The organism is Carboxylicivirga fragile (assembly GCF_050589805.1).
GTDB classification, from domain to species: Bacteria; Bacteroidota; Bacteroidia; order Bacteroidales; family Marinilabiliaceae; genus Carboxylicivirga; species Carboxylicivirga fragile.
In genome coordinates this window covers 1-57,671 of record NZ_JBNGOY010000017.1, presented here as the reverse complement: position 1 = coordinate 57,671, position 57,671 = coordinate 1, and the positions used below count along the sequence as shown (strand labels likewise).

The following is a 57,671-nucleotide window of genomic DNA, read 5'->3' as shown; positions in this document are numbered from 1 at the left end:
GGCTTTCTTATGAGAAAGAACCAACTGTCCTTTTTTGTCTTCCTGGCTTTCAACGTATACTTCAACAGTATCGCCAACAGCTAATTCAGGATTGTAACGAAATTCGTTACGACTTACAATACCATCAGATTTGAAACCGATGTTGATAACAACTTCGCGTTTAGTTAAAGTGATAACCTGACCTTCGATTACTTCTTTTTCAGAAATAGTAGAAAGAGTTTCGTCATACATTTTAGCTAAATCATCTTTAGCCATACCACCACCAACAACATCGCCAGCTTCGTATGCATCCCAATCGAAATCTTCTGCAGGAGCTGCAGCTACAGGCTCGTTGGCAACCGGAGTTTCCTTTACTTCGGGAGTAGCTTCATTCTGCTCCTGAACATTTTCTTTTTCTTCTGTCATCTTAATAAATTGTTACTTAACTAGTAGTTAGACATTATATATGTAAAAAATCGCTGCAAAAGTAGACATTTTTTACCATCTTAAAAAACTATCTTAGTAATTAATCAACACAGGAAACCCACAATTCGGCACCCTTTGCCTCTTTTAACTTTATTTAACTATCAAAAATCTCAATCCAGACCTATTATATTTAAAACAATTATTAATTGATCTTAATCAGGAATAATTAGATCTAATTAATAATTTAAAATTTGCGATTAATTTTTACTTTTGAATGATTAAGATTAAGTAACTTGATTAATGAACTAAAACGAACAGCTAATATATATTATATGAAGATTTCTATTGTCGGAACAGGTTATGTTGGATTGGTAACAGGTACATGTTTTGCAGACACTGGCGTCAATGTCACTTGTGTTGATATTGATGAAGATAAAATAGCTAAACTAAAACAAGGTATTATACCTATTTATGAGCCTGGCTTAGACCGAATGGTTGTTTCAAACGTTGAAAAAGAACGATTACACTTTACAACTGACCTAAAAGATAGCCTTGATCAAACCGAAGCAATTTTCATCGCTGTGGGCACACCTCCTGGAGAAGATGGCAGTGCTGATCTGAGTCACGTCCTTGAAGTTGCGCGTCAAATTGGTCGACACATGAACCACCACATGGTGATTATAACTAAGAGCACCGTACCTATTGGAACAGCTCAAAAAGTAAAAGCTGCCGTACAAGACGAAATTGAAAAAAGAGGTGCTAGCATCGATTTTGATGTGGCATCAAATCCTGAATTTCTAAAGGAAGGAAATGCCATTGAAGATTTCTTAAAGCCGGACAGAATAGTGGTTGGCGTGGAGTCTGAAAAAGCAGAAAAGATTATGCGTCGTCTATATAAGCCATTTGTATTAAACGGGCATCCAATTTTATTTATGGACGTACCATCGGCTGAAATGACAAAATACGCGGCCAACGCCATGTTAGCAACCAAAATTAGTTTCATGAATGATATCGCAAACTTATGCGAAATTGTTGGAGCTGATGCAGCTAACGTAAGACGAGGCATAGGATCAGACTCGCGTATTGGAAATAAGTTCATATACCCTGGTGCTGGTTATGGTGGTTCATGTTTTCCGAAAGATGTAAAAGCTATAATCAAAACAGCTCAGCAGAATAATTATAATCTACGTATACTTGAATCGGTAGAAGAGGTAAATGAGGATCAGAAAAAAGTGTTGGTAAAGAAGGTGAAAAAACATTTCCCTGACATAAAAGGATTAACCTTTGGTGTTTGGGGTTTGTCTTTTAAGCCACAAACTGATGACATGCGCGAAGCGCCATCTCTGGTAATAATTGAAGCCTTGTTGGAAGCTGGTGCTAAGGTAAAGGCCTATGATCCTGTTGCTACTGAGGAAGCAAAGAAATCACTTGGCGACAGAATCGAGTATGGAAAAGATCAATACGACGCATTAATTGATGCCGATGCCTTAATCCTGATTACGGAGTGGCCGGAATTCCGCCTACCAAACTTTAAGGTGATGAAAAAATTAATGAATAATAATGTCATTTTTGATGGGCGTAACATTTATGATGCTAACGAAATGAAGGAAAACGACTTTACGTATTATAGTATTGGTCGTCAAACAGAATTATTATAAGCTACAATTACAAATAAGAAAGCCTGAATACTTATAGCATTCAGGCTTTCTTATTTAAAAGTACTTCACCGTTTTCATCATTATATGGAAGTAGTTTATCAAAAAGACTAAGTGAAGTAGATTAGTTTTGTATTTTTGGGATTTAAAAATAATGTATATTGCCATTTTGTGGTCGACACAAATTCGCAATAAAGCTTTATCGTAGCTTATTAAAAGAAAAAAAATGAATAAAAGAATATTGATTACTGGAGGTGCCGGCTTTATTGGTTCACACTTATGTGAACGTTTAATTAAGGAAGGTAACGAGGTTATTTGCTTAGATAATTATTTCACCGGTTCCAAAAGCAACATTGTACACCTTCTGGATAATCCATACTTCGAATTAATTCGTCACGATGTAACACACCCATATTTTATTGAGGTTGATGAAATATACAATCTGGCTTGTCCGGCTTCACCCGTTCATTACCAATACAACTCCATTAAAACGATAAAAACATCGGTAATGGGAGCCATTAACATGCTTGGTCTTGCAAAGCGTACTAAAGCGAAAATCCTGCAAGCCTCAACAAGTGAGGTGTATGGCGATCCCCTAATTCACCCCCAACCAGAATCATACTGGGGAAATGTAAACCCAATTGGTATTCGCTCATGTTATGATGAAGGAAAACGTTGTGCTGAGAGTTTATTCATTAACTATCACGAACAAAATGATGTTGCCATTAAAATCATTCGCATCTTCAATACGTATGGACCAAGGATGAACCCGGAAGATGGTAGAGTAGTATCAAATTTTATAATGCAGGCATTATTAAACGAAGACATAACCATTTTTGGAGATGGTAAACAAACTAGGTCTTTTCAGTATGTAGATGATCTGGTAGAAGGAATGATACGTATGATGGGTTCAAGAGACGATTTTTATGGTCCTGTTAATATCGGCAACCCAAATGAATTTTCGATGCTTGAATTAGCCGAAGCCGTAATCCGACTAACTAATTCTAAATCAAAAATCACATACATGCCTCTTCCAGCAGATGACCCAACACAGAGGCAACCTGATATTTCTTTAGCGAAAAAAGAACTCAACAACTGGGAGCCTAAAATTCAGTTAGAACAAGGTCTACAAAATACAATCAACTATTTCGACAATTTGCTAAAACAAGGTTGGACAAGAAAATAATACCAAAACTAAATACCTAAAAAAAACAAATCATGACAAAAAGAAAAGGCATTATATTAGCAGGAGGCTCAGGCACCCGTTTATACCCAGTTACTAAAAGTATTTCGAAACAGATCATTCCTGTTTATGACAAGCCAATGATATATTATCCTCTATCAGTATTAATGTTAGCTGGTATCAGAGATATATTAATAATAAGCACACCACATGATTTACCCCTCTATAAACATTTATTTGGAGACGGAAGTGATTTAGGTTTACAAATTACCTATGCTGAACAACCATCACCTGATGGATTGGCACAAGCCTTCATTATTGGAGAAGAGTTTATAGGTGATGACAATGTAGCTCTAGTACTAGGTGACAATATTTATTATGGTTTTGAATTTAGTAAAACACTTGAAACCGCAACTAAAATAGAGGATAACGCTGTTGTATTCGGATATTACGTAAATGACCCGGAACGATATGGGGTAGCTGAATTTGATAAAAATGGACACGTTATTTCATTGGAAGAAAAACCAACTGAACCTAAATCAAACTATGCAGTTACCGGATTGTATTTCTACCCAAACGATGTGATTAGCAAGGCTAAATCGTTAAAACCATCTAAACGTGGTGAGCTGGAAATAACAGATCTAAATCGTTTGTACCTGGAGGAAGATAAATTAACATTAACCAGACTAGGTCGTGGCACTGCCTGGCTTGACACAGGAACCCATGACAGTTTACTTCAAGCCAGCAATTTTATCTCAACCATTGAAAATAGACAAGGTTTAAAAGTAGCTTGTCTCGAAGAAATTGCTTACAACAAAGGATACATATCCAGAGAGCAACTACTTAAATTAGCCGAACCTTTAAGCAAAAATGAATATGGTCAGTATTTAGTAAAGATAGCTGACCATCAATAAGCTAAAAGAAAAAAAAGCTTATTTCATCTGTTTATATTTTTGTTTTTTAAGGTCAGATGGAACTCCCAAAAGATAACCATCCTCGTGTATGAGAACTTTTTCTCATGGGTCGTTTCATGTAATTGGAATAAGCTTTTGTTTCTTATAATATTCAAGCGTAATACTTATATTTGCGCTAGATTAATAAACCTGATTTTTGAAATACTATAAATCACAACTATAGTTGACTTTACCCAATAATAACATCAACCAATATACATGAAAGTAATTGAGACCAAAATACAAGATTTGCTAATCATTGAACCGCAACTTTTTAAGGATGACAGAGGTTACTTCTATGAAAGTTACAACCACAGTCGATTCAATGAGCATAAGATCAAAGATTCTTTCGTTCAAGATAATATTTCAAAATCATGCTATGGAACGGTGAGAGGTCTGCACTACCAGCTTGCCCCTTATTCTCAATCAAAATTAGTTCAAGTACTTGAAGGAACAGTTTTAGACGTAGCGGTTGATTTGCGTAAAAAATCACCAACTTTTGGTCAACATGTATCAATCGAACTGTCTGCAGAAAATAAAAAGCAGTTCTATATTCCTGAAGGTTTTGCTCATGGTTTTTCAGTATTAACTGAAACAGCAACCTTCATGTATAAATGTAACAATTATTACAATCGAGAGTCGGAAAGAGGAATTGCCTTCAATGATGCTGAACTTGCAATTGATTGGCAAATTCCAAATGAAAAAATAATCATTTCTCACAAAGACAGTGCTCTTCCTTCGTTCAAAGAGGCTGAATATAATTTCCTTTAATAAATGACAAAGGTATTAGTTATAGGCTCAGAAGGTCAGTTGGGGCAGGATATTAAATCTTCTCACACAGTTATAAACAACTGCAATTTTCACTTTACTAGCATTGAATCCCTCAATGTAACTGACCAACAAGCAATAAAAAACACCATTGAGGCTGATAATTATGATTACATCATCAATTGCACAGCTTATACAGCAGTGGATAAGGCAGAAGAAGAAACTATACTCGCCAATGAAATTAATCATATAGCTCTTAAAATAATTGGGGAAGTTAGTGCAAGCACTAACTCAAAAGTAATTCATGTCTCTACGGATTATGTATTTGATGGAAAACAACATCGTCCTTATATTGAATCAGATGACACTTGCCCAAATTCAGTATATGGCAAAACTAAACTACAAGGGGAACAAGAATTATTAAACAGTAATTCTAATTCAATTATTGTCCGTACGTCATGGCTATATTCAATTTATGGTAATAACTTCGTAAAAACAATGATACGTTTAGGGACAGAGCGTGAACAATTGGGTGTAATTTTTGATCAAGTTGGAACCCCAACTTTTTCAAACGATCTTGCCAATGTGATACTACATATTATCAATTGCGACATTGATCAAAGCATACCTTTTTCAAGTGGTATATATCATTACAGTAACGAAGGCGTTTGCTCGTGGTACGATTTCACATTGGCGATCCACCAATTAAATAATATCAGCTGTAAAGTTCTTCCAATCGAAACGAAAGATTACCCAACAGCTGCCCCTCGCCCGCATTATAGCGTTTTAAACAAAGGAAAGATTAAAGACATATATAAGATACAGATACCATACTGGAAAGACAGTTTAAAGAAATGTATCAAAGAATTAAATAGCTAATATCAACACACCAACAAGTATTCTAAAATGCAAAATCAAGACGTATTAACAGAGGTTATCGAAAAGGCACAATCGTGGCTCGATGGCGCATACGACGAGGCAACGAAAGATGCCATCCGTGATTTAATGAACAACGATGACAAAACAGCACTTATTGATTCATTTTATAAAGACCTGGAATTTGGAACCGGTGGTTTAAGAGGAATCATGGGGCCAGGTTCAAACCGCATGAACCGCTATACGGTAGGAGCAGCTACACAAGGGCTGGCAAATTACATTAATAAAGAATTTGCTAACGTTTCAGAAAAAGGTGCAGTGATAGGTTACGACTGTAGAAACAATAGCCGCTTATTTGCCGAAGTGGTGGCTGATATCTTCAGCGCAAATGGGATTAAAGCCTACTTATTTGAGGATTTACGCCCAACTCCTGAAATATCTTATGCTATCCGACAATTGGGTTGTCAAACAGGTGTAATCATCACAGCTTCACATAACCCCAAAGCCTACAATGGTTACAAAGCTTATTGGAATGATGGGGCTCAATTAACTGCACCACATGACACTAATGTAATTGACGAAGTAAACAACATCACTTCGGTTCAGGATATTAAATTCGACGGAAACAAAAGCCTAATTGAAGAATTGGGTGAGGATATGGACAAGCAATTCCTTGACCAAGTAGAATCGTTGGTTTTAGATGCTAATCTCATTAAACGCAACAAAGATCTTAAAATAGTTTATTCACCAATACATGGTACTGGTGTAAAGATGATTCCTGCTGCTCTTCGTCAATGCGGATTTGAGAACGTAATAAACGTACCAGAACAAGACGTAGTTAGTGGCGAATTTCCAACTGTTGTTTCTCCAAATCCGGAAGAGCCAGCAGCACTTGAGATGGCGCTAAATAAAGCACGCGAAACAGATGCTGATATTGTAATGGCATCTGATCCAGATTCTGATCGCTTAGGTATTGCTGTTAAAAATGAAAAAGGTGAATTTATCCTTGTTAATGGTAATCAAACGGCAACACTATTAACTTGGTACATTATAAAGAAATGGAAAGAAACTGGAAAATTAACCGGGAAGGAATACATTGTTAAAACCATTGTAACTACCGAATTAATTAAAGAAATAGCCGTTAAAAACGATGTTGAATATTTTGATGTTTACACCGGTTTTAAATGGATTGCTAAAGTTATTCGTGAGTTAGAAGGAAAGAAGAAATACATTTGTGGTGGCGAAGAATCATACGGATTCCTTCCTGGCGATTACGTACGCGACAAGGATGCAGTGGCTGCTATAACTATCACTGCAGAAATAGCAGCGTGGGCCAAAGATCAAGGTAAAACGTTATTCGATGTTCTTCAAGACATCTATATGGAGTATGGTTTCTCAAAAGAGAAAATGATCTATATTGTTCGCGAAGGAAAAACTGGTGCAGATGAAATTAAGCAATTGATGCAAAATTTCAGAAGTACACCGCCTGTTACTTTAGCTGGAGACAAAATAAAAGTCATTAAAGATTATTCAGTGCTTAAGGCTAAGGATGTACTCAACAAAACGGAAGAAGCAATTGATTTACCAGAAGAATCAAATGTTCTTCAATTCTTCACCGAAAAAGGATATAAAGTTTCGGTTCGACCATCTGGTACAGAGCCTAAAATTAAATTCTATTTTGAAGTTCAGGTACCAATGAATAGTAAAGAAGAATATTATCCTGCCAATGACGAGGCTGATAAAATTATTGATAGCATTGTTAAGGATTTAGGAATTTAATTCGATTTTTCATTAAAATATAAAGGTACACTCGACATAATGAGTGTACCTTTTTTATTTTTGTCAATTCTTTCATGATTTTTTAATCCTGAAAAAACTCATCTTTAAAGTTCACTAAATAAACACGCTCTGTGGCACGAGTAATTGCGGTGTACAACCACCTTAAATAACTTCTTCCCATTTGGTCTTCGGGCACATAACCCTGATCGATAAAAACAGCCTTCCATTGACCACCTTGCGACTTATGGCATGTCATTGCGTAAGCATATTTAACCTGCAGAGCATTGTAATACGGATTCTCTTTTACTTTTTCATATTGTTTTCTCCGCGATTTTTCATCTTGATAATCCTCCATTACCTTATTAAAAAACGTTTCCTGTTCTTCTTTTGAAAAACCTGCGGTATCTGTATGAAGTGCATCCAATACAATTTTAGTATCTATCTCTAGCAATTTATAGTCAGACAAACGTAAAGTAACATTAGCAAAACGACGATCATACAATTCCTCATAACCATTAATTCTAACAACTTCAGCAATATCACCATTAGCAATAAAATCGGCTTCTTTACTATCCTTTAGCCAATGGTAATTATTCTTCATTATCAACAAATGATCCGTCGAGGTTAATTCCTCCTCTCGAAAAAGAACACTGTTTCGAATACCCTGATTAAATAAATTAGCTCTTTTATTCGACCGACAAACGACCAATGTTTCATCTAAACCATAATTATCCTGACACCAGGTTAACTCATCAATTAACTCCTCACCTGTAATGCGTCGAAAATCAGGATATCCTTCGGCTTCTAGATCAGGAAAAACAGGTTCACTTAACTGCTCATCAAGTAAGAACCTTAGTTTAGTCGCATTATAAAGTATTCCACTATCTTCTTCTTGTCTTACAACCTCACTTAAAAAATAGTCAATCACATTAAGCCCCAAACTTCTCAAATTATCCTTATCCAGAGCAGGACTATCATCGAAACCAACTGGTGGCAACTGAGCCACATCTCCTATAATAACAAGCTTGCATTTGCCTTTGCCGAAAACAAAATTTAATAAATCCTCAAGTAGGCGGCCCGAACCAAACATAGTATAATCCAAGCTACTATTCGAAATCATCGACGCTTCATCCACAATAAAAATGGCATCTTTTGATTTATTGTAATTTAAATGAAAATTTGAAAAATCATTATTTGATGCTTCTCGTCGATAAATCTGTTTATGGATGGTAAAAGCTGATTTTTGAGTATAAGCACTTAAAACTTTAGCTGCCCTACCTGTAGGTGCCATCATCTGAAATGGAATATCCATATCATCCAACACATCCGTAAAAGCTTTCATTAAGGATGTTTTACCTGTACCAGCATATCCTTTAATCAAACAAACAGAATCTGATTCTTCACTCATCACAAAATTTCCTAAGCCATCAATTAAATTTGCTTGAGAAAATGTTGGTTCGAAACTAAATTTGTCCCTAATTAAGCTTGATATATGATTATTTAGCATTTTTAATGTAGATAAAGCATTTTAGAAAATCATAATTTGATTTTTTTTTTAAATTTGTGCATTCAAACTAAAACAAAATTCCAAAGATAATGAAAACAGTTATTCAGATTGTCCTTGTTGTTGCTATAATTGCCTTAGGCTATTTGTGCGTTGAAAGTATTAACAAACCAATTCGTTTTCAGGAGCAGCACGCTCTTAGAAAAGAAGCTAATGTGGAAAAATTGATGTATACCCGTGACGCTCAGGTAGCGTACAAATCGGTACACAACAAATACACAGGTAGCTTTGACACCTTAATCAACTTTATTTTAAGCGATTCTTTACCATTGGTTAAGAAAGAAGGAAGTCTTACTGACAGTATGTTAGAAGCAGGTATTACAGAGATTAAAGCCTTGGCACTTGGTATCATCAAAAGGGATACAATTAGAGTAAGTGTGAAAGATTCTCTTTTCCCGGCAAATTATGCTGTAGATTCTTTAGCTTTCATTCCATTTGTTGATGGTGACGAGAAATTTGTAATGGGATCAGGTGTTGTTGTTACCGGTTCTGGTGTTAAAGTTCAGGTTTTCGAAGCTAAAGTTCACAACAATGTATACTTAAAAGGACTTGAAGCACAAGAAGTAATTAACCTTAATGACAAGACACAAAAATTAGAAAGATATCCAGGACTTAAAGTTGGTTCTTTAGAAGCAGCAAACAATAACGCTGGTAACTGGGAGTAAGACCATGTCAAATACATACGTTGTTGACCAGTCGTTTGACGAAAGTATAACAACATCTTATTTTTTGTCCATCCGAAGCAGTTCGGATGGACTTTCTTTTTCTGTACTGGATCCTGTAGTAAATAATTACATCGCTTTTGTTCACCTTCCATTTAACGATCAGAGTAAAGAGGGAATAAAAACACAAGAGGCCTTGTTAACCGAAAAGCTACTACAATTCTCATACAAAAAAGTGCTATTTATGCTGGATAGTAATAAAGCTACACTTGTTCCTACGGCTTTATACGATCCTGCGAAAAAAGGTGATCTATTTAAATTGAATCATAATATTGAACTGGAAGATGTTGAATTGCAAGTTCAAAAAATAAAAATGGCTGATGCCTGGAATATTTTTAGCGTTCCAAAATTCCTATACCATTTAGCCAAAACACAATTCGAATCTATTTCGTTTTACCAGCACTATTCCCCGTTCGTTGAAACCTGTTTGCTATCGAGTTTAAACAATAAACAGAAAAGCATCATTCACATAGGAATACATGCTGACTTCTTTGATATTGTAGTATTAGAATCTCGCAAACTCAAACTGTGCAATTCATTTAAATACAACAATGTCAACGACTTTATCTATTTTGTTCTCTATACCTTTGAGCAACTCGAACTAGCATCAAACAGTACTACTGTTCTAATGCATGGTATAAACGACCGACAAAATACCTTATATCAAAATTTGAAAAAATATTTACGCCAAACACAAATAGCTCCCCTTTCCTACCATTTCAATTACAGTTCTGGTTTAAAAATTTCAGAAAGTGATAAACAGATTGAACACAACCTATTTAATCTAGCCATATGCGTGTAATAAGCGGAAAACTCAAAGGAAGACGATTTTCACCACCAAAAAGCTTTAAGGCAAGACCAACAACTGACATTGCACGCGAAAGCCTTTTTAATATCCTTAATAATCGTATTAGCTTTGATGAATTAAAGGTGCTTGACCTATTTGGTGGAACCGGAAGCATATCCTATGAATTTGCGTCTCGAGGCTGTGAGAACATCACTACGGTTGAAATGAACTACAAGCATTATAGCTTTATTAAATCTACCTGCAATGAGTTTGAGCTCGATAAACAAATTAAGGTGTTTAAAGCGGACGTATTTAAGTTTATTTCAAAATGCACAGAGCAGTTCGACCTGGTTTTTGCCGATCCGCCATTCGATATGCATAATTTCGAAGCGATTCCTGATATCTTTTTTAAATATGATCTACTTAAGTCTGATGCAATTTTCATTCTCGAACATTCTGATAAAATGAGCTTTGAGAACCACCTGAATTTTATGGAAGTAAAGAAATATGGCAAAGTGCATTTTAGCTTTTTCAGCAAAGAAAAATAGCTTATTAAAGAATATGAATATTTTTTATGGCTTTAAAATATTGAATTCAAACCTCCTACCTGAAACAAGCTTAAAAATACGATACTCAAATTAAAATTGGTATTGCATAATAAAAAAGAAGCACTATCTTTGCATCGCTTTCAGAAAGAGCAAGGACTTGATTTAATTCAAAAGCTTGCCAGCATTGAGTTGTAGAGAGCAAAAATGTAAATTTAAACGTCGAATTTACAAAGCAATTTTTACTGATATGAAATCTAAACTGGTCTGGTAGTTCAGTTGGTTAGAATGCCGGCCTGTCACGCCGGAGGTCGCGGGTTCGAGTCCCGTCCAGACCGCATTGTTTAGTTTCATTATATAGATTCAAAAACTGGTCTGGTAGTTCAGTTGGTTAGAATGCCGGCCTGTCACGCCGGAGGTCGCGGGTTCGAGTCCCGTCCAGACCGCTTTTTTTTGAATCACTACCGGGTCTGGTAGTTCAGTTGGTTAGAATGCCGGCCTGTCACGCCGGAGGTCGCGGGTTCGAGTCCCGTCCAGACCGCATTAAGGGAGCAATAGCTCCCTTTTTTGTTTTTACACATTTCCTAACTTAAACAAGTTGGATACCCCACCACAAAAAAGGATACAAAAAAGCCGGCTTAACAACCGGCTCTTTGACATTATCATGTTTACTTATCAAATCTACTCATTCTCGACCTTCTTAAGTAAATCTTTTACAGTAATAATTTCCAAATAAGTAGTACCTCCACCTATTCCAAAACTACCACCTAAATAGGCCACTAAATCATCTTCACCTAGTATATCCTTCTTTTTAAGCTTTTTTAATGTCTTCTTAAGGATTTCTTTCTTGTTAGATCCTTCTTCCATTAAACGAGGAAAAACACCATATGAAAGAGCTAATTGGCGCCCAACGTTTTGATTGTAAGACAAAGCATAAACCGGACATCCACCCCTAAAGGCAGCTAAGTAACGTGCTGTTTTACCAGTTAAGCTATCAGTTAATACAGCTTTCACATCCAACAAGCGACTTGCTTTTACAGCTGTATCAGCCAAATATGCAGTTACATCTTTTTCGCCCTTTGGCACAGGAATATCATTTCGCGAATCTTTCGATGCCTCTACCTCTTTTGCTATTTTAGCCATCGTCTGCACAGCCTCAACCGGATAGCTACCATAAGCTGTTTCTCCACTTAACATGATAGCATCAGTACGATAATAAATAGCATTTGCCACATCTGTAACTTCTGCACGTGTCGGACGCGGGTTTTTAATCATCGAATGCAACATCTGAGTAGCAACAATAACCGGCTTTTTAGCTTCAACACATCTACGAATCATTTGACGCTGTAAACCTGGAATTTTTTCCTGAGCGATTTCAATACCTAAATCACCACGAGCTACCATTACACCGTGTACATGCTCAAGTATTTCATCCAAATTCTCAACACCTTCCTCGTTTTCAATCTTAGCAATAATTTTCATTGGGCTCTCCATCTCATTTAAGATTTGTTGAACCTCAATTACGTCTTCCTTATTACGAACAAAGGAATGAGCAACAAAGTCAATATTATTCTCCGCTGCAAATCGAATGAAATTTTTATCCTTATCGGTAACCGATGGCAAACTAATTCGAACACCAGGAACATTTACACTTTTTCTACTTCCAAGCGCTCCATCATTTAATACTGTGCACACCAATGCATCATCCTCTTTGGAATCAACTACCATATCAATCTCACCATCATCAATCAACATATGACCACCCACTGGCATATCTCTAACAAAATGCTCGTAACTCACACAGATACAATCCTTGGTCGATATGCCTTCAATATCACCCTTAACCCTAACAACATCGCCAGTTTTTAATTCGATATCATCCTCACACTTTGTTGTACGAATCTCAGGCCCCTTGGTATCAATCAATACTGCAATTTTATCAGAGACGGCACGCACATTATCAATCACCTTCTTTACTCCTTCAAAATCTTGATGCGCAGTATTTAAGCGAACAACATTCATTCCCGACTTATACAACTTTTTTAAAAAATCAACTTCACAATGTCGATCTGAAATTGTAGCAACAATTTTCGTAAACTTCTTCATAACTTAATTTTTCTTGGTGGTATGCAACAATATACCATCATTTGAAACAGCCCTTCCCCAGCTTAATCCAAATGAGTGAACACGTTTATTTAATTATTATTTATTTGATTTTATTATAGCTTCAATTGCTAAACGATAAGAGTCTAAGCCAAATCCGGAAATACTACCCAGGCAAACCGGACTAATAAAAGAATGATGTCTTACGGCCTCTCGTTTAAAAACATTACTTATATGCACTTCTACTACATGAGTTTGAACCGCCGATATAGCATCTGCAATAGCCAATGACGTATGAGTGAAGGCACCAGCATTAAGTACAATACCATCAATATCAAAACCCACTGAGTGTATTTTGTCTAAAATATCTCCCTCATGATTAGATTGATAATATGACAAATTAAGGCTTTTGTAATTCTGGCTTAACTCTTCGAAATAATCTTCAAATGTTTGGCTTCCATAAATAGAAGGCTCTCGCTTGCCCAACAAATTCAGATTAGGACCATTAATTATTAAGATATTCATACAGTCGTTTAGAATAAATCCTGCTGCAAAATTACGATTGTTTTATCGAATAAAAAACAAAACGCAGACACAAATGTGACAGAAATCACCTTTATAGTAATAATTTTTAGTAAAATCCTTGATCGTTATGAATGTAATATTTATTTTTACTGATACTATAATTATCGGGAAATATAGTTAAACGCAAAAATTATGAATTGGGAATCAGAAATTAGCGAGTTCCGAAATTACCTAAAAATTGAAAAGGGTTTATCAGAAAACTCTATTCATGCTTACGTAACGGACCTTACAAAACTAGTTACCTTTCTAGAAGACAAAGGTAAGAAAAAGGGACCAGAAGATGTTATTCTTGCTGACCTTAAGGAAATGATGGAGTGGATTGGACATAGGGGGATAAGTCCACGCACTCAAGCCAGAGTTATAAGTGGGATTAAATCGTTCTACAAATTCTTATTAATTGAAGAAAAAGTAGACAGAGATCCAACAGCTCTTCTTGAATCGCCAAAAATTGGCCGCAAGCTACCGGATATTTTAACGGTTGAAGAAATTGACACAATCATCAATGCTGTAGACATTAAAAAACCAGAAGGTCAAAGAAACAAGGCCATTTTGGAAACACTATACAGCTGTGGACTTCGTGTCTCAGAGTTGATCGAGTTAAAGATCTCCAACCTTTTCTTCGAATCAGGCTTTATTAAAATTGAGGGCAAAGGCAACAAAGAACGCCTAGTTCCAATCAGCACAAAGGCCATTAAGGAAATAAACTTATATTTAAGCGAATATCGCCGAAACTTGAACATCTTTAAAGATGATGAAGATGTATTGTTTTTGAATCGTAGAGGAAAAAAACTTTCTCGCGTAATGATATTCACTATTATTAAGAACTTGACGAAACGTTTAGGCTTTACTAAAAACATAAGCCCGCATACCTTCCGTCATTCATTCGCTACACATTTAATTGATGGTGGAGCTAACTTAAGAGCTGTTCAAGAAATGTTAGGTCACGAATCAATTATTACGACTGAAATTTACACTCATTTGGATAAGGAGTATTTAAAAAACACTTTAATACAGTTCCATCCAAGGTCGTAAATCAATAAATTACAAGCAAAAGAAAACGCATCGTGAAAACGGTGCGTTTTTTTTTATACCTTAACTACATGTTATCAATCACCACCAACTACAACATGACAAAAACCCAATAATACCCTATTATTTTTATATATCACAAATCGCAAACCGCTCTAAATCATATTGTTAACAGCATTTCTATCTATCAATCCGTAAGTGGTTTTATGATTTTTGTCACAATTGATTTTTTATCACTCTAATAATCAGGACAATACAAGGATAAAAATAAGAAAGTTCGAAAAAGAGTTGTTTTTCGCTAAACTATTAACAAATATTAGCGGTTATATTAGTCAACGTAAAAACGATAAACAACTGTATTAAAGAACTTTTTCCTCAATACTAGTTGTTTCTTTTTTTTAATTAAAGTTTAAAATTGTTAATAAAATATTAGTAATTGATAAAATAAACACAACAAACATCAATATTAACTTTCAATTCATAAGTAAACCTCTTACAAACTCTCAAGAATGGAAGCAATTAAATCTATGGTCAACCTAGAAAAGTATGGTATCACTGATGTCGCAGATACTATTTACAACCCTACGTACGACTTTTTGTACAACGAAGAGATAAACCCAAATCTTCAAGGTTATGAGAAAGGTCAAATCTCAGAACTTGGTGCAATCAATGTAATGACTGGAGAATTCACTGGTCGTTCACCAAAGGACAAATACATTGTAGAAGACAACATTACAAAATCTACAATTTGGTGGACTTCTGAAAAAGCAAAGAACGACAATAAGCCTTTGTCGCAAGAAACTTGGAATGATCTTAAAACTACTGTAACAAAATCACTTAGTGGGAAATCACTTTTTGTGGTTGACACATTTTGCGGTGCGAATGAAAATACGCGCCTTAAAGTCCGATTTATTACTGAAGTTGCATGGCAAGCCCACTTTGTTAAAAACATGTTTATCAGACCCAATGAAGAAGAACTAGAAAGATATGGCGAACCAGATTTTGTTGTACTTAACGCCTCAAAGGCAAGCAATGAAAAATGGAAAGAACATGGAATGAATTCTGAAGTTTTCACCGTATTTAATCTAAGTGAAAAAATGCAGATCATCGGTGGCACCTGGTATGGTGGCGAGATGAAAAAGGGTTTGTTTGCCATGATGAATTACTATTTGCCCTTAAATGGCATATCATCTATGCATTGCTCAGCAAACAAAGGAAAAAATGGCGATGTGGCCATTTTCTTTGGCTTATCCGGAACCGGAAAAACAACCCTTTCTACTGATCCTAAAAGAGAGCTGATAGGTGATGATGAACACGGATGGGATGATGATGGCGTATTCAACTTCGAAGGTGGATGTTATGCAAAAACCATCAATCTTAGTGCAGAAAATGAGCCCGACATATACCAAGCTATCAGAAGAGATGCACTATTGGAAAATGTTACACTCGACAGCAATGGAAAAATAGATTTTAGTGATAATTCAATTACTGAGAATACACGTGTTTCCTATCCTATTCATCACATCGAAAACATAGTTAGGCCTGTTTCAAAAGCTGGTCACGCTAATAAAGTTATTTTTCTTACAGCTGATGCCTTTGGTGTGATGCCACCGGTATCAAAACTTACACCTGAACAAACCAAATATCATTTTCTTTCAGGATTTACTGCCAAACTCGCGGGTACAGAAAGAGGCATAACAGAACCTAAGCCAACCTTTTCAGCTTGTTTTGGAGAAGCCTTTCTTTCGCTTCATCCAACAAAATATGGAAAAGAATTAGTAAGAAAAATGAAAGCTCATAATGCAACAGCCTATTTGGTAAATACCGGATGGAATGGAACAGGTAACCGCATCTCAATAAAAGATACCAGAGCAATAATTGATGCCATACTTGATGGATCAATTGAAAAGGCCGAAACTAAAACGATTCCAATTTTCAACCTGGAAGTACCAACAGCCTTACACGATGTAGATACGAATATTCTTGACCCTCGTAGTACCTATGACAATAGAAGTGAATGGTATAAACGTTCTGAAAATCTTGCCAATAAGTTTATCCAAAATTTCGACAAATACACTGATAATGAAGAAGGAAAAGCTTTAGTAAAGGCAGGACCTCAATTATAAATCAAAAAAAAACGCAAACCTGATTTAATAAAATAGAGTGCTAAAACAGTGCTCTATTTTAATAAATCATCCAATACCGATTCGATGTTTGGATAGGCGAAATGGAAATCATCTTTTAACATACGATCAGGTATAACTTTCTGACCTGAAAGCAGCATCACTGCACCTTCGCCCACAAGTTTTTTAAGCAGCCATTCCGAAACCTTCAGCTTAACAGACTTTTTCGTTTTAATAGCTATAGCATCGCATAACTCTTTGTTGGAAATCATTTGTGGCGCAACAAAATTATAAATACCACCCGAAGCCTCACGCTTTAGTAAGTACCACATACCACTTAAAACATCTTTGATATGTATAAATGGGAAAACCTGATGCCCATCTCCTAGTACAGCTCCTAAGCCAAGCTTAAAAGGCTTTACTAACTCGGTAAAAGCACCACCTTCTGAACCAAGCACAACTCCTAAGCGAACAATACATAAACGCACTCCCTCAATGGATTGTGCACTATAAGCTTCCCTCTCCCACTTTTGGCAAACCTTACTTAAAAAATCATTGGAGTAATTTGTTGAAAACTCATCATGTACCTCAAATGAATCATAAATCCCCACAGCCGATGCTGAAATAAAAAGACCAGGTTTACATTCCATTAAACGCATAGCTGCTACAATTTTTTGAGTAAGCTCTATCCGACTGTCAAGTATTTCTTTCTTATAATTGTCGGTCCATCTTTTGCCAATAGATGCACCTGCCAAATTTATTATGCTTTCGCACCCCTCCAATTCATTGGCCAACTTATCAGGTGAATATCCCAAAACTCTTCGCGTCAGAGAAACCACTTCGAACCCGTTGTGCTGTAAAAACGATTTCAGCTTACGGCCAATAAAACCCGTCACACCGCTAATGGCAATTTTATTTGAATTCTTACTGTTAAGCATTATATAATTTCATTACTTTTCCGCTAATTATCAAGTCTTGCGTGTCTATACTTTATCCAACAACTCCTGCAGCTCTTCCGGACTTACCCCCATCTCCATCTGCCCCTTACTAAAAAAGGATATACGGCCTGTTTCCTCTGATACAACAATAGCAACTGCATTAGTTGTTTCGGTAATCCCCATGGCCGCACGATGTCGTAATCCAACTTTCTTTGGTAAATCTCTATTTTGCGAAACAGGCAAGATGCAACCTGCAGCCTTTATCTTATTTCGTGTAATTATGACAGCGCCATCATGCAATGGACTGTTCTTAAAAAAAATATTCTCCAATAATTGAGTTGATATTACCCCATTAATCAACTCACCCGTTTGCACATAATCGATTAATTCAGAATCTTTTGAGATAACAATTAACGCTCCTGTTTTCGTTTTTGTTAAAGCAGAACACGCCCTCACAACCGGCTTATTATAAATATCCATCATCCCTTTGGACTCACTCATAAAAACCTTATCCAACGAAAATCGAGTAGTAAGATTATATTTCGATCCTAACAGCAGCAAAAATCGCCTGATTTCCTGCTGAAAAACAACTATAAATGCTATTACACCAACATTCACAAAATTATCCATGATGCTTGATGACAATTGCATATTAAATGCCTTTATCAATAACCAAAACAGAACAAAAGCGAATATTCCAATCAAAATATTCAAGGCAACCGTCCCTTTTATGAGCTTATAAACTCTAAACATTAGGTAGGCCACAAGAACAATATCGACCAGATCAATTAAGCGAATATCCAGAAAAGTCATCTAGTAATTTTAGGCTTTTAAAAGTTGCTGCACTAATTTAACACATTCTACGGCTTCTTTAACATCATGCACCCTTAAAATATTTGCTCCATTTAAAAGAGCAATGGTATTTAAAGCTGTAGTGCCATTAAGTGCATCTTTAGGATTAATATCCAAACCCCTACATATCATTGATTTACGAGATACACCAGCTAATATTGGCACATCAAATAATTCAAATTGTTTTAAGGCCGATAAAAGTTGATAATTATGCTCTAAGGTTTTCCCAAAGCCAAAACCAGGATCAAGAATAATGTCTTTTTGCCCCAAGGCTCTTAATTTCATAATCTGCTGAGAGAAAAACAAAGAAACTTCCTTCACCACATTTTTGTAAGAAGGATCTTTCTGCATATCCTTTGGTGTACCTTTCATATGCATTAAAACATACGGTACAGAAAGAGAAGACACTGTTTCAAACATTTTTTCGTCACCTAAGCCTCCCGAAATATCATTAATGATATCGACATTAAAATTTCTGACAACTTCTTCTGCAACCGATGCCCTAAAAGTATCAACGGAAATTACAATATTCGGATGCTTTTTGCGAATTATCTCAAGTGCCCGCACTAATCGATTTAATTCCTCTTTTTCTTCAACATCATCAGCACCAGGCCTGGATGAATAGGCACCTACATCAATAATATCAGCACCTTCCACAATCAATTGTTCACAGCGCTGTTCTATATCTCGTGCTATCTGATAATTACCCCCATCGTAAAACGAATCAGGTGTAATATTAAGTATACCCATAACCTTGGGCGTATCAAATGACACTAAATCACCCTTAATATTAATGGTCAATTTACTCGACGAAGTATTCATGTTTGAATTCAAAAAATTACTGATGTATTATAAAAACGATTGCGTCAAGCACAAAAGTACAATTTTAGATACAACTTCAGTAATTTCTTGAATTGGTAGTACTTTTAAACTATATAAGATTTTGCTCTATCCCTTGTAATGTGGACAGCTTCTTATAATATCCACTTTCCATTGACAATAACTCTTCATGTTTACCTTGCTCAACGATCGTGCCTTTATCCATTACAAATATTTGATCTGCACTTTTTATGGTTGATAAACGATGCGCTATAACAATAGTTGTTCGACCTTTCATAAGCGTTTTAAGCGCTTCTTGAACTAATTTTTCAGAATTAGAATCCAGAGCTGAGGTCGCCTCATCAAGAATGAGAATTCGCGGATTACGAAGTAAAGCACGGGCAATAGCAATGCGTTGGCGCTGTCCCCCTGACAGTTGAGTTCCGCGTTCGCCTACAATGGTATCCAACCCTTCTTCAAATCCTTCGATAAACTCCATGGCATTGGCGCTCTGTGCTGCACTTATTATTTCCTCTTCATTGGCACTTGATCGACCATAGGCTATATTTTCACGAATTGTTCCTCCAAACAGAAAAATATCTTGCGGAACCAATGCCATTTGATACCTAAGAATCGACAGTTCCATTTCACTGGAAGGCCTATCATCAAATAATATTTGCCCTTTCGACAATTCATGTAAGCGATAAAGCAAAGCAGTAATAGTCGTTTTTCCAGCACCACTAGCTCCTACAAAAGCCACCATTTGATCACGCTCAACCTTTAAATTAATATCATTTAAGACGTTTGTATCTGGTCTTGACGGATAGGCAAAAGACAAGTTCTTAATTTCTATCGTCCCTTTTAACACATCGTTTGCAGGCAACTCTACAACTTCCTTTAAATCTTCTTCCTTTTCTCTGGATATATCAAACAAATCCTCAATCGCACCTAAAAAATGTTGAATGCGCGTAAAGACACTAGCCATTCCGCCAATTGTTCCTCCAATAATTCCAGAATACATTACAAATGAAATTAAATTACCAGAATCCATTTCACCTGAAGACAATAAAGAGGCTGCTCTCCAAACCACAGCCACAAGGGAACCAAATAATCCAAAAACCAAGAATGAACCAAATGCACCACGGTAAACACCTCCTTTTATACCAATTTTCGCAATCTCTTGCACCTTATTCTTATATCGTGCCATCTCAAAGAATTCATTGGTATAAGATTTAACACTCTGAATGCCTTGCAAGGTTTCTTCTACAATGGTATTTGATTCTGCCACCTCTGCTTGAGCTTTTTTAGAATACCTTCTAATAAATCGCCCAAACACAACAGCCAAAACGACAACAGCAGGAATAATTGCCAGCATAAACAAGGTTAGCTTTGGAAACACATATAACATATAGGCTATACCACCAATTATTATTATTAATTGCCTAACAACCTCTGCCAACGTTGTTGTTAATGTTTCCTGCAACAATGATACATCTGCTGAAATTCTACTATTCAACTCACCTACTCTACGCTTCTCAAAAAAGAATAGTGGTAATTTGATTAAATGATTATAGGTAAATTGACGTAGGTCAGCCAAAGTTTTCTCAGTAACTCGAACAAATAGAAACGTTCGGAAATAGGAAAAGAATGATTGAAACAATAGAAGCACTCCTAAAAGAAGTGCTATACTATTTATTTTTTCAGCTAATAAACCACTACTACCTGCACTCACTAAGTCGCCTAATAGTTTGGGAAACATTAAGGTTGTTACACTAGAACCTACAAGTGCAACCATTCCTAAATAAAACTCAATACGGTAAGGTTTTATAAAACGATACAACTGAACAGCCTCTTTTAAACTGCTCTTGCTTATTTTTTTCTTCTTTATTTCTGCCATAATTATTTATTACTTGTAATGTAACAAACCACAGGCAAAATGTTTCGCAATATCAACAAATACATTAAAAACTAATCCAAGGATTTAAAACTGCTTTCGATTTCTTTAGAAATGCGACCAAACACTTCATCAAACGAAGCCATACCGTCTACAACCGACACATCATGCACTTCTTTATACTTCTCAATAACAGGTAAGGTCTTATCTTTATGCTCCTGAAGGCGTTTTACAATTTTTTCGGTGCTCGAATCATAAGGCATTCGTTCTCCCGTTTTACTACGCTGATTTAAGCGACGAATCAGCTCAAGGGTATCCACATCTAAATCAATAATCTTATTAATGAAAGAATCGTGTTTCTTAAGTATTCCATCTAGTATATACGACTGAACAAGGGTTCGAGGATAACCTTTAAATATAAAACCTTTGGCATTTTTCGATTGCTCAATCTTTTTCTCAATTAGTCGAATCACAATCTCATCAGGTACCAACTGACCATTTTCATAAAGCTCTTTTACACGCTTTCCTATTTCTGTTTTCTTTTCAATTTCCTCGTCAAGCATAGTACCCGTGGAAATAAACTCCAACTTGTATTTCTCTGCTATTGCACGTCCAAGAGAACCGCGCCCCGATCCGGGGTAACCAAATAATACTATATTCAAATGCTTCTTACTCAAAACATTATTAACATGCTTTTTAATAGCTGAGGTTACCTTTTTTATTGGTCGTAAACCATCAACTGCCTCGTAGTTACCTCGTTCTTTGTAAAAATTAAGAACAGGCAGAGTTTTCTCATCATATTCTTTCAAACGATTACGAATCACTTCTTCATTATCGTCCATCCGTCCGGAAGTTTCGCCTCTAGCAAGTAAGCGCTTAATCGACTCCTCTTGTGGCACTTCAATACTAATAAGCTTATCCAAAGTAGTGTTCAACTTAATCATTAAACCCTCCAGAATATATGCCTGAACAAAAGTTCTTGGGAAACCATCAAATAAAAAGCCATGAACATCCGGATTGCTCTTAATAGTTTTCTCAATAATTTGAACAATTATTTCATCGGAGACTAAACCACCCTCGGCAATAATACTCTTAGCTTCCAGCCCTAATTTGGTTTCTTCTTTTAATTCTTTTCGAAGAATATCTCCGGTGGAGATGTAAAACAAATTATACTTCTTAATAAGAAATTCAGATTGTGTGCCTTTACCAGCACCTGGAGGACCAAAAAGAGCAATGTTTAACATGGTGATTTGGTTTATGTACGTTATTAAAATTGAGTTAGTTGAAAATATCAAAAATAAATGGCTAAACCAAACAACAACTCCTACTCTTCCTTACTTTACCAACTTTCTTGACCTTAAACCCATATCATGACAAAAAAAGAGCACCTATAGCCGTTGCTACAAGTGCTCAATTGTTAGGAAATTATAATTTAAGCAATTTTACTTCTAATTTTTCTCTTCGTACTTTTTTTATTTATTGAAATAATTTGGGTTTCGTGAAACTCGTAAGCAGAAACCAAATTACTTAAGCTTTTGGCTGTAGACAACAGTTGCTCCGAAGTGGCACTTAACTCCTCTGAAGAGGCTGCATTCTCCTGCACCACACCATTTAACTCTTGAATAGCCGAGTTAATTTGATTGGCGCCAATATTCATTTCATCTGAAGCTGCAGCCACTTCCTGTATTAAAGCAGATGATTTTTTGGTTTGATTTACCAACTCTGTAATCTCTTTGAGAACATTATTAACTTGCTCAACACCTTCCTGCGTCATTTGAGTAATTTGATTTGCCGCAACAGTAGATTGTTCTGCCAATGAACGAACCTCTTTCGCAACAACTGCAAAACCTCTTCCAGCATCTCCAGCCTTAGCAGCCTCAATAGCTGCATTAAGAGCTAGTATATTGGTTTGGGAAGCGATCTGACTCACCAAAACAGTGTGTTCATCAATTTTCTTCATTAAACTAACTGCATCAACCACCTTGTTATAAGATACATCTAAAGATTTTTGCGCATCACTACTAATGTTTTTTGATTTATTAGCATTTTCTGAATTAGTCATGATATTAGCCGTCATTTCCTCAACAGATGTGGAAATCTCTTCAATACCACTAGCTTGTTCAGAAGCTCCCGAGCTTATACTACCAGAACTAGCATTAATATTTGAACTCGAGCTCAAAAGCACAGTAGAATTTTCATCTAACTGCTTCATCATAGCACGATTTGTAGTCACCAATTTATCAACAGCAATCGCAACATCTTTAATCTCATATTGCTCATTCAAGAATCGCTTTTCAACATTTAATGTCAAATCTTTATTACTCATCTTTTGTAATAATGCTGTAAGATGTTGGATAGGAACCTTTACCTTTCGTGCCAAAATGTAATAGGAAGAAAGGATGGCTACAATCGCAATCGGCACCGCCCAAGCTAAATGAATCAACCCTTTGTTACCAACCACAAAGCCAAAGCATGCCACCATGTCAATCACACCTAAAAACACTGTACCAATCAATAGTACAAATGATTTTTTAAAAGCCATGTAAACAAAAACCCAACATAAAGCTCCCGCTAATACAATTAAAATGATACCTAAAGTAAAAATATCCATGATTCTAATTTTTAATGAACTGATAAGGCTGTTCCAAATGCAACCAAAAATTGTGGATGTATATCTTTTTCGGGTGTAATTAACTTAAACCCTCTTTGCACAAATACTTCTTTTAAGGTTTGATGACTTTCAACTCCTCCAGTAAGATAAACTTCATACCCATTTTGTAATTCTGGTGGTAATAATTTGATTGCCTGAGTTGCTACATAATCATATAACCCTCGTAATATGGCTCTACGTCTTCGTTCAGACGCTTGTACCAAAGCTGAAACCACATTGGTAACGGCAAAAATCCCACAGGTTGTATTAATAATTTCACTCTCCTCAGCCTCCAATGCTAATTTATCCAGCGTGTCGTAAGTAAAATTTGGCATCGTTTGCTTCCATCGTTCTAATATTTGAACCAAAACCATTCCGGTGCCTGCCCCGCAACTTTTGTTCGTATTAATCCAGGGTGCATCATCCATATTGTTGAAATGTAAAATTTTTACATCCTGTGTACCTATATCTATTACTAATAAATTATCGCGTCGTTTAAATAATTGACGACAGGAACCAATTAGCGCATTTATCTCAGTTGTTTGCTTTTGAACCAAATTTTTAAATACAGGATTATCACTTCCAATACCCGCCACAGCAAGTTTTACGGGCCCATCCAAAGCCAATTTGCGAGTAATATCATTCAACAACCCTGGATAATCAATACCTGATGACACAATTCCACTTTTCATCACATCAAGCTTTTCATCAAGCAACATAAATTTACTGAAACCACTTCCAAAATCAACACCTAAGCGATAACCGGCCTCCACCATGTTTTCATTAATAGGCAACAATGATTTAAAATCAGTTTGCTTCACTGCAACATTTGTAATAGATGATAAAAAAGTTCGCAAGCGGAAATTAGTCGGCCCTTTTGGCATACCGAGAATACAGTCACCACCAAGGGAAACTACCTTTAGATTAATTTTTGTTGCTTCATTTTCCATTTCATGAAGTCGAGGTGCCAACAGCTGACAGTGCTCATGAGATATAATCATCATACCTTTGGCACCCATCTGCTTCGCTTCCTTCATGAAAAATTCAGATTTTTCAATAATATTCCCACCACGCATTGGAACATTAATCAGGTTCTTGGCAAGGTTTTCAAACAACTCATCGATTGAGAAATCATCAAAATTGGTGCTATCTAACAACTCAAAGTCACCTAAGAAATTAACGCCTTCAAAGGCCATGTAAGCCTTATTTTCATTCAATACACTCCACATTTCGGTGCGTCCGTATGGTATCAAACCAAAAAATGCAATTGGTACAGCATCTTCATCTAGCGTTTGATTTTGTGCATATTCTATAAATTCATTTTTTAATCGTTCACAAATACCTGCCGCTTTCTCGTCGCCCCACATAGGCAGAAACTGCATATGCCAGTGAAGAGGCTCCAAACCAAGATCTACTGGTCCATGTTCATGCCTAAACTGCCACAATTCCATAAATTGCTTACGCGCAATGGTACTTTGGTACATTACTTTCCTGAAATTATCGTGCGCTTCGGCGATATCCATCCCTAACTTAGCAGCCATTTGACCAAACAAACTTTTCATTTGCTGCGCCAAGTCTATATATGAATTCTCGTCGGTATAAACTGGTAAATCAATATGGTAGTGATCTGTGCCAAATTCCTGACGAAAATCTTCAAATACATAACTCACTCCTTCACAATACGCCGATGAACTAACCATTAAATCGGGACGAGGAATCAAATTTTCGAGAAGCGCTCCCTTTACTGAATTAATAAAACTACAACGCGGAGCAGTTAAACTTCCTTTGTTAGAAAGATCAATTATTTTAGAGTGCGACGCAAGCAAACTACTAAACATCTCTAAATTTAGCGGCACACAATTTAATGCCCATGCCAACTCAGAAGGAACCAAAAGAGATGTGGCCATTACATTCACATCTGGTTTAAACGATTCACGCAACAAGGTAGTTCGTCGAGTTATCAAACTTCGAGTTGATTTTAATTGAATCGGAGATGCCGAACTTAATGTTTCGCCACTTTGAGCTGAATCTTTGTAAAAACTTCTAAAAGATTCGAACGCCTTACCTCTTAGGTAAGCTTTCTTCTGGTCTGTTGTGTAGATATATTATCAATTTACGCGTAAAAGATTGCAATCGGGTGTTAATACCAGAAGTCATAAATCGTAACACTATTTTTTTGTGTTTTTTCCAAAAATATTTCAAACACCACCTTAAAACACCTATAAAGAGGGAGTTACACCACAAATAATTTCATTAAAAAATTAGCCTTTTCATAACCGATGTTAAATAGAAAAGACGATCGACAATTATTCATGATATTTTTCTACTATTACTCACGCCACCCCTGTGATATTAATTTTTAAAGAATAATTTTTCATTTATCACAAAATAAAATACCCAATTATTACCAATCCTGTTCTAAAACATACGACTTTTAATTTTTTACCCTATATCGATGATTTTTCTCATCTTTTAAATTTGGAGCAATCTCCATCTTGCAGCCATTATTAAAAGCTAAAACAACCATGATGGATAATTCAATAAAATTTAATCCAAATCCACTTGTTCAATACCTTAAAAAGCCAGCAAGTGACTTTAATAAAGAAGATATCATTGAATATATGGAAGTCAATGATATTAGAATGCTTAACTTCCGGTATGTAGCAGAAGATGGACGCTTGAAAACTCTGAATTTCATGATTTCAAGTCGCGATCATCTAGATGCTGTATTATCAGCTGGTGAGCGCGTTGACGGTTCAAGTTTGTTCTCATTTATGGAAGCCGGTAGTAGCGATTTATATGTAGTTCCACGATATAGAACTGCCTTTTTAAATCCTTTTACCGAAGTACCTTCATTGGAGATTCTTTGTTCGTTCTACGACCACAAGGGACAAGCATTAGAGTCGGCACCAGAAAATATATTAAGAAAAGCCATCAACCATTTCCGTCAGACAACGGGAAAGAATATGAAATTCTTAGGCGAGCTCGAATATTACGTAAACAGCGAACGCAGCAGTAATTTTCCAGCTTCTGATCAGAAAGGTTATCACGAATCAGAACCATTTGCAAAATTTGAAGGCATGCGTAAAGAAGCCCTCAAACTTATTGCTGAATGTGGCGGACAAATAAAGTATGGCCATTCTGAAGTTGGTACTTTCACTAACGGCAACGAAGCATATGAACAACATGAAATTGAGTTCCTACCAACCGATCCTGAACAAGCAGCTGATGGATTAATAATAGGTAAATGGGTACTTCGCATGCTTGCCGAAAAATTAAATGTTGAAATCAGTTTTGCACCAAAGATTACTGTAGGCAAAGCGGGTAGCGGATTACACTTCCACATGCTGGTTGAAGAGAATGGCAAAAATTTAATGCTTGACGAAAACGGCCTAAGCGATATTTCAAAAAAGGTAATGGCTGGTATTTTAGATGTTGCCGATGCTTTAACAGCCTTCGGAAATACCATTCCAACATCATACCTTCGTTTGGTACCACACCAAGAAGCACCAACAAATATTTGCTGGGGTGATCGCAACCGTTCTGCATTAGTTCGTGTTCCACTTGGCTGGACAGGCGGCGTTGAAAGAATGATTTTTGATGCTAATCCAAATCAGGACATCAAACCTTTTGATACTGGAAGCAAACAAACTGTTGAGTTCCGTGCACCGGATGGATCTGCTAATATTCATTTAATGATTGCAGGTCTAATAGTAGCTGCTGAGCATGGTTTAAAAATGGACAATGCACTTGAGGTTGCTGAAAAACTATACGTTGATCGAAATATTTTCAAAGACATGCCAGCAGGTGGTCTTGAGCAACTGCCCGCTTCTTGTTTCGAATCGGCTGAATGCCTTGATAAAAAACGAGAATTATTTGAAAACAATAGTGTATTTCCTGCTAATGTTATAACACATACAATCGATAAACTGAAGGCCTTTGATGACAAAGGCTTAAGCGAAAAATTATACGGAAAGAATGATGCTTTACGCGATTTAGTGAAGCAATACATTCACTGTCAATAATTCTTCAACACAACTAAACCTCAATGGGGAAGAGATTAAGAACTCTTCCCCATTTTTCGTTTCGCTCACATTAATTCATAACTTATTCTTTTTGACTATATTTGTGTTATAAAACTTCAATCAACATGGCTATATCAGGAACGGTAAAAACACTTATCAAACAATGTGATAAGTTGAAATTTTATAAGGCTCTTCAATACCTTCAAGCCACTAACCTAAATGAAATGTTTAAACAGGTTAGTGATGATACCCCATTAGTGGTTGAAATTGATCAAAAATCGATATTTGCCATTTTTCAAAGCTACGAAACCAAAGAATTGAGCGAGGCAAAAATGGAAGGTCACAGGAAATATATCGACATACAGTATATTCATTCTGGTGTTGAGCAAATATTAGTTTCACCATTATCTCGTATTATAAAAGATGCCCCGTACGATGAGGAGAAAGATCTATTTTTTCCTAAAGTGGCTGATTATTCAAACATACGTTTAAGCGCCGGTATGGGATGCATACTATATCCTGAAGACCTACATGCTCCATGCATTAGTATAGATGCACCTTCTCATGTTGAAAAAATTGTTATTAAAGTCGCTGTCGACTAACTCCAAATAAAAAGCCACCCAATACAAAGTACCGGGCGGCTTCTGAGCTTACTGATAATACAATCAATCTATTTCTTTATCCAAGGCACTTGTTTGGAAGCATAATAATCGACACCACGCTTTTCGAGTAGTGGCACCTGTTTACCCAAACGTACTTTGTAATCATCCCAATTTAAATGCTCAACTGGTGACCATCCGATTTCGGCATGCCCAATGATTCGAGGAAATACCATGTATTCTATTTCATCCATAGTTGAAATGGTTTCTGTCCACAATGGCGACTCTATTCCAACAATATTTTCTCTATTAATTCCTTCAACTAATTCCAAAGGTTTCCACATATAGGAGCTGTCAATTTCGATGTAGGCTGCCCAATGTTGTCCAAGGTGAGTCAATGAATCGTACTGCATATCAAGGTATACTTTTGTAGAAGGAGATAGAATTACTTTCGCACCCTTCTCTACACCCATACTTGCATTTTCACCCTTCGCCCAATAATGTACAATGGCTTCAGAATCAATGTCAGCATGGGCAATTTCATCCCAACCAACCATTATCTTATTGTATTTCTTAACAATATCCTGAGTACGATTAATGAAATACACATAATCATCAAGCTCCGTTACATGCGATTCATCGCCACCAATATGAATATATGGTCCATCCGTTATTTCTGCTAATTCACGTACCACATCATCAACAAATTGATAGGTTATTTCTTTGTCTGTACACAAAGTACTAAAACCAACCTTCATACCTTTATACAATTCAGGTGCCTTACCGTTACAGTTCAATTCAGCATACGATGCCAAAGCCGCATTGGTATGTCCAGGAATATCAATTTCTGGAATAATTGTTATGAATCGCTCTTTGGCGTACTTTACAATCTCTTTATAATCCTCTTGCGTATAGAAACCTCCGTCACCAAGCATACTAGTACTACCTCCAATAGTTGTTAATTTTGGCCAAGATTTAATTTCAATTCGCCACCCTTGATCATCCGTTAAATGCAAGTGCAATACATTTAACTTATAATAAACCAATAAATCGATAAAACGCTTTACATCATCAACTTCAAAGAAATTGCGCGCTACATCCAACATAGCTCCTCGGAAACCATATTGCGGATAATCATTAATCTGTCCACTGGCTACAATCCAAACATCCTTTTCTGTTGATTTATGCGCCTGTATGGCTTGAACAAAAGTTTGAACCCCAAATAGAACACCTGCTCCAGATGCGCCCGATATTTTAACCTGATCTTCATTTATTATTAACGCGTAAGCTTCTTTATTCTCTTCGTTAATAGTAGCATCAACACCAAGGTTAATACCGTTTTTTCCAAAAGAAGATACCTCATTAACAACTAAATCATTCCCGGTAAATAATTTTACTTCATCTTTTAACAATTGAGCAATCAAAGCTAAATCCTCGTCACCTTTTAAAATGTTAATTGAAGTATTTTTCGAGATCTCAAAAGAACTACCTGTTGCTAATAGTTCAACGGGTTGCGGAATAAAACTAACTTTCCCTAAATCGGCAGGAACACTCTTCTTACATGATATTGACATAACAAGTAATCCGAGAACAAAAACGACTAATAATGATCTTTTCATTTTGGCTTAAGCTATATGAATTTATTAAAATCTAATTATACCTTTCAAAAATAATAAAGATCGTAAGACTTCGAAACTAATAATCGTTAATTAATAAGAAAAGAAAGCAAGCTTAACACATCTTATTCTACAAAGCCTGCATCGAATGACGAACTACAAGGACTTTTGTAATAAAAAAATGGCTACTGAGAAAAACCCAGCAGCCATTTTTATAAATTGATACTTTATTACAGCTCTGCAAAAAAGTCGTTTCCTTTATCATCAACAATAATGAAAGCAGGGAAGTTTTCAATTCGTATTTTACGAACAGCTTCCATTCCCAATTCTTCAAAATCAACTACCTCAACTGATTTGATGGAATCTTTAGCTAATATAGCTGCTGGCCCACCAATCGAACCTAAATAGAAACCGCCATTATCCTTACAGGCATCAGTAACCGCTTGTGAGCGATTTCCCTTGGCGACCATAATCATTGAGCCACCATTTTTTTGAAACAAATCAACGTATGGATCCATTCGCCCAGCTGTTGTAGGTCCAAAACTACCCGAGGCCATTCCCTTAGGAGTCTTAGCAGGCCCCGCGTAATACACCGGGTGATTCTTGAAATAATCAGGCATTGGTTTACCTTCATCCAACATTTGTTTGATGCGCGCATGAGCTATGTCACGAGCCACAATTAAGGTTCCTCGCAAGTTCAAACGTGTTTTTATCGGATACTTAGACAGTTCTTTACGCACCTCATCCATTGGACGATCCAGATCAATATCAATAGCTGGAGCTAAATGTGGAGCACGCTCAGGAACAAATTTAGATGGATTCTTTTCCAAGGCTTCCAAGAAAATTCCCTCTTCGGTTATTTTACCCTTCACATTACGATCGGCACTACAACTTACTCCCATTCCAACCGGGCAAGAAGCAGCATGGCGAGGCAGGCGAATAACACGAACATCATGCACAAAATATTTACCTCCAAACTGCGCACCTATGGTACTTTCCTGACAAATCTTTTGAACTTTCTCTTCCCACTCTAAATCACGAAATGCCTGACCGCCTTCGTTCCCCTCTGTTGGCAAATGATCAAAATAACCAGCCGAAGCTTTCTTTACTGTAGCTAAAGTAGCCTCAGCCGAAGTTCCACCAATTACTAATGCCAAATGATAAGGAGGGCAAGCTGAAGTTCCCAGATCTTTAATTTTCTCTTGAACAAACTTTGTTAAATTCTCTTCGTTTAACAAAGCTTTGGTTTGCTGATATAGGAATGTTTTATTACCAGAACCACCGCCTTTAGTCATAAATAAGAATTCATAACTATTACCTTGCTCAGCATAAATATCGATTTGCGCCGGAAGGTTAGTTCCCGTATTCTTCTCCTCAACCATATTAAAAGGCACAACCTGAGAGAAACGTAAATTACGCTCCTTATAAGTTTCAAAAATACCTTTCGATAATGATTCAGCATCGTTTGAACCAGTGTACACATCTTCACCCTTCTTTGCCATTACAATGGCTGTTCCGGTATCCTGACAGGTTGGTAATTCTCCTTCAGAAGTAACAACCTGATTCATCAGCATGGTATGTGCTACAAATCTATCATTATCCGATGCTTCATCATCCTTTAATATATTTGCTAACTTTTGAAGATGCGTTGGTCGTAAATAAAAAGACACATCTGAAAAAGCCTCTTTTGAAAGCAGCTCCAGTCCCTTTGGATCTACCTTTAAAATCTTGCGCCCATCAACTTCAACAGTACTCACATAATCCTTTGTTAACAAACGATACGGTGTTGTATCCTTTGTAATAGGAAATGGTTTCTGATATTTAAAATCACCCATGATTTATTGTATTTATTAAAGCAAAATTTGTTTAATTCTATATGTAAATGCAAAACTAAGATATTTGACTCTTTATTGAAATATTTGAACTATAATTAGGAATAATTATCTTTCCGTAATGGAACAGATCGAAAACTTGATTATAAGATTTAGTGAATTCATTTGGGGCACACCACTTTTAATACTTCTATTAGGTGGTGGTTTCTTTTTCATGATGTACAGCAAACTAATGCCTTTTAGATACATTGGGCATGCTGTTGATATACTCAGAGGCAAATACGACGACCCAAATGAAGCTGGTCAGATCAATCATTTTCAGGCCTTGTCCACTGCTCTAGCCGCTACTGTGGGTATGGGAAATATAAGTGGAGTAGCCGTTGCTATTACAGCTGGTGGTCCAGGTGCCATATTTTGGATGTGGGTGAGCGCTGTAATAGGTATTACCACAAAGTTTTTCACAGGTACGCTAGCGGTAATGTTTCGAGCGAAAGATGATAGTGGTGAAATACAAGGCGGCCCAATGTATATTATTACTGAGGGGCTTGGTAAAAAATGGAAACCATTGGCCGTGTTTTTTGCGGTGGCTGCTATGTTTGCTGTTTTTCCAGTATTTCAAAGCAATCAGCTTACACAGGTATTTCGTGATGTTATATTAGAACCAAATGGTGTAGAAACTGGCTTTACCAGTGATTTAATAACTGGAATTATTATAGCCATAATCATGTCAGTAGTCATTTTTGGTGGTATAAAACGAATTGGTAAAGTAACCTCACGCATAGTACCATTAATGGTGCTGCTCTATATTTTGGTTGTGTTTTACATCATCTTCTCTCACCCCGATCAACTATGGGGAGCCATCAAACTCATCTTCACTGATGCCTTTGAGGCTGAAGCAGTGCTGGGAGGCGCCATAGGAACCATTATAATTACAGGAATCAAACGTGCGGCTTTTTCGAATGAAGCAGGTATTGGTACTGCTCCCCTTGCACATGGTGCAGCAAAGACTAATGAACCTGTTCGTGAAGGTTTGGTTGCAATGCTTGGCCCCATCGTTGACACATTAATAGTATGTACCTTAACAGCATTAGCGATTCTGGTCACAGGTGTTTGGCAAACGAGCGATGCTGATGGAATTACACTTACAGCACAAGCCTTTAACATTGCCATACCTACTTATGGTCCCTACCTACTGATACTCTGTGTCATATTTTTCGCCTTATCTACATTGTTTGCCTTCCCTTATTACGGTAATAAATGTTCGTCCTACCTATTTGGAACAAGGTCAAAAAAACCATATAACATTATCAGTGTTCTTAGTGCTGTAGTAGCAGCTGTTGTTTCAATAGATGTAGTTATTGCATTTATCGACTCGGCCTATGCGTTAATGGCCTTTCCAAATATGATAGCTGCTATTTTATTAGCGCCACATGTTGTGAGATCATCGAAGGATTATTTCAAACGTATGAAAAACAAGTCCAGTTAATAATCTGTTTTGTAACTTATAGAGATAGATAAGCGTCATATAAATTGAACTAACAATTATTCACATGAAACGACCATGCTAATTTGATTATCCAAATTTACACACTGTAGGATGATCAAATTTCATTGGGAGTTACATCTGACAAATGAAAATAAATTTAAACAGATGAAAAAGTATTTCGGCACACTACTATTAATAAGCTTGATATCTTTAGGTTTCAATACCATTCAGGCACAAGAAAAAGAAAATAGAACCATTGGTGATTTCACTAAAATTGAGGTTTCATCAGGCATCAACCTTTATATAACTCAGGGAGATGAAATTGATCTGCTTGTAGAATCTGAAAAAAGTGAATTACATAAAATAATAACAAAAGTAGATAACGGCACCCTTCGTATCTACAACAAAAACAGCTATAACTGGGGTATGAAAAAAGCACCTAAGGTGCGCCTGACATTTAAGGAAATTAGCAGTATTTCATGCAATGGAGGTGCAGATGTCTATTCTCAAAATACGATCAAAGCAGAAAACCTAAGAGTTACTACAAGTGGTGGTGCAGATGCCTACCTAGATGTAGTATGCAATGATGTATCTTTAAAAACAAGTGGTGGTTCTGACATTAAAATTAAAGGAACAACCAAAAACTTAAAAGCATCGGCAAGCGGTGGCTCTGATATTCACGCCAATGATTTAAAAGCTCTTGTTGTTGAAGTAAATACATCAGGTGGGGCCGACGCTAGTGTTTGGGCTGTTGAAAGCATTAGTGCAAAAGCTTCTGGTGGTGGCGACATCGATTACCATGGAAATCCAAAAGTAAAAAACATCACAGAATCAGGCGGTGGAGACATTACTCAAAAATAAACTCCAAAAAGAGGCTGTCTCAAAAGTCAAAGAAGAATCTTTGAAACTTATAATTTGAAACTAGCTTAAATATATGTTACCCCTAATTGGCTTTGCCGATCTTCGATTCCCCTGAAGGGGACTAAGCCTCCACTTTAGGGGAGGTTTGGAGGGGTAGAAATAAAGGTTAAGTTTTAATCTACATGTTGTCTGGATTTTAAATTCACTTTTGAGACAGCCCCTTTTTTATTGATTGCTACTTTTATAATATTTATCAAAAAACTAAAAACACATGAACTACATTACATAAAAGTTATCTATCTTCAAAACAAAAATGCCCAGACCCATTACCCTAATCATTACCTTTCTTTCACTTACCATCTCATTACTAGCACAAACAGATCATTGTGTTGTAAATAACTACAATACTTTAGTAACCATAAGTGGTAAAAAAATTATTCATCAAGTTGAGATTGAATTACAAATTAACAATGGGGTTGGCAATAAGTACACCGAAATAAACATACCTTACTCTGGTAATAATAAGATCAACAATATTGAAGCTCACATTGAAACCATCAATGGTGAAATTGTACGTGAGTTGAAAAGAAAAAACATCACCTACTCAAATGCTTACTTAAACTCCACCTTCCATAGTGACTTTAAAGTAGCTACATTTTCCTTAGTTCATAATCGTTACCCATATATTCTTAAATATTCCTACGAACAAGAATTTGATAATTTCATTAGCTTAATTAATTGGGATCCTTTCATTGAGAAAGATTTAAGAGTAAAAAAAGCCAGCCTGACAGCCGAATTACCAAAAAATCTCAAAACAAGGAATATTGAAACCCATGTGAAATCCGCACAGACTTCGCACACCGAAACCAGCGACATCTATAAATGGGAAGTATCGAATGCATCTTTTCCAGAAAGAGAATACTATGGCCCATCGTTAAGCACGCTTGTACCAAATGTTGAAATAGTTCCCTTCGACTTCTTCTATGGCATTAAAGGAAACAGCGAAACATGGCTAAGCTATGGCAATTGGATTCACTTGTTAAGCCAAGGTCTGGATGAACTAACTGAAAGTGAAAAAATCAAAGTACATGAGTTATGCGACAATCTTAGTTCAGATAAAGAAAAGATTAAGGCACTTTACAACTACATGCAGCAGAACACGCGTTACATCAATGTATCATTGGAACTTGGAGGCTTGTTACCTCACCCGGCATCATATGTTTGCAATAACAAATATGGTGACTGCAAAGCTTTAAGCAACTACATGATGGCCATGCTGAAAGAAGTCGGGATTAATTCCTTATGTGCCGATGTTTATGCAGGTTATAATCCTGTTAAGATTAATAGCCAATACCCATCACAGCAATTTAACCACGTAATATTATGCGTTCCGCAAGAAAAGGATTCAATCTGGCTAGAGTGTACAAGTTCATCAGCGCCCATTAATTACCTAGGCGCTTTCACTCAAAATCGTCAAGTTTTACTCATAGAAAAAGACAAGAGCCGACTTGTTACAACACCTACTCTATTACCCCACCAATGCGCTGAAAATTATTACTCTCAGCTAAAAGTTAATAGTCAAGGAAATGCCGATATTGAAGTTAGAGCTCAACTCCAAGGCCAGGCTTTTGATTACTTCGAGAGTTTTAACGATGGTATTTCAAAGGATAAACACGCCGATATTTTGGATGAAATTGGTTTCCTAAGAGGCGTAGACATACAAGCCATTGAATTTGACAGACCCAATAAGGACTCAGCGCTTATTACGCTCGATATAAATGCTAGCATTCCCAATTTGGCAGAAAAGATGGGAAATAAACTTTTAATAAAACCCATTAAAAGATTCGGAATAAAACTTGAAAAACCTGAGAAACGAACACAAGAAGTGATTATCAACTATCCAATTTTAAAAACAGATTCGATTTGCATACAACTACCTCAAAACATTACAAAGGTGGCTGGCTTGCGCGAAACTTCATTCAAAACAGCGCATGGCAAATACCATAGAAAATATTGGATTAATGGCAATCAACTTATTGTAAAACGTGAAGTACAAATATATGCCGCTAAATACGCTTTGGAGCAATACCAGGGATTTTATGATTTCACGCGGAAAATTAACGGCAATGAAAATCAAAAAATACTAGTAAGCTATTAAAACCTTACACTTTAATAAACCTAAGTTATGAAATCAAAAGTTACAATATTATTGTTGATGGTTGTATCGATTTGTCATGCAATAGAACATGAGCGAAAATTCGGTTTACTAACGCCAGAAGAACTAGCCTTAAAGGCTTGCGAATTTGAAAAAGATGCTCCAGCAGTTGTTTTATTCGATAAGGCAGAAGCTACTTTTAGAGAAGAGGAAGGCGAAGGCTTTGTTATTTCAATGAAACGACATGTTAGAATTAAGATATTTGATGAAGCAGGATTTGATCAGTCAGAGATTGAAATACGACTTGCAATTAATGGCGATAGCAGGGAAAAGATTCGCGACATTAAAGCCATCTCTTACAATCATAAGAACAATCAATTAACAAAAACACCATTAGAGAAATCACAAATTTTTACCGAAAAGCTAAATAAGTATTGGTACCAAAAGAAATTTGCTTTACCCGAAATTCAGGAAGGAACCATAATTGAATATACCTACACCCTAACATCTCCTTTCATTACACACTTTACGGATTGGGAGTTCCAAACAGATATTCCAACACTTTATAGCGAGTTTAAGGCCGCTATGATACCTTTCTATAGTTATCGCTACCGACTCCAAGGAACAAATCGTTTAGACCATAAAAAAAACTACGAGAAAAATGGAATAGAACGAAGCTTTAACGGTGTAAGATACAACGATATGGTGTACGAGTTTGGGCTTAAAAATATTCCATCGTTTAAAGATGAAAGTTTTATCTCCTCGCGCAACGATTACATCCTAAAGTTAGATTTTCAGTTGGTTGAAATTAACCATCCGTCAGGTTACAGCAAGAAGTTTATGGATACATGGCCAAGCCTGGCTAATGAATTACTGGATAGTGATAGTTTTGGAAAATATCTGAAAAAGGCCGAAAAATGGGCTGATAAAAATGCAAACCATTTTATTGATTTACCCGAAGAGAAACGTTACAGTGAAATACTTAATTATGTAAAAAACAACTACCAATGGAATGAGTACAATGGCAAATTAGCACAACATAGCTTAAAAGATTTGAATAAAAAACTTAGTGGTAACATAGCAAATCTTAACTTACTGGCAATTGGCATCATGCGCAGCAATGGTTTAAATGCTGAGCCAATTATAATTAGTACCCGAAACCATGGTAAAGTTAGCGACCAATTTCCCTATTCTGATCTTTTTAACTACGTATTGATATTGAGCGAATCAGAAGGTAAATACAGATTATTGGATGCCACTTTAGCGAATTGTCCTAATGCATTAATTCCATCCAGATGTATAAATGGTAAAGGGTTTATCGTGAAAGAAGACAGTGAAAGCTGGATAAACATAAACACCAGTCACCCATCAACACAAGTAACCGCAATTGATTACTCAATTGATGTAGACAATTACGAGATGGTGGGTAGCTGTCAAACTAAGTGTACTGGTTACATTGCTTTAGATAAAAGAAGTAGCTATGTTGTTAATCCACAAAAATTTGAAGAAGGTCTGGAACGGTATGGCAAAGAAGAAGATTCAGAATTAGAAGTAAAGCATCTTGAAGAAAAAGAAAAACCACTTACTTACTCCTACGATTTTAAAGAATCAATTGATATCATTGATGAGCAAATTATCATCTCACCCTTTGCCAATTTTGCTCCCAAGAATAACCCATTTAAACAAGAGAAGAGAGCATTGCCCATTGACCTTGTCAACAAGAAAGGCTATCAATACATTGCAGCCATTACCATTCCTAAAGGTTATAAAATAGATGTTCTGCCAATGGCAAGAAAAATGGAATCAGATAATGTTGAGTTTAACTTTAAAGCGCAAGCTGTAGGAACTAATAAGATTCAGATTGTTGCATTGTATAAATATAAAAAATCAAGCTATTCAGCTAAGTCATACAATGAATTGAAGCAATTTATGAATACGGTTACCGACAAGATGAATTCAAAAATTGTATTGGTAAAAGAAGATTTACTGAGTCAGAAGTAAAGGATGTAATCAACGTTTCAAACGTAAAAAAAATAAAGTTTTAGAATAAAATCAAAAGGTTGGCACATGTCAACCTTTTTACTTGTTCGCATAATTTTCCAATTAGGCTTAATGTCTATAAACCTTATTAAGGGCAATTCACTTCCTTTTAAATAAAAAGTTGGTATATTAATATCTGAATTATATTATCAACAATGGGAAAATTCTCTTTAAAACAGTTGTCAACCAAACTATCAAAACTAGGACCAGGAAGCCTTGTTACAGCTGCGTTTATAGGCCCAGGCACAATAACCACCTGTTCGTTAGCAGGTGCAGGGTTTGGTATGGCATTGTTATGGGGATTAACATTTTCGGTAATTGCCACCATTGTTTTACAAGAAATGTCAGCACGACTAGGTATTATCACGCAAAAAGGCTTGGGTGAATCCATTCGTTTACAACTCTCATCTCCTACTTCAAGAGTACTTGCTGCCATTCTAATCATATCTGCCATAGCAATAGGTAATGCAGCTTATGAAACAGGTAACCTTCTTGGTTCAGCCATGGGACTCAGCACCATTATCAACTATAACAACACCTCCCACATTTCAATTATAATAGGCTTAATTGCCTTTGTATTGCTTGCCATTGGTAATTATCGAATGCTTGAAAAAGCACTCATTGGCCTGGTATTAATAATGAGTATTGTTTTTATATCCACAGCTTTTATCATTGGTCCCAACACAGTAGAAATTCTAAAAGGTATGTTTATCCCAAGCCTACCTGATAATTCGGCCTTAATGGTAATTGGATTAATAGGTACAACAGTGGTTCCTTATAACCTTTTTTTACACGCTTCTGCTGTTCAGGAACGTTGGAAAAAACCAGAACACCTTGGCGAAGCACGCTTTGATCTGGTCTTTTCAATTATAATGGGTGGCATCATTTCAATGACAATAATTATTACATCAGCCATGGCCTTTTACAGCACACGAATATCCATTTCTGGAGCCGCTGATTTAGCCGTTCAACTTGAACCTGTTTTGGGAACATGGGCTAAATACTTTTTGGCTTTAGGTTTGTTTGCTGCAGGTATTTCATCTTCAATAACAGCACCTTTAGCAGCGGCATATGCAACATGTGGTATATTGGGCTGGAAGAAAGATTTAAAGAGCCTACGTTTCAAATTAATTTGGATGATCATTTTAGGCATAGGTGTTATTTTTGCTGGCTTTGGTTACAAACCGCTTAAAGCCATTTTGTTTGCACAAGTCACCAATGGTGTGCTGCTACCAGTAATAGCAATCTTTCTGGTAGTTGTAATGAATAACAAAAGTTTACTTGGCCAATATGCCAATGGACGGCTGTCAAATATTCTGGGTATCCTAATCGTACTTGTTGCCATTGGCCTAGGCTTAAAAAGTATTTTATCTGTATTTGGTTTAATCTGATATGTATGTGTAAAATAGATTTAAATAGCGACCTGGGTGAGAGTTTCGGGAAATACAATTGTGGAAATGACAATGAAATTCTCAAACTTATTAGTTCAGCAAATATTGCCTGTGGCTTTCATGCGGGCGATCCCAGCGTAATACAAAAAACGATAGAGCAAGCACTTAGTAACAATGTATCCATTGGAGCCCACCCAGGTTTTCCCGATCTTCAAGGATTTGGAAGAAGAAACATGAACCTGAGCGAAGGTGAATTATTTAGCTGCGTACTATATCAGGTATCCGCTTTAAAATCGATGACGGAAGCATTGGGCGGAAAACTTGAACATGTTAAACCGCACGGTGCCATGTATAACATGGCAGCCAATGACTATACCATGGCACATTGCATTGCTAAAGCAGTACAAAAAATAGACGACTCCCTCCTCTTTGTTGGCTTGGCCAATTCTCAACACATCAAAGCTGCATCCGATATTGGCTTGCAAAGTATTTCGGAAGCATTTGCCGATAGACGGTACAATAATCAAGGTTTTCTTGTTGCCCGTTCAATTCCAAATGCGGTAATAGAAAATAACGATCAAAGCATCAAACAAGTGCTAAATATTTTGGAGAACAAAACTGTTGAAACCATAGAAGGTGAGAAAATTAACCTGAATGCTCAAAGTGTATGTGTTCATGGTGATAACAAAGATGCCCTAACACTCACTCAAAAATTACACAAAGCAATAACAGACAAAGCTTATGAAATCTGTTCTATGAAAAGTATGATATGATTAAACCTACATTTCATATAGCTGGTGATCAAGCATTCATCTTACGATTTGGACAAGAGATACATCCAGAAGTACATAAGCACGTTATAAGTTATTACCATGCCATATTGGCAATGGATCTAAAGGGTGTAACGCTAATATTACCAACCTATTGCGAGATCACTATACATTATGATCCTCTAGTTATAAACCACAATACATTACTAAAGCACTTAAAGGCAATAGATTTAAAGAACTTGGACGATACTGACTCTGTGGCTAAATTAATACATATCCCTGTGTTATATGGCGGATTGAATGGCCCCGACTTGGAAATTGTAGCTAGGCAAAATAAGCTAAGCACAACAGAGGTTATAAATAAACATACTGAACCCAAATACTTAGTATATATGCTAGGGTTCACCCCTGGTTTTGTTTATTTAGGAGGATTAAATAAACAAATTTCAACGCCTCGGAAAGCCATTCCCAGGCCTCTGATTAAAGAAGGTTCTGTTGGAATAGCCGGATCACAAACTGGCATATACCCTATCGATAGTCCCGGTGGATGGCAAATCATCGGTGAAACGCCATTCAAATTATTCGATGTGAATCGTCAACCAGAAGTGCTTATTAATGCTGGAGATTATATCCAGTTTAATGCCATCAATGAAAGTACGTTTAATAGCATAAAAACTGAAGTTGATAGCGGAAACTATAATATTGAAGTTGAAACCATACTCCTCTCTCATGAATAAAATCACAGTTATTAATCCCGGTTTATTCAGTACTTTTCAGGATGAAGGTAGAGAGAACCACCAACACATTGGCATGCCAGTTGGTGGGGCAATGGATAAATACGCATTACAACTTGCTAATTATCTGGTTTCAAACCAAACAAACGAAGCCTGTTTAGAAATGACATTAACAGGAGCCACCTTACGGTTTAATTTTGATACCAACATTGCGATAACCGGGGGCAAATGTGTTGTGTTACTTAATGGCAAGCAGGCTAAGAGTCATCGAACTTTAGTAATAAAAACCAACGACCAAATAGATATTCAGAACATTACAGAGGGTGCAAGGTCATATCTGGCAATTGCTGGAGGTTTTAATCTGCCAATTATTATGGCTAGCAAGTCAACATACATTAAGGGTAAGCTAGGTGGCTTTAAGGGCAGAGCATTGATGGTAGGAGATGAAATTGAGATCAATAAAATAAGTAAGAAATGCAAAAGACGAAGAATTAGCAGAAAGCATATTCCCCAATACCCTCAGCATGTTGAGTTAAGAATTATACCAGGTCCTGAGAAAGATCGGTTTGAATGGGAAGGGATTAAACATTTCTTGTGTTCCGATTATGAATTAAGTCCCCAATGCGATAGAATGGGTTACCGCTTGAATGGACCTAAAATAGGACAAATAAATAATAACGCTGATATTATTTCATCGGCCATTAGTTTTGGAACCATTCAGGTGCCTAGCGATGGAAAGCCAATCATAATGATGGCAGATCGGCAAACAACAGGCGGTTATACAAGAATTGCCCAAGTGGTTAGTGCCGACCATCACATCTTAGCCCAATTAAAACCAGGAGATAAGATTCGTTTCAAAGAAGTTACTCTCAACGAAGCTCATCAACTTTATAAAAAAATGAAGGACATATTGAATAAATACCAATAGTCGATTAAGAGATATAAAAAAACAGCCTTAGATAAACATAGATCAGTACATTAATCTAAACCTCGTTTTATTATCAAATAGAAGCCGTTTTTTATTTGTAAAGCTTGATTAGTTTTAGGAGTTTTGTGGGCTCAATAAACAAGGCTCAGTATATGCATTTAACCGACGAACAACAGCAAATTATAGAAACGGAAGGAGACCTGAAAGTAAATGCTGTTGCTGGTTCTGGTAAAACCACAACTATACTTGAATACGCACAACGTAGGACGAGTCAACCAATATTATATTTAGCCTTTAATAAATCGGTAAAACAAGAAGCAGAACACAAACTGCAAGCTTTGGGACTCGACAATGTGCAAGTTGAAACAGCCCATTCACTGGCATTCAAATATGTAATGCCCAGGTCTGGCTACAAGCTACGTTATTCGTATCAAGCACATGAGGTAGTAAGCATACTTAATATACCTCAAAAAACAGGAGACCTATTGCACCTAAAGTTGGCCAACCATGTGCTTCGCTTTGTTAGTTATTTTTGCAATAGTTCGGCCTATAAGGTAATACAGCTTAATTATGGCGATACCATTCACGAGCCGGAAAGTAAAACATTTGTCAGTCAATATTACGATGCAATAGAGTTTTATACCCGACAATTTCTTGGTAAGATGTACAATGGTGAAATTGAAATCACGCATGATTTTTACCTCAAACAATTTCAACTAGCCAACATTCAGCTTCCACATCGCTACATCCTTTTTGATGAGGGACAAGATGCATCACCGGCTATGTTGCACACCTTTTTGAATCAACAAGCTAATAAAATTATCATAGGCGATCAGCATCAGCAGATTTATAGCTGGCGATATGCTACAAACGCACTTCAGGTGGTTGATTTCGATACTCAATTTCTAAGTAAGAGTTTTCGATTCAACCCCGAAGTAGCCACTTTGGCCTCTTCCATCTTAAATTTAAAATCACACATTGGTTTAGACGGTTCAGCACGAATTAGCGGCAGAGGTCAGCACAAAACCATTAATAATCGTTTAACCCTTGCCCGCTCCAACAGTAGCTTACTATCAAGAGCCATTGAACTTTTGGTTCAACAACGAGAGCTCAGTAAAATTTACTTTGAAGGCCAACTGAACTCCTATACTTTCTCGGACGAAGGAGGCTCAATTTACGACATACTTAATCTGTACAATGGCAATCGCCACCTTATTAAAGATGCTCAAATTGCTGTTATGCCGGGCTTTGAAGAGCTCAAACATTACATTAACGAAACAGGTGGTTCGAATCTTAAACCTTTAATTGATCTAGTTGAAAAATACCACAAAGATCTCCCCTATTATTTAAAACGTATTAAGGATTGCCAAGTTGACGTATCGCAAAAACATGAAGCTGATATGGTCTTCTCAACCGTTCATAAATGCAAAGGCCTTGAATTTGATGAAGTATTTCTTCAGGAAGATTTCATTAATGAACAAAGTATAATGGATGCCAAGTCAGGAATAAAAGCAGGTGAAATAGATGTGGCTAAAATTGAAGAGGAAATCAATATATTATATGTAGCAGTCACTCGAACCAAAAGTCAACTACATATCCCTTCAGGTTTGCTACCTACTAGCTTTTACATTTCTGATATGAAAACTATTAGCACCGACTCCGCACTGCAAATGAAAAAGCAAAGTGGTCAATCTCAATCCTCGAACAGAAATGCTCGTTGGTCGCGTGCTGAAGAAGTTGAATTAACCCAACTATTTGTATCGGGTAAACCACTCCCTCATATTTCGCATCTACTTGGCCGCAGCCAATCTGCAGTGCGAGCCAGAATTGAAAAACTAAACCTTTGGGATCGGTATTAAAAAAGGTTTATGCTTGATTAAACTTTGAATGACTTTGTACATTTTCTATCTTTGTTAATACCAAAACATTATCAACATAAACGCTTAACATGAATCATGTAGCAATATTCTTAGCCGATGGTTTCGAAGAAATAGAGGCACTAACACCAGTAGATGTGCTGCGTAGAGCTAATATAAAAGTAAGCACCATCTCCATATCAGATAAACTCGAAGTAGAAGGCTCTCACAACATTAAAGTTGTTGCTGATAAATTTTTTGAAGATGTTGACTATACCAATGTCACATGTTTAGTATTACCTGGCGGCCTGCCTGGTGCTGAAAAATTGCAAAAACATAAAGCACTCAACCAATTATTAATAAACTTCGCGAAAGAAGGTAAATTAATCGGAGCCATATGCGCGGCACCAATGATATTGGGTACACTAGGCATTACTGATAATAAAAATACAACCTGTTACCCTGGTTTTGAAAAACATTTAGGCAAAAGCAATCATAGTGATGAATTAACGATTAAAGATACTAATCTATTAACAGGAAAGGCTGCCGGGGCTTCCATGCGATTTTCCTTACAATTGGTTGAAATGCTCACTGATAAGGCTACGGCCAATGAGCTAGCCGATAAAATGTTTGTGGAGGGCTTGAAATAAAAAAGGAACTAAGCCGTTGCTTAATCCCTTTTTCTAACCTAACCCAAATCTATGAAAAAAAATCTGACAGGTATATTCCAAGTATTGTGCCAAAGCTCGGTTGCATTTAGTTAGGAAAAGTTAAAAATCCTATCACATAGTTAATATTGAAATCGAATAATAAAACATGACCTGCTATTTTAGAAACCTTTTGGGTAACTTCACGTTTAAAACTATGGTCAACAATAGTTACTCGCTCACTTATTCTATAAACATGCTATTGCCAATTAAAAATTTCGCATGCAACTAAGGTACATATACGTATTCTTCATCATATTACTTTCTATAGGAAAGATACATGCATCTTCCATTAAATTTCAATCGTATAATCTGGATGATGGTCTTGGCAACAGCACCATAAATGATATTTATAAAGATAGAAATGGTTTGCTATGGCTTGGCACAATTCGTGGGGTAAATCTGTTTACAGGAGAAGAATTTATTCCGCTCAATCATTTTATAAGCGATACAATTCATCGTACCTATTCGTCGGCTAATGTTATTAGTGAATTAAAACCTAATCAACTGTGGGTAGGAACATGGGGCGATGGCCTGTATAGTGTTGACATTGAATCAGGCGAATACCAACACTATCGAGTACACGGAAATTATACCCCAAATACCATTACAGATAATTACATTAATTGTTTACATTCACAACATGACGATCGCCTATGGATTGGCGCTGTCTATGGATTAAATGTAACAAACGGGGATGGTACATTCGAGCACTTTGTATTTGAGGAAGTATTAACCAAAGGAGAGCCGGACATTAGAGCGATTATTCAAAAATATGAGACCTTACTTATATTATTTACCAATGATGGCGAAATAATCCAAATGAATACCGAAACAGGTGTTTATAAAAAGGTTGCTGAGGTAAACCTTCCTTTCGCCGATATGACTGATGTGGTCGTAGATAAAAAGGGAAATTTTTGGATAGGCTCAGAGCAAGGTGGGCTAATTTTATTAGATAAAAACTATCAGCAAATATCTCTTCCTACTGAATTACAAGAACATGATGGAGCACATGTTGCTGACATGCATTTAGATGAGAAAGGCAATCTAATAATAGCAACTGATGGAAACGGTTTGCTTCATATTAACACGGACGATTTTAAGTCTAGTCATTACTTGCACAATACTCATAATCCGTATTCATTAATAAATAATCAGCTACAAAGTCTATACTACGATGAAAACGGAATATTATGGTTAGGCTACTTTAAAGGTGGCTTAAGCAAAGCGGTGCTTAAGGAGGATGGAATTGAGCATTTTTACAAAGATGCTGAAACCACCAATGAACTTCCAAACAATATTGTAAATGGCTTTACCGAGGATAAAAATGGCTATATATGGATTGGAACAGAGAATGGTATTGGCGTGTTTAACCGCAATGAAAAATCATACCAAGCCATACCGCCAGAATACAGAAAATACATTAATCAAATAGGCTCGAATCCAATAACTGCCATCAACTACAACCATAGCGAAAATAAAGTAATGGTTGGTACATTTAATAAAGGCTTATTCATTATTGATATTGAAAATGACAACATTACCAATTTCAACACAGACAATAGTGAACTATTTTCAAACTTTATTCGCAGTGTTATTTTTGACGATGGAACCTATTATGTTGCAACGGTTGGTGGTGGATTCTATACTTTAAAGAACAATGAATTCTCAAGTATTTATATTTATCATCAAAACAACTATGAGCTAAAAGATTTCTTTCATGTAACCAAGATTGATGGTGCATTATGGCTATCGAGTGCAGGAGGAGGAACAATACGCATTGATAGTTCTGAATTTACGGGGGAGATGTTTGATAACATCAACACACGCATTAGTTACACCACTGCAGTTACTGCAGACTCGTCAATTTACATTGGTACCGACAATGGCCTTTACCTATTTGATGAAGTTGAAAACGATTTTAAACACATAGACATAGTAAATATTGGAACTGATGTCTATGGAATATTAGAAGATTACGAACTGAACCTATGGTTGAGTACCTCGCATGGACTATTCCGATATAATCCATCAAACCAAAAGCTGACTACTATTAGTAGTATAAATATACAGGAGAAAGAATATCAACCTGGCTCTTATGCCCAACTATCTGACAATAAATTAATATTTGGTGGCATAAATGGCTTTAACATTATTGATGCCGAAAAATTCATTTCGCCGAGCATAGACCAAAACCTCTTCATTAATCGCTTCACCGTGTTTAATCGTATTATAAAAACCGGAGATACCTACGCTAAAAAATACCAATTAAAAAAGCAGATTAACTATCTCAATAAAATCACCTTACCACATCATGTTAACTTTTTTAGTTTTGGCGTGAGTGTTATTAACTACCAAATAAATCAAAGAGATTTAATCGCTTATACCATTAAAAACAATGGTATCACATCTGATATGTATATTACCAATAAAGAAATATCTTTTCATAATTTACCTGCTGGAACCTATGAGTTAAACATTTATCCGGTAAACAAATTAGATGGTTCGGCTCAACTCACAAGAGGAAAAACAATTACTGTTGTGAAAGAAAGAGCCTGGTGGCAAACAAAATGGTTCTTTATTGGCTTAGGGCTTTTCGTATTAATTACAGTTGTTGTTCAGTACAGAATGAGACTTAACAAATACAAGCAAAACAAAATTCTGCTTGAGAAAACTGTATCAGAGAAAACCATCGACCTTGAACACAAAAAGAATGAATTAATTAAACAGCGTGATGAGTTAAAGAAAACCTTAACGAAAAATCAGCAGTTAGAGCGATTCAAAGAATCACTGATCAGTATGATTGTTCACGATTTAAAAAATCCGTTAAACTCAATCATAGGCCTATCTTCCCTCAACGATGCATTGTTCCTCGAACACATACACAGTGCAAGCAGGCAAATGTTATACATGGTTGAGAACATACTTGACGTTCGAAAATATGAAAATAGTTCGCTTCAGTTATTTTACAGAAAAGTCAACATAAAGGAACATACTGACGAGGCAATAGAAGAAGTACGATTCTTACTCAACAAAGACAACAATATTAAAATCATTAATAATACGGAAGCCATTACGATTAATCTCGATCCTGAAATCATTAAGCGAGTTTATATTAATTTATTGACAAATGCCATAAAATACAGTCCCACTAATGGCGAGATAACCATCAGTGGCAAACCAGATAAAAACACCATCATCCTCTCGATTAGCGATCAAGGCAACGGCATTCCTGAAGAACAACATGATTCTGTTTTTGATTTATACAAACAGCTTGATGCCCAAAAATCAGGTATATCTAATTCTACCGGTTTAGGTTTAAGTTTCTGTAAAATTGCAATTGAAGAACATAAGGGACAAATTTGGGTAGAATCAAACAAAAATAATGGTACAATATTTAACTTCAGGTTGCCACTATAATATCAAAATACTTACTTTTGCACCATAAACAATTACTCAGGAAGTGTGTTTTAACTTACAGATCTTGAGTAAAAATTTAATGGCCCTTTATTTTATTAGATAGGTTATTTTACCTGATTAAAAACTAATAATCAAATGTTCCATTTATTTCCAAAAGCAATTAATTAAAAGATGAAAAAACAATTAATCGTATTATTCTGTGCAATGCTAAGCATTGGAGCAATAGCTCAAACCAACGAACATGCATTAGGACTACGTCTTGGTGGTGGTAACTATTTTGGAGCTGAGGTTTCGTATCAAAGAGGATTATCAAATACAAACCGATTAGAAGCGGATTTAGGTTTGAGCTCATATTCAAATGGATCTGGTTTTAACCTAGCTGGTATTTACCATTGGGTGTGGAATATTGAAGGTGGATTTAATTGGTATGCTGGACCAGGAGCTCAAATTGGCTCATGGTCGTACAAGAGTGGTAAAGACGGAGATCGTTCTTCAGGTGTTTACCTTGGTCTTGGTGGTCAAGTGGGTGTTGAATATAACTTTGAAGAAATCCCTTTAAATCTAAGTGTTGATACCAGACCTATGTTTGGAATAGGTAATACATATAATGATTTTAATTTTGGAATTTCCTTTGGTTTGAGATACGTATTTTAAACTTAACACGATTCAAAAGATAGAGCCAGCAACAAATGTTGCTGGTTTTTTTTTGGCAAAACATGGCTTAAACACTGCCAAAAATCATACAATTAGGACTAACCTTTACTTTTTTACGCTTTAAACATCGAACAATTTAATATTTTTTTAACTTGCAGCAGTTAAAAAGATTTGATGAGCTCAATTGTAACAAATAAAACCAGGTTTTATTCAAGTTGTGGAACTACTTCCACTACTAGCTCATGTCATTACATTATCCACAACAATCTCTATGGCCGATATGGCATGGGTCTTTTTGAGTGTTGGATTTATTGATACTCCCCGTTTTACTTTCAAACGTTCTATGGTAGGCACTAAATAGGTGCAAATCCGAATAACATACAATCGTTATTTGATTAAAATGTGCATAAATTGTACATTCATCAAGAAGCATAACCTTAATTCTCAATTGTTTTTAAATAAGCGATCGAGAAGCAACCAGATTAATTATCGAACAAAAACAATTCATGAAAATGAAAACTAACATTATCTTTTTATTGGGATTATTAAGTTTAAGCATGCTTAAAGCCCAAGTTACCGAAGAAGATTATCAACGCGCCGAAGCCTTTATCTCTTCTAACCTAAGTAAGCATTACTACAATTCATGGGTAGTGGCAAACTGGGGTAAAAATACTTCATCAGTTTGGTACACGACTAATTCGCGCAAAGGAACAGAATACATTAAATATGACCTAGTTAAATTTCAACGCGACTCATTATTTAGTCAATACCAATTGGCTCAACAGCTTAGTAAAAAATTAGATAAAGAAGTTAAACCGTATGCTTTACCACTTAAACAAGTAAAGTACATCGATAGCCTCAATGTTCTGCAGTTTAAGGCCGACACCTTCCATTTAAAATTTGATATTAAGGCAAATACCCTAAGCAAGCTTGAAGAAAAAAGTAAAGGTCTACCCTTAAGTAGTAAATCACCTAATAAGCAACATACTATTTTTGTAAAAGACTACAACTTATGGCTTAGTAATAGCAATGGTGAAACACAAATAACCAAAGATGGTAACAAAGCATACGGCTACGGTGTTTCACCATCGTGGTACTCCACTCTAAATATTGAAAGTGAAGCTGATCATGATTTAAACACCGATTTTGATTGGAGCCCCGATGGCCGTTATGTGATTGTTGGAAAATATGATCGTCGTCAAGCACGAAATTTGTATTTGTATAAAACATTACCCGAAACCGGCGACCGTTCTGAGGTATATTCTTATGAACGTCCCTTGGCTGGCGATTCAATCACAGCTACAGTGGAATATGTTATTATTGACACACAAAACAATAGCGTTAAACAATTGGATATCTCGCCATCTGCTCCATTTTTATCCTATGGGTTTAAATGGACCAAGGATAGTAAAAGTGCCTATCATTTAAGATATAAACGCGGTTACCAATCATGCGAAATATTACATATAGATCCTGCTAATGCAAGCAGCAAACCAATTTTTAATGAGGAAGCTGCAACTTATGTTGACCCACAAAATGGAGATTTCATTCTACTTGATTCAGAGAATGAATTCTTATGGTTATCAGAACAAGATAATTATAACCACATTTACCGTCATAGCTTAAAAGATGGCCAGCTAGTTAAACAAGTAACCAAGGGCAACTATGTGATTAGAAGCATCGAACACGTTGATAGTAAAAACAAGAAAATATATTTCACAGCCAGTGGTAAAGAAGATTGCGATCCTTATTATCCTATGCTTTATGTAGTCAATTTCAATGGGAAACAATTGAAACTCTTAACGCCTGAAAAAGCATTTCACACCGTTAAATTATCACCCGATAACAAATTCTTTGTTGATAACTATTCAACCATTGAAGAGCCAAACAAGGCGGTTCTACGACGCTTAAGCGATGGTAAAGCATTATCAGCACTAGAAAATGGCGACATCAAAGACCTGCTAGCAATGGGCTGGCAAAAACCTGAAGCCTTCGTATGCAAAGGGCGCGATGGTGTTACCGATATATATGGTGTAGTGTTTAAACCCTACAATTTAGATCCTAATAAATCGTACCCAATTATTGAAGGCACCTATAGTGGCCCGCAAACAATTCGCGCACCAAAAACTTTTTATCGTGGATTAAATAACGATGATACACCTTTAACACAGCTTGGTTTTGTACTGGTTAATATTGATGGAATGGGTTCGGCCTTTCGTTCAAAATCGTTCCACGATGTTTCGTATAAAAACCTTGGCGACATTGGTGGGCCAGACAAAATACTTGCCATGAAAGCTTTGGCTAAGAAATATACTTGGATGGACACCACACGAGTAGGTATTTTTGGTCATTCGGCAGGTGGATATGATGCGGCCAGAGCATTATTAGCTTATCCACATTGGTACAAAGTTGGTGTTGCAACCGCAGGTAATCACGATCACCGCTCAGCAAAAGCCTGGTGGCCGGAGTTGTACATGGGCTACCCGGTTAAGGAACATTACAACGAGCAATCAAACTATTATCAGGCACATAAATTGGAGGGTAAATTACTTTTACTACATGGCGACTTAGATCAGAATGTAAACCCAACAGCCTCTACCCGTTTTGCAGCCGAACTTATTAAGGCCAATAAGGATTTTGAAATAATTCTAATTCCTAATAAAGATCATGGTCAGGTTTATTACGACAAATACCTAATACGCAAGCGTTGGGACTTTTTTGTGAAACACTTACATGGAATTAATCCTCCGGCACAATACAAAATCAAATAATATAAATCTCTAAAAACCAATTACCATGTTTAAAAAAGAAACATATATAAAAAGACGCCAGCAACTGGCCAAAGATGTCGACAAGGGAATCGTAATTTTCATAGGAAACGATGAAAGCCCAATGAATTATGCCGATAACACTTTTAAGTACCGCCAGGATAGTTCTTTCCTTTACTTCTTCGGCATTAGTCATCCTGAATTAGTTGGTGCTATTGATGTTGAATCGGGTGAAGAAACTATTTATGGTGATGATTATACAATCGATAGCATTGTTTGGATGGGTAACCAGCCAAACATTAAACAACGGGGTGAAAGTTGCGGGGTGAAAAACACGGCTAGTATTGTTCAACTATCGCTAGATCTGTCAGAGGCACAACGCCAAGGTCGACCAATCCATTTCTTGCCTGTCTATCGTGGCGAGAGTAAGATCAAACTATTTGAATGGTTAGGTATTTTACCAAATGAAGTAAAACAAAAATCTTCGCTAGAATTAGTTAAAGCAGTCATCAAACAACGTAACTATAAATCAGACGAGGAGATTGTTGAAATTGAAAAGGCCGTAAACACAACGGTTGAGATGCATTTGGCAGCTATGCGCATGGCTCGCCCTGGTATGACAGAGGCAGAAGTTGCTGCTGAAGTTGAACGCATTGCCATTGCCCAAAACGGTTATATTTCCTTCCCTGTAATTGCCACAATTAACGGCCAGACATTGCACAACCATTACCACGGCAATACTTTAAAAGATGGCCAGTTATTTCTTTTAGATGCAGGAGCTGAAACGTCAATGGGTTACGCCGGCGATATGTCAAGCACCTTTCCTGTTGGAAAGCAATTTACAAGCAGACAAAAAGAGATTTACCAAGTAGCTCTTAACTCGCACAACCGCGCTATCGAAATGCTTAAACCTGGAGTTGCCTTTAAAGAGGTATACTTTGAATCGGCTCGCGAAATTATGCGCGGAATGAAAGACCTTGATTTTGTAAAAGGTGATATTGACGAAGCAATTGCTGAAGGGGCGCATGCCATATTCTTCCCTTGTGGTTTAGGTCATATGATGGGACTTGATGTGCATGACATGGAAGACCTTGGCGAACAGCACGTAGGCTACGATAATGAAGCTAAAAGCACGCAGTTTGGATTAAAGTCCTTGCGCTTGGGACGTAAACTTGAGCCGGGATTCGTACTGACCATTGAGCCGGGTATCTACTTCATTCCCCAATTGATTGATTTATGGAAAAATGACAAACGTTTTCAAAAACACCTTAACTTCACTAAATTAGAAGAATATAAAGATTTTGGTGGTTGCCGTAACGAAGAAGATTTCTTGATTACTGAGAATGGCTATCGTTTACTGGGTAAAGAACTACCTAAGTCAATTGAAGATGTTGAAAACGAACGCTTAAAAGCCTTCTAAAAACCAAGAGTAATGCGCATATTATCGTCGAACCAGATTGAAAAAGCAGCATCGCCACATCATTGGATTGATGCCATGGAAGTAGCATTAAGAACAGTTCAGGATGAAGATTACTTCACGCCTGACAGAATGCATGTTGATATTAATGATAACACCTTGCTTTTAATGCCATCCATAGGGCCAGATTTATATTCAACTAAACTGGTTTCTGTTTTCCCAAATAATATTCAGCACAAAATGCCAGCAATTAATGGTACTTTGGTATTGAATGATGGTTCGAATGGCGAAACAGTAGCGGTAATGAATGGAGCTAAAATCACTGCCATGCGTACCGCTGCAGTTGCATGCGTTGGCTTGCGTCACTTGTCCGATCCTACTGTTCAGTTTTTGGGCATTATTGGCGCAGGCATACAAGGCCGACACATTGCCTGGTTGGCTAGTCACGAGCGTGACATACAACGTGTTTATGTGTTTGACCCTTCGCATGCCAATATCAATGAATTCATGAAATTCATGGCCGAGCATTGTCCTGATGTGGAAGTGGCACCCTGCGAAGATGCCCAGCAAGTAATTATAAATAGTGAAGTGATAGCTACGGCTACCACTTCACCTATTCCGGTTATTCCGAATTTGGAAGACTTACTACTTGGTAAAACCTTTATTGGCGTTGGCTCATACAAACCCGATATGCAGGAATTACCCGAAGCCCTTTTCCGCTTAATCGACACCATCTGGATTGATGCGGAACATGGAAAAACAGAAAGCGGTGACATCATACAAGCCATTGAAAACAAATGGCTAAGAGATAACTGCATTAAGCATATCTCAGACCTAATAACTGACCCCAGCGAACTTGGTTTTAAAGAAACGCGCCTATTTAAAACAGTTGGTCTAGGCATTTTTGACCTTTTTGCGGCTAAGCTTGTTTATGAAAGTGCTTGCCAAAATAAGATAGGTACAATAGTTGATTTTTAAGTAGATACAATGATACAACTTAATAAATGGGAGTGGCAACCACCAAGCAACTGGTTAAAAATAAAAACCGTTGATTTACATACAGGAGGCGAACCTCTTCGTGTACTTTACGGTGGACTACCAGAAGTAAAAGGAAATACCATCCTGGAAAAACGCCGCTATTTTAGAGATCAGCTCGATCATATCCGAACCGGTACCATGTTTGAACCACGTGGCCACGCCGATATGTACGGTGCACTCATTACAGAGCCAATTACAAAAGATGCTGATTTTGGCACATTTTTCCTACATAACGAAGGCTACAGCACCATGTGTGGCCATGCCATAATTGCCTTGACAAAACTTGTTTTTGATACGGGAATGATTGAAAAATCAAGTAATGAACCATCGCTGGTAATTGATGCACCTCCAGGGTTGATTCGTTCTAAAGCATTTATTAAAGATGGCCTTGTTGAGAAAGTTTCCTTTTTGAATGTGCCTTCATTTCTCTTACATCAAGACGAAAGTATTTATGTTGATGGCATTGGTGAAGTCAATTTTGATGTAGCTTATGGCGGTGCTTTTTATGCCTTTGTTGATGCGGATAAGCTAGGCCTTGGCATGGAAGAAAAAGACTACAACCAGTTGATTGATTGGGGTCGAAAAATAAAATATGCCGTCATGGATAAATACCCAATCACACATCCTTTCGAACCGGATTTGAGTTTTCTCTATGGTACTATCTTTTCAGGCAAAGCCCATAATCCAAAGCATCACAGTAGGAATGTTTGCATTTTTGCCGAAGGTGAAGTAGATCGCTCATCAACAGGCTCAGGCGTGAGTGCCAGAGCAGCTCTACATTATGCAAAAGGCGAACTGGCGCTGGGTGAAGAAATTCGAATAGAAAGTATTTTAGGTACATGCATGGACGTGATGGTGAGTGAAACCTGCACCTATGGCCCTCATGATGCTGTTATTCCACAAGTAAGCGGTACGGCTGCCTTAAGCGGCAAAAACGAGTTTTGGTTCGACCCTAGTGATCCATTAAAAGATGGCTTTATTTTTAGATAAAACGTTAAAAACACAGATTATGAAAACAATATTAGTTTCATTATTCACACTATTAATATTTAATTGGAACAGTAATGCTTGTACCGTAATTGCTGTTGGTAAAAAAGCTTCGACCGATGGTTCGGTTATAGTATCGCACACGGATGCAGGCCCCGATTGTCGCATTAATTTTGTTCCAGGTCAATCCTTTAAAAAAGGTGACAAGGCGCCTGTATTTTGGGGTATGATTGAATCTGGTCGCCCCCTGGGAGATTATGGTAAGGTTATAGGAAACATCCCGCAAATTGAACAAACCAATAGCTACTTTCAAACGGCCTACCCTCAGGTAAATGCCAATCAATTAGCCATTGGCGAAAGTACACTTAGTCAGCGCGACGAGTTAAAGGTGGATCGTAGCATTTGCAAACAAATAATGACGATTGAGCAGGCTCAGGCCTTTGCTTTACAACGCTGCACAACTGCTGAGCAAGCTTTAAAACTCATTACTGAATTACTCGAAACCTATGGTTTTTTACCTTCATGTGTTGACGAAAGCGAATCCTTAGTCATCGCCGATGTGAATGAAATTTGGGTACTTGAAGTATTCAGTGTTGGAAATGAATGGAAGCCTGAAAGCAAAAAACCAGGTTGCATTTGGGCAGCTCAACGCGTGCCTGATGATCATGTTATGATTATTCCTAACTGGAGTGTTATTAAACAAATTAATCTAAAGGACAAAGCAAACTATAGAGCTTCATCTAACTACAAACAAGAGGCAATAGATCGTGGATGGTACAATCCGAAATCGGGAAAGCCATTTATCTGGCAAGAGGCTTATGCACCTATACCACGCGAATGGGCAACTTCACGCTTTTGGCAGTTTTATGCCATGTACGCACCCAACTACGCCAACTGGCCTGATCGTTTTACCACTTCACCATGGGATGGCGATAATCAGTACACACAGTTTGTTGAGCCCCTATCGCTTTACCCTTTTTCGGTTAAACCAGAAAAAAAGATGTCAGTACAGGATATCATGGCCTTTCAGCGCTCAACCTTCACAGGAACAATTTACGACAAGGAAAATGCACCCGCCTGGTTTTATCCTAGCAAGGATGGCGAAATTGTTAAGAGTGCCTTTGCAACACCATTCCCAACTGAGGAGATGCGCAAGGTATTAAACATTAATCGTCGTAGGAATGTGGCCCGTGCACGCGGTGAATATGGTATGATTACCCAACTTAGAGGCTGGCTTCCTAACGAGGTTGGTGGTATATATTGGTTCTTTGTTGATAATGCTTACACGAGTGCTTATGTACCAATATACACAGGAGTAACAGATGTTGCCGAATGTTACAAAGTATATGATCCAGCCTATTTTCAAGAAAACAGCATCAGGTGGTGTGTTGATTTTGTTGATAACCTAATGTACCTGCGCTGGCAAGACGCTGTTAAGGTATTGCACGAAAAACGTGATCCAATGGAAGCTGAATTTTTCAGCGAACAGGATGAGATCGATAAAAAAGCGCAAGAATTATTAAAAGAAAGTCCGGAAAAAGCAAGCGAGTATTTGACTAAAATAACTATTGAGCGAATGGAGAAAGTTCATAAATTATTTCAAGATTTAAGAACAGACATCATTTCTGAATTCACTAACAACAAACAAGGCATTTAGGGCATTTGGAGAGTTGCGTGAATATCTGTATTTTGTATTGTACTAAAATTCATAGACATGGAATTACTTTACATTATCTTAATTGGATTAGTAGCTGGCTTTTTAGCTGGCAAAATCATGAAAGGTGCTGGCTTTGGCATCCTCATTAATATTCTTCTTGGTATTGCAGGTGCCTTCATTGGCGGATGGCTACTAGGTGTATTAGGAATAAGTTGGGGAGGATTAATCGGGCAATTGGTAACCGCGTTAATCGGAGCTATCGTAATTCTCTGGGTAGCTAGTTTATTCAGAAAATAGTTATAAATAAAGCATTATTTAAAGAGGGTGTCCAAAAACGCTGAAAGCATCCGTTCACTGAGCGAAGTCGAAGTGATTATTAGTTGATAATCAGCATTAATAAAATTTCATCTCGACTACGCTATTAGATTAGCAATTCTAATATTATTCTTAAATTTTAGATTAATTTCTGAAAACCAGAAGAGTTGAGGTGAACTATCTCG

At 36.8% G+C, this 57,671-nt stretch carries 44 protein-coding genes and 3 tRNA genes (1 of these 47 running past the window's edge); 34 read left to right on the top strand and 13 right to left on the bottom strand.

Going from position 1 to position 57,671, the window contains the following annotated elements:
- Window positions 1–405: the beginning of a 30S ribosomal protein S1 gene (rpsA, locus tag ACRD7B_RS09450; protein WP_430824287.1), read on the bottom strand. 1,473 nt of this gene lie to the left of the window's left edge; the window shows 405 of its 1,878 coding nt (coding positions 1–405); the start codon lies at window positions 403–405; the stop codon falls past the left edge of the window.
- A 332-nt stretch (window positions 406–737) separates the two neighbouring features.
- Here rpsA and ACRD7B_RS09445 point away from each other — a divergent pair, with 332 nt between their 5' ends.
- The 6 genes from ACRD7B_RS09445 (at window position 738) to ACRD7B_RS09420 (ending at window position 7,619) form a co-directional block, all read left to right on the top strand.
- Window positions 738–2,063, top strand: coding sequence for a UDP-glucose dehydrogenase family protein (locus tag ACRD7B_RS09445; protein WP_430824286.1), 1,326 nt, complete (start codon window positions 738–740; stop codon window positions 2,061–2,063).
- A 223-nt stretch (window positions 2,064–2,286) separates the two neighbouring features.
- Window positions 2,287–3,246, top strand: coding sequence for a UDP-glucuronic acid decarboxylase family protein (locus tag ACRD7B_RS09440; protein WP_430824285.1), 960 nt, complete (start codon window positions 2,287–2,289; stop codon window positions 3,244–3,246).
- 32 nt (window positions 3,247–3,278) lie between these two features.
- On the top strand, window positions 3,279–4,157 hold the full coding sequence (rfbA, locus tag ACRD7B_RS09435; protein ID WP_430824284.1) for a glucose-1-phosphate thymidylyltransferase RfbA: 879 nt from the start codon (window positions 3,279–3,281) through the stop codon (window positions 4,155–4,157).
- A gap of 258 nt (window positions 4,158–4,415) precedes the next feature.
- Complete coding sequence (rfbC, locus tag ACRD7B_RS09430) at window positions 4,416–4,967, top strand: dTDP-4-dehydrorhamnose 3,5-epimerase (RefSeq protein ID WP_430824283.1); 552 nt, start codon at window positions 4,416–4,418, stop codon at window positions 4,965–4,967.
- A 3-nt stretch (window positions 4,968–4,970) separates the two neighbouring features.
- A complete protein-coding gene (rfbD, locus tag ACRD7B_RS09425) occupies window positions 4,971–5,843 on the top strand; it encodes a dTDP-4-dehydrorhamnose reductase (protein WP_430824282.1) in 873 nt (290 codons plus the stop codon).
- Between the two features lie 27 nt (window positions 5,844–5,870).
- Window positions 5,871–7,619, top strand: coding sequence for a phospho-sugar mutase (locus ACRD7B_RS09420; RefSeq protein WP_430824281.1), 1,749 nt, complete (start codon window positions 5,871–5,873; stop codon window positions 7,617–7,619).
- A gap of 82 nt (window positions 7,620–7,701) precedes the next feature.
- On the opposite strand, the gene ACRD7B_RS09415 is transcribed toward ACRD7B_RS09420, so the two are convergent.
- The gene (locus tag ACRD7B_RS09415) at window positions 7,702–9,126 is read right to left on the bottom strand and encodes an ATP-dependent DNA helicase (protein WP_430824279.1); all 1,425 of its coding nucleotides are present in this window, start codon (window positions 9,124–9,126) and stop codon (window positions 7,702–7,704) included.
- Window positions 9,127–9,215: 89 nt separating this feature from the next.
- Between ACRD7B_RS09415 and ACRD7B_RS09410 the strand changes: the two genes are divergently transcribed.
- From ACRD7B_RS09410 to ACRD7B_RS09385, 6 genes are all read left to right on the top strand, one after another.
- A complete protein-coding gene (locus ACRD7B_RS09410) occupies window positions 9,216–9,848 on the top strand; it encodes a hypothetical protein (protein ID WP_430824278.1) in 633 nt (210 codons plus the stop codon).
- A 4-nt stretch (window positions 9,849–9,852) separates the two neighbouring features.
- The gene (locus tag ACRD7B_RS09405; protein ID WP_430824277.1) at window positions 9,853–10,707 is read left to right on the top strand and encodes a DUF3822 family protein; all 855 of its coding nucleotides are present in this window, start codon (window positions 9,853–9,855) and stop codon (window positions 10,705–10,707) included.
- Window positions 10,698–11,240 (top strand): 16S rRNA (guanine(966)-N(2))-methyltransferase RsmD, encoded by a 543-nt coding sequence (gene rsmD / locus ACRD7B_RS09400; protein WP_430824275.1) that lies wholly within the window; start codon window positions 10,698–10,700, stop codon window positions 11,238–11,240. The genes ACRD7B_RS09405 and rsmD overlap by 10 nt, the downstream gene beginning before the upstream one ends.
- Before the next feature lie 261 nt (window positions 11,241–11,501).
- Window positions 11,502–11,575: transfer RNA gene (locus ACRD7B_RS09395), tRNA-Asp, on the top strand.
- 34 nt (window positions 11,576–11,609) lie between these two features.
- Window positions 11,610–11,683, top strand: a tRNA-Asp gene (locus ACRD7B_RS09390).
- 21 nt (window positions 11,684–11,704) lie between these two features.
- A tRNA-Asp gene (locus ACRD7B_RS09385) sits at window positions 11,705–11,778 on the top strand.
- A 140-nt stretch (window positions 11,779–11,918) separates the two neighbouring features.
- Here the strand turns inward: ACRD7B_RS09385 and pyk are convergent.
- Entirely contained in the window at window positions 11,919–13,343 is a 1,425-nt protein-coding gene (gene pyk, locus ACRD7B_RS09380) for a pyruvate kinase (RefSeq protein WP_430824274.1), read from the bottom strand.
- Window positions 13,344–13,439: 96 nt separating this feature from the next.
- Window positions 13,440–13,865, bottom strand: a complete 426-nt coding sequence (gene aroQ, locus ACRD7B_RS09375) for a type II 3-dehydroquinate dehydratase (protein WP_430824273.1) — start codon at window positions 13,863–13,865, stop codon at window positions 13,440–13,442.
- Window positions 13,866–14,057: 192 nt separating this feature from the next.
- Here aroQ and xerD point away from each other — a divergent pair, with 192 nt between their 5' ends.
- Both xerD and pckA read left to right on the top strand, forming a co-directional pair.
- Entirely contained in the window at window positions 14,058–14,957 is a 900-nt protein-coding gene (gene xerD, locus ACRD7B_RS09370; protein ID WP_430824272.1) for a site-specific tyrosine recombinase XerD, read from the top strand.
- A gap of 506 nt (window positions 14,958–15,463) precedes the next feature.
- Window positions 15,464–17,080 carry a phosphoenolpyruvate carboxykinase (ATP) gene (gene pckA, locus ACRD7B_RS09365; RefSeq protein ID WP_430824271.1) on the top strand — a complete coding sequence of 539 codons (1,617 nt, stop codon included), beginning with the start codon at window positions 15,464–15,466 and terminating at the stop codon, window positions 17,078–17,080.
- A gap of 53 nt (window positions 17,081–17,133) precedes the next feature.
- Here pckA and ACRD7B_RS09360 read toward each other — a convergent pair whose 3' ends face one another.
- From ACRD7B_RS09360 to ACRD7B_RS09330, 7 genes are all read right to left on the bottom strand, one after another.
- Window positions 17,134–18,015: a TIGR01777 family oxidoreductase gene (locus ACRD7B_RS09360; protein WP_430824270.1), complete on the bottom strand. Its 882-nt coding sequence runs from the start codon at window positions 18,013–18,015 to the stop codon at window positions 17,134–17,136.
- 45 nt (window positions 18,016–18,060) lie between these two features.
- Window positions 18,061–18,828 (bottom strand): diadenylate cyclase CdaA, encoded by a 768-nt coding sequence (gene cdaA / locus ACRD7B_RS09355; RefSeq protein WP_430824268.1) that lies wholly within the window; start codon window positions 18,826–18,828, stop codon window positions 18,061–18,063.
- Between the two features lie 9 nt (window positions 18,829–18,837).
- Complete coding sequence (folP, locus tag ACRD7B_RS09350; protein WP_430824267.1) at window positions 18,838–19,689, bottom strand: dihydropteroate synthase; 852 nt, start codon at window positions 19,687–19,689, stop codon at window positions 18,838–18,840.
- A 109-nt stretch (window positions 19,690–19,798) separates the two neighbouring features.
- A complete protein-coding gene (locus ACRD7B_RS09345; protein ID WP_430824266.1) occupies window positions 19,799–21,583 on the bottom strand; it encodes an ABC transporter ATP-binding protein in 1,785 nt (594 codons plus the stop codon).
- A 71-nt stretch (window positions 21,584–21,654) separates the two neighbouring features.
- Window positions 21,655–22,824 (bottom strand): adenylate kinase, encoded by a 1,170-nt coding sequence (locus ACRD7B_RS09340; protein ID WP_430824265.1) that lies wholly within the window; start codon window positions 22,822–22,824, stop codon window positions 21,655–21,657.
- A 188-nt stretch (window positions 22,825–23,012) separates the two neighbouring features.
- The gene (locus ACRD7B_RS09335) at window positions 23,013–24,191 is read right to left on the bottom strand and encodes a methyl-accepting chemotaxis protein (protein ID WP_430824264.1); all 1,179 of its coding nucleotides are present in this window, start codon (window positions 24,189–24,191) and stop codon (window positions 23,013–23,015) included.
- An 11-nt stretch (window positions 24,192–24,202) separates the two neighbouring features.
- Complete coding sequence (locus ACRD7B_RS09330; RefSeq protein ID WP_430824263.1) at window positions 24,203–26,194, bottom strand: 2-hydroxyacyl-CoA dehydratase; 1,992 nt, start codon at window positions 26,192–26,194, stop codon at window positions 24,203–24,205.
- A gap of 564 nt (window positions 26,195–26,758) precedes the next feature.
- On the opposite strand from ACRD7B_RS09330, the gene ACRD7B_RS09325 reads away from it, so the two are divergent.
- Both ACRD7B_RS09325 and ACRD7B_RS09320 read left to right on the top strand, forming a co-directional pair.
- Window positions 26,759–28,255, top strand: a complete 1,497-nt coding sequence (locus ACRD7B_RS09325) for a glutamine synthetase family protein (RefSeq protein ID WP_430824262.1) — start codon at window positions 26,759–26,761, stop codon at window positions 28,253–28,255.
- 125 nt (window positions 28,256–28,380) lie between these two features.
- Window positions 28,381–28,857 carry a NanQ anomerase/TabA/YiaL family protein gene (locus ACRD7B_RS09320; protein WP_430824261.1) on the top strand — a complete coding sequence of 159 codons (477 nt, stop codon included), beginning with the start codon at window positions 28,381–28,383 and terminating at the stop codon, window positions 28,855–28,857.
- 68 nt (window positions 28,858–28,925) lie between these two features.
- Here the strand turns inward: ACRD7B_RS09320 and ACRD7B_RS09315 are convergent, their stop codons facing one another.
- Together ACRD7B_RS09315 and ACRD7B_RS09310 are read right to left on the bottom strand one after the other, a co-directional pair.
- Window positions 28,926–30,473, bottom strand: coding sequence for a beta-N-acetylhexosaminidase (locus tag ACRD7B_RS09315; protein ID WP_430824260.1), 1,548 nt, complete (start codon window positions 30,471–30,473; stop codon window positions 28,926–28,928).
- A gap of 227 nt (window positions 30,474–30,700) precedes the next feature.
- On the bottom strand, window positions 30,701–32,305 hold the full coding sequence (locus ACRD7B_RS09310) for a fumarate hydratase (protein WP_430824259.1): 1,605 nt from the start codon (window positions 32,303–32,305) through the stop codon (window positions 30,701–30,703).
- Between the two features lie 118 nt (window positions 32,306–32,423).
- On the opposite strand from ACRD7B_RS09310, the gene ACRD7B_RS09305 reads away from it, so the two are divergent.
- From ACRD7B_RS09305 to ACRD7B_RS09220, 18 genes are all read left to right on the top strand, one after another.
- Entirely contained in the window at window positions 32,424–33,788 is a 1,365-nt protein-coding gene (locus ACRD7B_RS09305; RefSeq protein ID WP_430824258.1) for an alanine/glycine:cation symporter family protein, read from the top strand.
- A 165-nt stretch (window positions 33,789–33,953) separates the two neighbouring features.
- Window positions 33,954–34,649 (top strand): head GIN domain-containing protein, encoded by a 696-nt coding sequence (locus ACRD7B_RS09300; protein WP_430824257.1) that lies wholly within the window; start codon window positions 33,954–33,956, stop codon window positions 34,647–34,649.
- 313 nt (window positions 34,650–34,962) lie between these two features.
- Window positions 34,963–36,807: a DUF3858 domain-containing protein gene (locus tag ACRD7B_RS09295; protein ID WP_430824256.1), complete on the top strand. Its 1,845-nt coding sequence runs from the start codon at window positions 34,963–34,965 to the stop codon at window positions 36,805–36,807.
- A 27-nt stretch (window positions 36,808–36,834) separates the two neighbouring features.
- Window positions 36,835–38,805: a DUF3858 domain-containing protein gene (locus ACRD7B_RS09290; protein WP_430824255.1), complete on the top strand. Its 1,971-nt coding sequence runs from the start codon at window positions 36,835–36,837 to the stop codon at window positions 38,803–38,805.
- A gap of 194 nt (window positions 38,806–38,999) precedes the next feature.
- The gene (locus ACRD7B_RS09285) at window positions 39,000–40,235 is read left to right on the top strand and encodes an Nramp family divalent metal transporter (RefSeq protein ID WP_430824254.1); all 1,236 of its coding nucleotides are present in this window, start codon (window positions 39,000–39,002) and stop codon (window positions 40,233–40,235) included.
- Between the two features lie 5 nt (window positions 40,236–40,240).
- On the top strand, window positions 40,241–41,008 hold the full coding sequence (locus ACRD7B_RS09280) for a 5-oxoprolinase subunit PxpA (protein ID WP_430824252.1): 768 nt from the start codon (window positions 40,241–40,243) through the stop codon (window positions 41,006–41,008).
- Complete coding sequence (gene pxpB, locus ACRD7B_RS09275; RefSeq protein WP_430824251.1) at window positions 41,005–41,742, top strand: 5-oxoprolinase subunit PxpB; 738 nt, start codon at window positions 41,005–41,007, stop codon at window positions 41,740–41,742. Before ACRD7B_RS09280 ends, pxpB begins: the two co-directional genes overlap by 4 nt.
- Window positions 41,735–42,667, top strand: coding sequence for a 5-oxoprolinase subunit C family protein (locus ACRD7B_RS09270; protein WP_430824250.1), 933 nt, complete (start codon window positions 41,735–41,737; stop codon window positions 42,665–42,667). The genes pxpB and ACRD7B_RS09270 overlap by 8 nt, the downstream gene beginning before the upstream one ends.
- 152 nt (window positions 42,668–42,819) lie before the next feature.
- A complete protein-coding gene (locus ACRD7B_RS09265; RefSeq protein ID WP_430824249.1) occupies window positions 42,820–44,526 on the top strand; it encodes a UvrD-helicase domain-containing protein in 1,707 nt (568 codons plus the stop codon).
- Between the two features lie 89 nt (window positions 44,527–44,615).
- The gene (locus tag ACRD7B_RS09260; protein WP_430824248.1) at window positions 44,616–45,173 is read left to right on the top strand and encodes a DJ-1 family glyoxalase III; all 558 of its coding nucleotides are present in this window, start codon (window positions 44,616–44,618) and stop codon (window positions 45,171–45,173) included.
- Between the two features lie 279 nt (window positions 45,174–45,452).
- Window positions 45,453–48,650 carry a sensor histidine kinase gene (locus ACRD7B_RS09255; protein ID WP_430824247.1) on the top strand — a complete coding sequence of 1,066 codons (3,198 nt, stop codon included), beginning with the start codon at window positions 45,453–45,455 and terminating at the stop codon, window positions 48,648–48,650.
- A gap of 171 nt (window positions 48,651–48,821) precedes the next feature.
- Window positions 48,822–49,304, top strand: coding sequence for a hypothetical protein (locus tag ACRD7B_RS09250; protein ID WP_430824246.1), 483 nt, complete (start codon window positions 48,822–48,824; stop codon window positions 49,302–49,304).
- A gap of 512 nt (window positions 49,305–49,816) precedes the next feature.
- Window positions 49,817–52,075 (top strand): S9 family peptidase, encoded by a 2,259-nt coding sequence (locus ACRD7B_RS09245; RefSeq protein ID WP_430824245.1) that lies wholly within the window; start codon window positions 49,817–49,819, stop codon window positions 52,073–52,075.
- Between the two features lie 25 nt (window positions 52,076–52,100).
- Window positions 52,101–53,492: an aminopeptidase P family protein gene (locus tag ACRD7B_RS09240; RefSeq protein ID WP_430824244.1), complete on the top strand. Its 1,392-nt coding sequence runs from the start codon at window positions 52,101–52,103 to the stop codon at window positions 53,490–53,492.
- Between the two features lie 12 nt (window positions 53,493–53,504).
- Entirely contained in the window at window positions 53,505–54,467 is a 963-nt protein-coding gene (locus ACRD7B_RS09235) for an ornithine cyclodeaminase family protein (RefSeq protein ID WP_430824243.1), read from the top strand.
- 9 nt (window positions 54,468–54,476) lie between these two features.
- Entirely contained in the window at window positions 54,477–55,517 is a 1,041-nt protein-coding gene (locus ACRD7B_RS09230; RefSeq protein ID WP_430824242.1) for a proline racemase family protein, read from the top strand.
- Window positions 55,518–55,536: 19 nt separating this feature from the next.
- A complete protein-coding gene (locus ACRD7B_RS09225) occupies window positions 55,537–57,171 on the top strand; it encodes a dipeptidase (protein ID WP_430824241.1) in 1,635 nt (544 codons plus the stop codon).
- A gap of 57 nt (window positions 57,172–57,228) precedes the next feature.
- Window positions 57,229–57,468 carry a GlsB/YeaQ/YmgE family stress response membrane protein gene (locus ACRD7B_RS09220; protein WP_430824240.1) on the top strand — a complete coding sequence of 80 codons (240 nt, stop codon included), beginning with the start codon at window positions 57,229–57,231 and terminating at the stop codon, window positions 57,466–57,468.
- The last annotated feature ends 203 nt before the right edge of the window (window positions 57,469–57,671 follow it).

Excerpts from the sequence above, each read along its gene's own strand:
- ACRD7B_RS09300 (WP_430824257.1), top strand. The coding sequence starts at position 33,954 with ATGAAAAAGTATTTCGGCACACTACTATTAATAAGCTTGATATCTTTA.
- ACRD7B_RS09270 (WP_430824250.1), top strand. The coding sequence starts at position 41,735 with ATGAATAAAATCACAGTTATTAATCCCGGTTTATTCAGTACTTTTCAG.
- xerD (WP_430824272.1), top strand. The coding sequence starts at position 14,058 with ATGAATTGGGAATCAGAAATTAGCGAGTTCCGAAATTACCTAAAAATT.
- pxpB (WP_430824251.1), top strand. The coding sequence starts at position 41,005 with ATGATTAAACCTACATTTCATATAGCTGGTGATCAAGCATTCATCTTA.
- ACRD7B_RS09405 (WP_430824277.1), top strand. The coding sequence starts at position 9,853 with ATGTCAAATACATACGTTGTTGACCAGTCGTTTGACGAAAGTATAACA.
- ACRD7B_RS09420 (WP_430824281.1), top strand. The coding sequence starts at position 5,871 with ATGCAAAATCAAGACGTATTAACAGAGGTTATCGAAAAGGCACAATCG.
- rfbC (WP_430824283.1), top strand. The coding sequence starts at position 4,416 with ATGAAAGTAATTGAGACCAAAATACAAGATTTGCTAATCATTGAACCG.
- ACRD7B_RS09335 (WP_430824264.1), bottom strand. The coding sequence starts at position 24,191 with ATGGATATTTTTACTTTAGGTATCATTTTAATTGTATTAGCGGGAGCT.
- ACRD7B_RS09250 (WP_430824246.1), top strand. The coding sequence starts at position 48,822 with ATGAAAAAACAATTAATCGTATTATTCTGTGCAATGCTAAGCATTGGA.
- ACRD7B_RS09265 (WP_430824249.1), top strand. The coding sequence starts at position 42,820 with ATGCATTTAACCGACGAACAACAGCAAATTATAGAAACGGAAGGAGAC.
- rfbA (WP_430824284.1), top strand. The coding sequence starts at position 3,279 with ATGACAAAAAGAAAAGGCATTATATTAGCAGGAGGCTCAGGCACCCGT.
- pyk (WP_430824274.1), bottom strand. The coding sequence starts at position 13,343 with ATGAAGAAGTTTACGAAAATTGTTGCTACAATTTCAGATCGACATTGT.
- ACRD7B_RS09340 (WP_430824265.1), bottom strand. The coding sequence starts at position 22,824 with ATGTTAAACATTGCTCTTTTTGGTCCTCCAGGTGCTGGTAAAGGCACA.
- ACRD7B_RS09415 (WP_430824279.1), bottom strand. The coding sequence starts at position 9,126 with ATGCTAAATAATCATATATCAAGCTTAATTAGGGACAAATTTAGTTTC.
- ACRD7B_RS09410 (WP_430824278.1), top strand. The coding sequence starts at position 9,216 with ATGAAAACAGTTATTCAGATTGTCCTTGTTGTTGCTATAATTGCCTTA.
- ACRD7B_RS09245 (WP_430824245.1), top strand. The coding sequence starts at position 49,817 with ATGAAAACTAACATTATCTTTTTATTGGGATTATTAAGTTTAAGCATG.
- cdaA (WP_430824268.1), bottom strand. The coding sequence starts at position 18,828 with ATGACTTTTCTGGATATTCGCTTAATTGATCTGGTCGATATTGTTCTT.
- ACRD7B_RS09290 (WP_430824255.1), top strand. The coding sequence starts at position 36,835 with ATGAAATCAAAAGTTACAATATTATTGTTGATGGTTGTATCGATTTGT.
- ACRD7B_RS09305 (WP_430824258.1), top strand. The coding sequence starts at position 32,424 with ATGGAACAGATCGAAAACTTGATTATAAGATTTAGTGAATTCATTTGG.
- ACRD7B_RS09360 (WP_430824270.1), bottom strand. The coding sequence starts at position 18,015 with ATGCTTAACAGTAAGAATTCAAATAAAATTGCCATTAGCGGTGTGACG.
- ACRD7B_RS09240 (WP_430824244.1), top strand. The coding sequence starts at position 52,101 with ATGTTTAAAAAAGAAACATATATAAAAAGACGCCAGCAACTGGCCAAA.
- ACRD7B_RS09220 (WP_430824240.1), top strand. The coding sequence starts at position 57,229 with ATGGAATTACTTTACATTATCTTAATTGGATTAGTAGCTGGCTTTTTA.
- aroQ (WP_430824273.1), bottom strand. The coding sequence starts at position 13,865 with ATGAATATCTTAATAATTAATGGTCCTAATCTGAATTTGTTGGGCAAG.
- ACRD7B_RS09255 (WP_430824247.1), top strand. The coding sequence starts at position 45,453 with ATGCAACTAAGGTACATATACGTATTCTTCATCATATTACTTTCTATA.
- pckA (WP_430824271.1), top strand. The coding sequence starts at position 15,464 with ATGGAAGCAATTAAATCTATGGTCAACCTAGAAAAGTATGGTATCACT.
- ACRD7B_RS09225 (WP_430824241.1), top strand. The coding sequence starts at position 55,537 with ATGAAAACAATATTAGTTTCATTATTCACACTATTAATATTTAATTGG.
- ACRD7B_RS09440 (WP_430824285.1), top strand. The coding sequence starts at position 2,287 with ATGAATAAAAGAATATTGATTACTGGAGGTGCCGGCTTTATTGGTTCA.
- ACRD7B_RS09235 (WP_430824243.1), top strand. The coding sequence starts at position 53,505 with ATGCGCATATTATCGTCGAACCAGATTGAAAAAGCAGCATCGCCACAT.
- folP (WP_430824267.1), bottom strand. The coding sequence starts at position 19,689 with ATGAATACTTCGTCGAGTAAATTGACCATTAATATTAAGGGTGATTTA.
- ACRD7B_RS09295 (WP_430824256.1), top strand. The coding sequence starts at position 34,963 with ATGCCCAGACCCATTACCCTAATCATTACCTTTCTTTCACTTACCATC.
- ACRD7B_RS09280 (WP_430824252.1), top strand. The coding sequence starts at position 40,241 with ATGTGTAAAATAGATTTAAATAGCGACCTGGGTGAGAGTTTCGGGAAA.
- ACRD7B_RS09320 (WP_430824261.1), top strand. The coding sequence starts at position 28,381 with ATGGCTATATCAGGAACGGTAAAAACACTTATCAAACAATGTGATAAG.
- ACRD7B_RS09445 (WP_430824286.1), top strand. The coding sequence starts at position 738 with ATGAAGATTTCTATTGTCGGAACAGGTTATGTTGGATTGGTAACAGGT.
- ACRD7B_RS09285 (WP_430824254.1), top strand. The coding sequence starts at position 39,000 with ATGGGAAAATTCTCTTTAAAACAGTTGTCAACCAAACTATCAAAACTA.
- ACRD7B_RS09310 (WP_430824259.1), bottom strand. The coding sequence starts at position 32,305 with ATGGGTGATTTTAAATATCAGAAACCATTTCCTATTACAAAGGATACA.
- ACRD7B_RS09315 (WP_430824260.1), bottom strand. The coding sequence starts at position 30,473 with ATGAAAAGATCATTATTAGTCGTTTTTGTTCTCGGATTACTTGTTATG.
- ACRD7B_RS09345 (WP_430824266.1), bottom strand. The coding sequence starts at position 21,583 with ATGGCAGAAATAAAGAAGAAAAAAATAAGCAAGAGCAGTTTAAAAGAG.
- rsmD (WP_430824275.1), top strand. The coding sequence starts at position 10,698 with ATGCGTGTAATAAGCGGAAAACTCAAAGGAAGACGATTTTCACCACCA.
- ACRD7B_RS09230 (WP_430824242.1), top strand. The coding sequence starts at position 54,477 with ATGATACAACTTAATAAATGGGAGTGGCAACCACCAAGCAACTGGTTA.
- rfbD (WP_430824282.1), top strand. The coding sequence starts at position 4,971 with ATGACAAAGGTATTAGTTATAGGCTCAGAAGGTCAGTTGGGGCAGGAT.
- ACRD7B_RS09260 (WP_430824248.1), top strand. The coding sequence starts at position 44,616 with ATGAATCATGTAGCAATATTCTTAGCCGATGGTTTCGAAGAAATAGAG.
- ACRD7B_RS09325 (WP_430824262.1), top strand. The coding sequence starts at position 26,759 with ATGGATAATTCAATAAAATTTAATCCAAATCCACTTGTTCAATACCTT.